General features: G+C 66.3%; 57 protein-coding genes and 1 tRNA gene (2 of these 58 cut by a window edge). 34 read left to right on the top strand and 24 right to left on the bottom strand.

Annotated elements, in window-relative coordinates:
- The 6 genes from alaS to MUK72_RS20165 all read left to right on the top strand — a co-directional run.
- Positions 1-1,317, top strand: the 3' portion of a protein-coding gene (gene alaS / locus MUK72_RS02095; protein ID WP_244703361.1) for an alanine--tRNA ligase. Its footprint begins 1,464 nt before the window's first position; 1,317 of the gene's 2,781 nt are visible here — the last part of the coding sequence; its start codon lies beyond the left edge, outside the window; its stop codon occupies positions 1,315-1,317.
- 65 nt (positions 1,318-1,382) lie between these two features.
- Positions 1,383-2,897, top strand: a complete 1,515-nt coding sequence (locus tag MUK72_RS02100) for an NADH-ubiquinone oxidoreductase-F iron-sulfur binding region domain-containing protein (protein ID WP_244703363.1) — start codon at positions 1,383-1,385, stop codon at positions 2,895-2,897.
- A gap of 1 nt (position 2,898) precedes the next feature.
- Positions 2,899-3,852, top strand: a complete 954-nt coding sequence (locus MUK72_RS02105) for a 2Fe-2S iron-sulfur cluster-binding protein (RefSeq protein WP_244703365.1) — start codon at positions 2,899-2,901, stop codon at positions 3,850-3,852.
- A complete protein-coding gene (gene fdhF, locus MUK72_RS02110; protein WP_244703367.1) occupies positions 3,845-6,190 on the top strand; it encodes a formate dehydrogenase subunit alpha in 2,346 nt (781 codons plus the stop codon). Before MUK72_RS02105 ends, fdhF begins: the two co-directional genes overlap by 8 nt.
- Positions 6,190-6,459 (top strand): hypothetical protein, encoded by a 270-nt coding sequence (locus MUK72_RS02115; RefSeq protein ID WP_244703369.1) that lies wholly within the window; start codon positions 6,190-6,192, stop codon positions 6,457-6,459. The genes fdhF and MUK72_RS02115 overlap by 1 nt, the downstream gene beginning before the upstream one ends.
- Before the next feature lie 55 nt (positions 6,460-6,514).
- Entirely contained in the window at positions 6,515-6,649 is a 135-nt protein-coding gene (locus MUK72_RS20165) for a hypothetical protein (RefSeq protein WP_280518314.1), read from the top strand.
- A gap of 18 nt (positions 6,650-6,667) precedes the next feature.
- Here MUK72_RS20165 and MUK72_RS02120 read toward each other — a convergent pair.
- Positions 6,668-6,740, bottom strand: a tRNA-Gln gene (locus MUK72_RS02120).
- Positions 6,741-6,830: 90 nt separating this feature from the next.
- Between MUK72_RS02120 and MUK72_RS02125 the strand changes: the two genes are divergently transcribed.
- Positions 6,831-7,403, top strand: coding sequence for an IMP cyclohydrolase (locus MUK72_RS02125; protein ID WP_244703371.1), 573 nt, complete (start codon positions 6,831-6,833; stop codon positions 7,401-7,403).
- A 25-nt stretch (positions 7,404-7,428) separates the two neighbouring features.
- The gene (locus tag MUK72_RS02130) at positions 7,429-8,088 is read left to right on the top strand and encodes a metallophosphoesterase family protein (RefSeq protein WP_244703373.1); all 660 of its coding nucleotides are present in this window, start codon (positions 7,429-7,431) and stop codon (positions 8,086-8,088) included.
- Here MUK72_RS02130 and MUK72_RS02135 read toward each other — a convergent pair.
- Positions 8,085-9,263: an aspartate kinase gene (locus tag MUK72_RS02135; RefSeq protein WP_004053885.1), complete on the bottom strand. Its 1,179-nt coding sequence runs from the start codon at positions 9,261-9,263 to the stop codon at positions 8,085-8,087. The two genes, MUK72_RS02130 and MUK72_RS02135, sit on opposite strands and share 4 nt — an antisense overlap.
- A 154-nt stretch (positions 9,264-9,417) precedes the next feature.
- Between MUK72_RS02135 and MUK72_RS02140 the strand changes: the two genes are divergently transcribed.
- From MUK72_RS02140 to MUK72_RS02150, 3 genes are all read left to right on the top strand, one after another.
- The gene (locus MUK72_RS02140; protein ID WP_004053886.1) at positions 9,418-9,801 is read left to right on the top strand and encodes a hypothetical protein; all 384 of its coding nucleotides are present in this window, start codon (positions 9,418-9,420) and stop codon (positions 9,799-9,801) included.
- A gap of 260 nt (positions 9,802-10,061) precedes the next feature.
- Positions 10,062-10,439 carry a hypothetical protein gene (locus MUK72_RS02145; RefSeq protein ID WP_004053888.1) on the top strand — a complete coding sequence of 126 codons (378 nt, stop codon included), beginning with the start codon at positions 10,062-10,064 and terminating at the stop codon, positions 10,437-10,439.
- 1 nt (position 10,440) lies between these two features.
- Entirely contained in the window at positions 10,441-10,791 is a 351-nt protein-coding gene (locus MUK72_RS02150; protein WP_244703375.1) for a hypothetical protein, read from the top strand.
- Positions 10,792-10,817: 26 nt separating this feature from the next.
- Here MUK72_RS02150 and MUK72_RS02155 read toward each other — a convergent pair whose 3' ends face one another.
- Positions 10,818-12,362: a DNA-directed DNA polymerase II small subunit gene (locus MUK72_RS02155; protein WP_244703377.1), complete on the bottom strand. Its 1,545-nt coding sequence runs from the start codon at positions 12,360-12,362 to the stop codon at positions 10,818-10,820.
- An 82-nt stretch (positions 12,363-12,444) separates the two neighbouring features.
- Here MUK72_RS02155 and MUK72_RS02160 point away from each other — a divergent pair, with 82 nt between their 5' ends.
- A complete protein-coding gene (locus MUK72_RS02160; RefSeq protein ID WP_244703379.1) occupies positions 12,445-13,368 on the top strand; it encodes a S26 family signal peptidase in 924 nt (307 codons plus the stop codon).
- A 48-nt stretch (positions 13,369-13,416) separates the two neighbouring features.
- On the opposite strand, the gene MUK72_RS02165 is transcribed toward MUK72_RS02160, so the two are convergent.
- Positions 13,417-15,195, bottom strand: a complete 1,779-nt coding sequence (locus tag MUK72_RS02165; protein ID WP_244703381.1) for a Cdc6/Cdc18 family protein — start codon at positions 15,193-15,195, stop codon at positions 13,417-13,419.
- Positions 15,196-16,006: 811 nt separating this feature from the next.
- On the opposite strand from MUK72_RS02165, the gene MUK72_RS02170 reads away from it, so the two are divergent.
- From MUK72_RS02170 to MUK72_RS02185, 5 genes are all read left to right on the top strand, one after another.
- On the top strand, positions 16,007-16,639 hold the full coding sequence (locus tag MUK72_RS02170; protein WP_004053908.1) for an Era-like GTP-binding protein: 633 nt from the start codon (positions 16,007-16,009) through the stop codon (positions 16,637-16,639).
- Entirely contained in the window at positions 16,639-17,040 is a 402-nt protein-coding gene (locus MUK72_RS02175) for a DUF2073 domain-containing protein (protein ID WP_244703383.1), read from the top strand. The genes MUK72_RS02170 and MUK72_RS02175 overlap by 1 nt, the downstream gene beginning before the upstream one ends.
- Before the next feature lie 70 nt (positions 17,041-17,110).
- Positions 17,111-17,779, top strand: coding sequence for a Zn-ribbon domain-containing protein (locus MUK72_RS02180; RefSeq protein ID WP_244703385.1), 669 nt, complete (start codon positions 17,111-17,113; stop codon positions 17,777-17,779).
- Positions 17,780-17,862: 83 nt separating this feature from the next.
- Positions 17,863-17,952 carry a hypothetical protein gene (locus MUK72_RS20405; protein WP_425311076.1) on the top strand — a complete coding sequence of 30 codons (90 nt, stop codon included), beginning with the start codon at positions 17,863-17,865 and terminating at the stop codon, positions 17,950-17,952.
- The gene (locus MUK72_RS02185) at positions 17,953-18,729 is read left to right on the top strand and encodes a DUF7089 family protein (protein ID WP_244703388.1); all 777 of its coding nucleotides are present in this window, start codon (positions 17,953-17,955) and stop codon (positions 18,727-18,729) included.
- Here MUK72_RS02185 and MUK72_RS02190 read toward each other — a convergent pair.
- Both MUK72_RS02190 and MUK72_RS02195 read right to left on the bottom strand, forming a co-directional pair.
- On the bottom strand, positions 18,726-19,304 hold the full coding sequence (locus tag MUK72_RS02190; protein WP_244703390.1) for a DUF7090 family protein: 579 nt from the start codon (positions 19,302-19,304) through the stop codon (positions 18,726-18,728). The two genes, MUK72_RS02185 and MUK72_RS02190, sit on opposite strands and share 4 nt — an antisense overlap.
- A 57-nt stretch (positions 19,305-19,361) precedes the next feature.
- Entirely contained in the window at positions 19,362-19,787 is a 426-nt protein-coding gene (locus tag MUK72_RS02195) for a DUF2391 family protein (RefSeq protein WP_244703392.1), read from the bottom strand.
- A 97-nt stretch (positions 19,788-19,884) separates the two neighbouring features.
- Here MUK72_RS02195 and MUK72_RS02200 point away from each other — a divergent pair, with 97 nt between their 5' ends.
- The 3 genes from MUK72_RS02200 to uvrB all read left to right on the top strand — a co-directional run bounded on the left by MUK72_RS02200 (position 19,885) and on the right by uvrB (position 23,958).
- Complete coding sequence (locus MUK72_RS02200) at positions 19,885-20,562, top strand: class I SAM-dependent methyltransferase (protein WP_244703394.1); 678 nt, start codon at positions 19,885-19,887, stop codon at positions 20,560-20,562.
- Between the two features lie 235 nt (positions 20,563-20,797).
- Positions 20,798-21,685, top strand: coding sequence for a sulfurtransferase (locus tag MUK72_RS02205; RefSeq protein WP_244703396.1), 888 nt, complete (start codon positions 20,798-20,800; stop codon positions 21,683-21,685).
- Between the two features lie 203 nt (positions 21,686-21,888).
- The gene (uvrB, locus tag MUK72_RS02210) at positions 21,889-23,958 is read left to right on the top strand and encodes an excinuclease ABC subunit UvrB (RefSeq protein WP_244703398.1); all 2,070 of its coding nucleotides are present in this window, start codon (positions 21,889-21,891) and stop codon (positions 23,956-23,958) included.
- On the opposite strand, the gene MUK72_RS02215 is transcribed toward uvrB, so the two are convergent.
- Positions 23,955-24,176, bottom strand: a complete 222-nt coding sequence (locus MUK72_RS02215; RefSeq protein WP_004053926.1) for a hypothetical protein — start codon at positions 24,174-24,176, stop codon at positions 23,955-23,957. The genes uvrB and MUK72_RS02215 overlap by 4 nt on opposite strands.
- Positions 24,177-24,399: 223 nt before the next feature.
- Between MUK72_RS02215 and MUK72_RS02220 the strand changes: the two genes are divergently transcribed.
- The 4 genes from MUK72_RS02220 to MUK72_RS02235 all read left to right on the top strand — a co-directional run bounded on the left by MUK72_RS02220 (position 24,400) and on the right by MUK72_RS02235 (position 28,705).
- Positions 24,400-26,841, top strand: a complete 2,442-nt coding sequence (locus MUK72_RS02220; protein ID WP_244703400.1) for a ribonucleoside-diphosphate reductase subunit alpha — start codon at positions 24,400-24,402, stop codon at positions 26,839-26,841.
- Positions 26,841-27,836: a ribonucleotide-diphosphate reductase subunit beta gene (locus MUK72_RS02225; RefSeq protein WP_244703402.1), complete on the top strand. Its 996-nt coding sequence runs from the start codon at positions 26,841-26,843 to the stop codon at positions 27,834-27,836. Before MUK72_RS02220 ends, MUK72_RS02225 begins: the two co-directional genes overlap by 1 nt.
- A 116-nt stretch (positions 27,837-27,952) precedes the next feature.
- Entirely contained in the window at positions 27,953-28,366 is a 414-nt protein-coding gene (locus MUK72_RS02230; protein ID WP_343750043.1) for an acyl-CoA thioesterase, read from the top strand.
- 132 nt (positions 28,367-28,498) lie between these two features.
- A complete protein-coding gene (locus MUK72_RS02235; RefSeq protein ID WP_244703406.1) occupies positions 28,499-28,705 on the top strand; it encodes a hypothetical protein in 207 nt (68 codons plus the stop codon).
- A 32-nt stretch (positions 28,706-28,737) separates the two neighbouring features.
- On the opposite strand, the gene MUK72_RS02240 is transcribed toward MUK72_RS02235, so the two are convergent.
- The 3 genes from MUK72_RS02240 to MUK72_RS02250 form a co-directional block, all read right to left on the bottom strand.
- Positions 28,738-30,474: an excinuclease ABC subunit C gene (locus tag MUK72_RS02240; protein ID WP_244703408.1), complete on the bottom strand. Its 1,737-nt coding sequence runs from the start codon at positions 30,472-30,474 to the stop codon at positions 28,738-28,740.
- A gap of 110 nt (positions 30,475-30,584) precedes the next feature.
- Positions 30,585-31,754, bottom strand: a complete 1,170-nt coding sequence (locus MUK72_RS02245) for a helix-turn-helix transcriptional regulator (RefSeq protein ID WP_004053937.1) — start codon at positions 31,752-31,754, stop codon at positions 30,585-30,587.
- Positions 31,755-31,964: 210 nt separating this feature from the next.
- Positions 31,965-32,327 carry a hypothetical protein gene (locus tag MUK72_RS02250; protein WP_004053938.1) on the bottom strand — a complete coding sequence of 121 codons (363 nt, stop codon included), beginning with the start codon at positions 32,325-32,327 and terminating at the stop codon, positions 31,965-31,967.
- A 427-nt stretch (positions 32,328-32,754) separates the two neighbouring features.
- On the opposite strand from MUK72_RS02250, the gene MUK72_RS02255 reads away from it, so the two are divergent.
- Entirely contained in the window at positions 32,755-33,708 is a 954-nt protein-coding gene (locus tag MUK72_RS02255) for an ABC transporter ATP-binding protein (protein ID WP_244703410.1), read from the top strand.
- A complete protein-coding gene (locus tag MUK72_RS02260) occupies positions 33,705-34,544 on the top strand; it encodes an ABC transporter permease (RefSeq protein WP_244703412.1) in 840 nt (279 codons plus the stop codon). Before MUK72_RS02255 ends, MUK72_RS02260 begins: the two co-directional genes overlap by 4 nt.
- 12 nt (positions 34,545-34,556) lie before the next feature.
- On the opposite strand, the gene ligA is transcribed toward MUK72_RS02260, so the two are convergent.
- Positions 34,557-36,674 (bottom strand): NAD-dependent DNA ligase LigA, encoded by a 2,118-nt coding sequence (gene ligA, locus MUK72_RS02265; RefSeq protein ID WP_244703414.1) that lies wholly within the window; start codon positions 36,672-36,674, stop codon positions 34,557-34,559.
- Positions 36,675-36,811: 137 nt separating this feature from the next.
- Here ligA and MUK72_RS02270 point away from each other — a divergent pair, with 137 nt between their 5' ends.
- Positions 36,812-37,978, top strand: coding sequence for a pyridoxal-phosphate-dependent aminotransferase family protein (locus tag MUK72_RS02270; RefSeq protein WP_244703417.1), 1,167 nt, complete (start codon positions 36,812-36,814; stop codon positions 37,976-37,978).
- An 8-nt stretch (positions 37,979-37,986) separates the two neighbouring features.
- On the opposite strand, the gene MUK72_RS02275 is transcribed toward MUK72_RS02270, so the two are convergent.
- On the bottom strand, positions 37,987-38,451 hold the full coding sequence (locus MUK72_RS02275; RefSeq protein WP_004053949.1) for a hypothetical protein: 465 nt from the start codon (positions 38,449-38,451) through the stop codon (positions 37,987-37,989).
- 135 nt (positions 38,452-38,586) lie between these two features.
- Here MUK72_RS02275 and MUK72_RS02280 point away from each other — a divergent pair, with 135 nt between their 5' ends.
- Positions 38,587-39,870 (top strand): O-acetylhomoserine aminocarboxypropyltransferase/cysteine synthase family protein, encoded by a 1,284-nt coding sequence (locus tag MUK72_RS02280; RefSeq protein WP_244703421.1) that lies wholly within the window; start codon positions 38,587-38,589, stop codon positions 39,868-39,870.
- Entirely contained in the window at positions 39,867-41,078 is a 1,212-nt protein-coding gene (gene metX, locus MUK72_RS02285; RefSeq protein WP_244703423.1) for a homoserine O-acetyltransferase MetX, read from the top strand. Before MUK72_RS02280 ends, metX begins: the two co-directional genes overlap by 4 nt.
- Position 41,079: 1 nt before the next feature.
- Here metX and serB read toward each other — a convergent pair whose 3' ends face one another.
- Entirely contained in the window at positions 41,080-41,712 is a 633-nt protein-coding gene (gene serB / locus MUK72_RS02290) for a phosphoserine phosphatase SerB (protein WP_244703425.1), read from the bottom strand.
- Between the two features lie 111 nt (positions 41,713-41,823).
- Between serB and serA the strand changes: the two genes are divergently transcribed.
- From serA to MUK72_RS02305, 3 genes are read left to right on the top strand one after another with little or no spacing between them, the layout of a single operon-like run.
- Positions 41,824-43,410 carry a phosphoglycerate dehydrogenase gene (gene serA / locus MUK72_RS02295; protein ID WP_244703427.1) on the top strand — a complete coding sequence of 529 codons (1,587 nt, stop codon included), beginning with the start codon at positions 41,824-41,826 and terminating at the stop codon, positions 43,408-43,410.
- A gap of 47 nt (positions 43,411-43,457) precedes the next feature.
- On the top strand, positions 43,458-45,029 hold the full coding sequence (locus tag MUK72_RS02300; RefSeq protein WP_244703429.1) for a Na+/H+ antiporter NhaC family protein: 1,572 nt from the start codon (positions 43,458-43,460) through the stop codon (positions 45,027-45,029).
- Positions 45,026-45,292: a DUF7513 family protein gene (locus tag MUK72_RS02305; protein ID WP_244703431.1), complete on the top strand. Its 267-nt coding sequence runs from the start codon at positions 45,026-45,028 to the stop codon at positions 45,290-45,292. Before MUK72_RS02300 ends, MUK72_RS02305 begins: the two co-directional genes overlap by 4 nt.
- 33 nt (positions 45,293-45,325) lie before the next feature.
- Here MUK72_RS02305 and MUK72_RS02310 read toward each other — a convergent pair whose 3' ends face one another.
- The 3 genes from MUK72_RS02310 to thrC all read right to left on the bottom strand — a co-directional run bounded on the left by MUK72_RS02310 (position 45,326) and on the right by thrC (position 47,200).
- The gene (locus MUK72_RS02310) at positions 45,326-45,490 is read right to left on the bottom strand and encodes a hypothetical protein (RefSeq protein WP_244703433.1); all 165 of its coding nucleotides are present in this window, start codon (positions 45,488-45,490) and stop codon (positions 45,326-45,328) included.
- A gap of 205 nt (positions 45,491-45,695) precedes the next feature.
- Positions 45,696-45,938 carry a Fic family protein gene (locus MUK72_RS02315; RefSeq protein ID WP_244703434.1) on the bottom strand — a complete coding sequence of 81 codons (243 nt, stop codon included), beginning with the start codon at positions 45,936-45,938 and terminating at the stop codon, positions 45,696-45,698.
- 8 nt (positions 45,939-45,946) lie between these two features.
- The gene (gene thrC, locus MUK72_RS02320) at positions 45,947-47,200 is read right to left on the bottom strand and encodes a threonine synthase (RefSeq protein ID WP_244703436.1); all 1,254 of its coding nucleotides are present in this window, start codon (positions 47,198-47,200) and stop codon (positions 45,947-45,949) included.
- Between the two features lie 88 nt (positions 47,201-47,288).
- Here thrC and MUK72_RS02325 point away from each other — a divergent pair, with 88 nt between their 5' ends.
- Positions 47,289-48,383, top strand: a complete 1,095-nt coding sequence (locus MUK72_RS02325) for a S1C family serine protease (RefSeq protein WP_244703438.1) — start codon at positions 47,289-47,291, stop codon at positions 48,381-48,383.
- A 9-nt stretch (positions 48,384-48,392) separates the two neighbouring features.
- On the opposite strand, the gene MUK72_RS02330 is transcribed toward MUK72_RS02325, so the two are convergent.
- Entirely contained in the window at positions 48,393-48,785 is a 393-nt protein-coding gene (locus MUK72_RS02330) for a helix-turn-helix domain-containing protein (protein WP_244703439.1), read from the bottom strand.
- 122 nt (positions 48,786-48,907) lie between these two features.
- On the opposite strand from MUK72_RS02330, the gene MUK72_RS02335 reads away from it, so the two are divergent.
- Positions 48,908-49,378 carry a histidine kinase gene (locus tag MUK72_RS02335; protein WP_244703441.1) on the top strand — a complete coding sequence of 157 codons (471 nt, stop codon included), beginning with the start codon at positions 48,908-48,910 and terminating at the stop codon, positions 49,376-49,378.
- On the opposite strand, the gene argF is transcribed toward MUK72_RS02335, so the two are convergent.
- The 7 genes in view from argF to lysW are tightly spaced (at most 22 nt apart) and all read right to left on the bottom strand, a layout consistent with a single transcriptional unit that may run on beyond the window.
- On the bottom strand, positions 49,375-50,280 hold the full coding sequence (gene argF, locus MUK72_RS02340; RefSeq protein WP_244703449.1) for an ornithine carbamoyltransferase: 906 nt from the start codon (positions 50,278-50,280) through the stop codon (positions 49,375-49,377). The two genes, MUK72_RS02335 and argF, sit on opposite strands and share 4 nt — an antisense overlap.
- Entirely contained in the window at positions 50,277-51,338 is a 1,062-nt protein-coding gene (locus tag MUK72_RS02345) for a [LysW]-lysine hydrolase (RefSeq protein ID WP_244703451.1), read from the bottom strand. Before MUK72_RS02345 ends, argF begins: the two co-directional genes overlap by 4 nt.
- A complete protein-coding gene (locus MUK72_RS02350; RefSeq protein ID WP_244703453.1) occupies positions 51,335-52,471 on the bottom strand; it encodes an aspartate aminotransferase family protein in 1,137 nt (378 codons plus the stop codon). Before MUK72_RS02350 ends, MUK72_RS02345 begins: the two co-directional genes overlap by 4 nt.
- Entirely contained in the window at positions 52,468-53,301 is an 834-nt protein-coding gene (locus tag MUK72_RS02355; protein ID WP_244703455.1) for an acetylglutamate/acetylaminoadipate kinase, read from the bottom strand. The genes MUK72_RS02350 and MUK72_RS02355 overlap by 4 nt, the downstream gene beginning before the upstream one ends.
- A complete protein-coding gene (gene argC / locus MUK72_RS02360; RefSeq protein WP_244703467.1) occupies positions 53,301-54,338 on the bottom strand; it encodes an N-acetyl-gamma-glutamyl-phosphate reductase in 1,038 nt (345 codons plus the stop codon). Before argC ends, MUK72_RS02355 begins: the two co-directional genes overlap by 1 nt.
- Positions 54,339-54,360: 22 nt before the next feature.
- A complete protein-coding gene (gene lysX / locus MUK72_RS02365; RefSeq protein WP_244703481.1) occupies positions 54,361-55,233 on the bottom strand; it encodes a lysine biosynthesis protein LysX in 873 nt (290 codons plus the stop codon).
- 2 nt (positions 55,234-55,235) lie between these two features.
- Positions 55,236-55,321, bottom strand: partial view of a lysine biosynthesis protein LysW gene (lysW, locus tag MUK72_RS02370; protein ID WP_004053979.1) — the 3' portion only. It continues 79 nt past the right edge of the window; only the last 86 of its 165 coding nucleotides appear in the window; its start codon lies beyond the right edge, outside the window; it ends in the stop codon at positions 55,236-55,238.

Genomic DNA, 55,321 nt, shown 5'->3' on the forward strand with positions numbered 1-55,321 from the left:
AGCCTCGTGGCCGCCCGTCACGGGGAGGAGGACATGGCCGAGAACACGGGGGAGCAGACCGACGAGCGCGTCGCCGATCTGCCCGAGACAGAGCTGCTCTACTACGACGATGCCGAGCGCATGGCATTCGAGGCGATGGTGCTCGACACGTTCGAGCGCGAGGAGGGCTACGACGTGGTACTCGACCGAACCCTGTTCTACCCCGAGGGTGGCGGCCAGCCGGCCGACACGGGCACTCTGAGCACCGACGACACGACCGTCGACGTCGAGGACGTCCATCGCGAGGGCGACGTCGTCATCCATCACACGGACGGGGACCCCGGAACGGGCGAGTTCGTCCGCGGGCAGATCGACGCCGGCAGACGACGCCAGCTGATGCGCAACCACACCGCGACCCACATCGTGATCCACGCCGCGCGGCAGGTGCTCGGCGAGCATATCAGACAGGCCGGCGCGCAGAAGGGAACGGATCGCTCGCGGATCGACGTGCGCCACTACGACCGCATCGACCGCGAGCAGGTCCGCGAGATCGAGCGCGTCGCCAACGGGATCGTCACCGACAACGTCTCGGTGGGGTCGGAATGGCCCGATCGCCACGACGCCGAGGAGGAGTACGGCTTCGACCTCTATCAGGGCGGGATCCCACCGGGCGAGCGCATCCGACTGATCCACGTCGCCGACGACGTTCAGGCCTGTGGCGGGACACACGTCGCCCGCACGGGCGATATCGGTGCGATCAAGGTACTCAACACCGAGCGCGTCCAGGACGGCGTCGAGCGGCTCTCGTTCGCGGCCGGTCCGGCGGCCATCGAGGCGACGCAGGACACCGCGGACGCGCTCGCCGAAGCGGCCGGGACGCTCGATGTCACGCCCGCGGAGGTGCCCGAGACCGCCGCACGCTTTTTCACCGAGTGGAAGGAGCGCGGCAAGCGCATCGAGGAGCTCGAATCCGAACTCGCCGAGGCACGGGCCAGCGGCGGCGTCGAGGGCGAGGAAGTTACCGTCGGCGAGGCGAGTGCGGTGATCCAGCGCATCGACAGCGACATCGAAGAGCTCCGCGCGACGGCGAACGCGCTCGCCGAGGGAGGACAGGTCGCGGTCGTCGCCAGCGGAACCGACGGCGCGCAGTTCGTCGTCGCCGTCCCCGACGGAGTGGCGATCGACGCCGGCGAGGTCGTCGGCGAGCTCGCCGGCCGCGTCGGCGGCGGTGGCGGCGGACCGGCGGATTTCGCGCAGGGCGGCGGTCCACAGACCGAAGCGCTCGACGGAGCACTCGAAGACGCTCCGGACGTGCTGCGGCAGGTGCTGAACGCCTGATCGAGGCGGCTCGTGTACGGTAGCTGTGAACAACCCTTTTGGTTCTCACGGTGAAAGTTCGTCCGATGGTAGGTACCGAAGCAGCAACGACGCCGGCGATCCGCGTCGCCGTCGGTTCCGCTGAGCACGACCGCGCGAACGACGTGCTCGCGGCGGCGCGCGAGGCGGCAAGCGACGTTCACGTCGTCGAGACCGGCCCGACCGGTGCGGCGGCTCTCGCCCCGGTGGTGCTGGCCACCGCCGACGGTCGAACCGCCGTCCACGCGGACGTCTCACCCGACCGTGCGCGTGAACTGGTCGAAACGCTCGACGACGGGGAGCTACCGACCGACGAGGCACACGCGATCGTCGAAAGCGACGAAGGAATGTCAACGCCCGAAACGGGACCGCTGGCAGCTGGCCAGCGCCGCGTGCTCGCGCGCTGTGGCTGGGCCGCGCCGGCGGCGCTCGACGAATCGCTCGCCGAACGCGCGCGCGACGACCCTGACGATCTCCGCGAGGGTGTGGCCGGCACGGGCCTGCTCGGGCGCGGGCGCGGTGACGGCCACACCGACGAATCGATCGCAGAGGGCTGGGAAACCGCCCGCGAGAGCGACGGCGAGGCGGTAGTCGTCGTCAACGGCAACGAGAGCGATCCCGCCGTGGACGGCGATCGACTGCTGCTCGAAAGTCGCCCCGCGGAGGTTCTCGACGGCGCGCTGGCGGTCGCGGCGGCCGTCGAGGCGACCGACGTCGTCGTCTATCTGAACGAGGACGACGAGCTCGCGGCACAGCGGGTCCGTGAGGCCGTCGAAAGCGTCGATGCGGGCGGGACGGGAATCGACGTCGTCGCCGGGCCGGATCGGTATATCGCCGGCGAGATGACGATGGCGCTCGAAGCGATGGAGGGGGCCGACCGCCTCGAAGCCCGCCTCCGACCACCGGGGCCGAGCGAGGTCGGGCTCTACGGCCGGCCGACGGTCGTCCACACGCCGCGGACGCTCGCGCAGATCCGTGCGTTCGCGGCCGCTCCGGACGAGTTCGAGACGAGCGCGGCCGATCCTGGCACTCGACTCCTCACCGTGACGGGCGACGGCGTGGCCGGGCCGACGACCGTCGAGCTGGCCACCGACACCGCACTCGCGGAGGCGGTCGCCGATGGTGAGGAGTACAAGATGGCCTGTGTCGGCGGTCGGTTCGGCGGGATCACGCGCTCGCTCGACGTGCCCGCGAGCGCGCGCGCACTCGCCGGTGCGCGCCTCGGCACGGAGGGTGGGATCGAACTGTTCGACGGCGCGACGTGTGCACTGGAGTTTGCTGGCGCGCGCGCGAAGTTCGCCCGCGAGGCAAACTGCGGGCGCTGCGTCCCCTGTCGCGAGGGATCGAAACAGCTCGTCGAACTGCTGCGCGACGTCTATGATGGCCAGTTCCAACCGAGCGAACTGCGCGAGCTGAGTCGCGTCGTCGCGGAATCGAGCACCTGCGAGTTCGGACAGGCCGCCCCGCGGCCGGTGACGACGGCGATCGACACGTTCGAGCGCGAGATCGCCGCCCACGCCGAGGGGCGCTGTCCGAGCGGCGTCTGCATGGAGACCAACTGATATGAGCACCGACCACACAGGACGAGCCGAATCGCTCCCGAGCGTGCCGTCGATCGACGATCCGCGGCCGCATCCGCCGCTGACCGAACACTTCAACACGGGCACCGCGACCGATCCCGACGTGGGCGCGCGCGAGACGAGCAGCCTCACCGTCGACGGCGAGGAGGTGAGCGTCGGCGAGGAGGCGACGATCATCGACGCGCTCGAAGAGGTAGGGGCCGACGAGGAGCTGTCGGCGCTGTGCTACTACGATCGCGAGGACACGGACAGGATCGGTCCGCGCAGCGAGTGTCGGACCTGCATGGTCGAAACCGACGAGCACGGGCTGGTTCCGTCCTGTAGCCACCCTGCCGAGGACGGCATGGCGGTTCGGACCGATAGTACGGAGGCCGAGGAGGCACGGTCGGTGAATCTCGACCTCGTGCTCTCGGACCACAATCTCCGATGTACGACCTGCGGGAAGAACGGACGGTGTGAGCTTCAGGACGCCTCGATCGAGGCCGACGTCGAGGTGCCGAGATACGGCGTGTTCGACGACCGCGACGAGTACGAGCCGATCGACGAGTCCTCGCCGTTCATCCAGATCGACCGGAACAAGTGCATCCTCTGCAATCGCTGCGTCGAGGCCTGCAACGACGTGCAGGTCGAGGGCGTGCTGCGCATCGAGGGGAGCGGCCCGGACACGCGCATCGGCTTCCAGAACGGTGCCGACGAGATGATGGACTCGACGTGTGTCTCCTGTGGCCACTGTGCGACGGTCTGTCCGACCGGGTCGCTCGTCGAACAGGACTACACCGACGCGGCGACGATCCCGGTTCCTGGATTCACCCAGGAGAACTCCATCGGCGAGACCATCGGCGAGGATTACGACGGCCAGCCGAACCCGGCGACGCCAATGAAGGGGAATCAGACCTACGAGGACGACGCACTCGACGGGGAGGCCGACGATGACTGAACACGAAAGCGGCGGGAACGACGGCGAAAACGAGAAGAAGGGCGTCGCGGGCTTCATGCAGCGCGCACGCGACCAGGCCCGCGAGACGAGCGAGAAGGACGTGACGAAGACGGCCCCGTTCAAGGCGTTCGAGCACGCGACCGAGTCGGTCGCGCTGAACACGATGACCGAGGGGCGACTGTTCGACGTGGCCGACGCGCTCTCGGACTACCGTCTGCAAGACGTCGACGTGACCGACACGACCTGTGGCTACTGCGCCGTGGGCTGTCGGTTCGATCTCCACACGAAGGACGGGGAGGTGCTCGGCGCACGACCGACCGATCCCGAGAAAGCGCCGATCAACGGCATCTCGACCTGCGTGAAGGGGAAATTTAGTTACAACTACGTGAACAGCGACGACCGTCTCACCGAACCGCTCGTCAAGGAGAACGGCGAGTTTCGGGAGGCATCGTGGGACGAGGCGCTCTCGCGGGTGGTCGACGGGCTCGGCGGGATCATCGAGGAAGATAGCCCGGACGCGCTCGGGCTGATCTCCTCGTCGAAGGCCACGAACGAGGACAACTACGCGATGCAGCGGTTCGCCCGCGAGGTCATCGGCACCAATAATGTCGACAACTGCAATCGGCTCTGTCACGCGCCGACGGTCGCGGCGCTCAAACAGACCGTCGGCTACGGCGCGGCATCGGTGGGGGTGGAGGACCTCGAAAACACGGACTGCTACCTGCTCTCGGGCTCGAACACGACCGAAGCCCACCCCGTGCTGGCGACACGGATCAAACAGAACGTCGCCGACGGGGCCGACATGGTGGTGTTCGACCCCCGGAAGGTTCAAATCGCCGAGTACGCCGACCAGTACACCCGGACCGAACCGGGCTACGATACGGCCTGGATCAACGGGCTCACTCGGTATATCATCGCAAACGATCTCCACGACGAGGCGTTCATCGACGAGCGCACCGACGGCTTCGACGAGCTGAAGGAGCATCTCGACCAGTTCACTCCCGAGTACGTCGAGCGGGTGTCGGGAGTGCCGCCCGAGGAGTTGGCGTCGGCAGCGGAGACGATCGCCGCAGCCGACTCGTGTTGTTTCTGCTGGACGCTCGGGCTGACCGAGCACACCAACGGAACGGAGAACGTCATCTCGATGTCGAACCTCGCGCTCGTCACCGGCAACATCGGCAAACCCGGCGCGGGGCTGTCGCCGTTCCGCGGGCAGAACAACGTCCAGGGCGGCGGCGGGGACATGGGCCCGCTGCCGAACAACTTCCCTGGATACCAGCCCGTCACCGACGACGAGATCCGCGAGAAGTTCGAGGCGGCCTACGACACCGAGATCCCGAGCGAGGAGGGCTGGCGGACGACCGAACAGTTCCTCGCGGCCGATCGGGGCGATCTCCGCGGGATGTACATCATGGGCGAGAACGCCTCGCTCTCGGAACCCGGCGTCGATCACGCCCAGGAGGTCCTGGACGATCTCGACTTCCTCGTGGTGCAGGACATCTTCCTCACCGAGACCGCCGAACACGCAGACGTCGTCCTGCCGGCGACGACCGCCGTCGAATCCAACGGGACGTTCACGAGTTCGAGTCGACACGTCCAGCTGGTGAAGCGGGCGATCGAACCGAAGGGCAACACGCGTGGCGACTGGGCAATCCTGCAGGCACTCGCCAGGCGGTTCGGCCACGACTGGGACTTCGCGTCGCCCTCCGAGATCATGGACGAGATCGCCGAGCTGACCCCGATCTACGGCGGGATCAGTCACGAGCGGCTCGAAAACGGTGCGGAGCTCCAGTGGCCCTGCTGGAACGACGACCATCCGGGCACCACGCGCCTCTACGAGGAGGAGTTCAACACCGCGGACGGCAAAGCGTCGCTCATTCCGACGGGACCGAACGAGCCGGCCGACATCTCGGACGACGAGTTCCCGCTGACGATGACGACCGGACGCGTGCTCTACCAGTACCACACGGGCACGATGACCCACCGTGAGGAGGGGATCATGTCCTACGTCGGCGAGGACTTCGTCGAGATCAACCCGGAGACGGCCGCCAACGCCGGCATCGAAAACGGCGACTACGTCCGTGTCGAATCACGCCACGGGACGATCCGCGTCACGGCGCAGGTCACCGAGCGACCGGGAACGGACACCGTGTTCGTCCCGATGCACTTCGCCGAATCGGCCGTGAACACGCTCACCGACGAGGAGAACCTCGATACGGCGGCGCGAACGCCCGAGTACAAGGTGACGAGCGTCCGACTCCGGCCGGGTGAGGAGAGCGATCCGGCGCGCACGACCCGTGAGAGCGGCGACCGAACGCTCGCGGAATCCGACGACTGATGACGCTCACACGACGCATCAAGCAGGCGGCGGGGCTCGGCGACGGCGAAGTCGGCGTCGAGAGCGACCGCGAACACGACGTTCGGGAGTGTACGGTCTGCGGGGAGCGCTTCGACACCGGCAAAACGACGTGTCCGGCCTGTGGCAGTCAGCTGAGCCGGACGAAGACGGTTGTACCGCACGCGCTGTTCAACCTGTTCGTGGTGCTCGCGGCGACCGGCCTGCACGCGATCCGGAACGTGCTCACCGGCAACATCCCGCCGGAGTAAGGGTCGATTTTACCCTGGCCAGGGTTCTTATCTGCCTTCCATTCCGAGAGAACGTATGACACGCCACGAGGACCAACCGACGCCAGACGAGAGCGACGAACTGTTCATCTGTCTCGACTGTGGCTACGAGAGCGTCGAGGAAACGGAGAGCTGTCCGGAGTGTGGCGGCGAGCTGGCTGTCAAACACTGAGGACGGATTGGAAAGAAGTAGTCCCACCAGGATTCGAACCTGGGTCGAAGCCCCCAGAAGGCTTCAGGATTGGCCACTACCCCATGGGACTGTACTCCTACCTATCTCGCCGACCCACCTAAGCGTTGCGCGTTCGATCGACGACCGCCAGTTACTTGCTGCCGAGAGGAGGAGGGTCGCCATGTACGTCGGACGATTCCTCGTCATCGGCTCCGAGACCGGCGCGTACCGCGTCTCCTCGCGATCGTTCCCGAACCGGAAGATCATCGAGCGCGACGACCGCCTCACCGTGGTGCCGACCGACGCGGCCGACGAGACGGACAACCCCTACGTCTCCTACAACTGTGTGCGACCCGTCGACGATCGGGTCGTCGTCGGCAACGGCTCGCACACCGATCCGATCGCCGAGAAACTCGCACTGGGCTATCCCGCCCGCGACGCGCTCGCGCTCTCCCTGTTGGCACTCGATTTCGAGAAGGACGACTACGACACCCCGCGCATCGCCGGCATCGTCGGCCCGGAGAGTTTCATCGGGACGGTCCGACGCGACGGGCTCGTCGTCGAGGAAGTGACAGAGCCGACGCTGGTGGCGACCTACGAGAAGGACAGTCCGGAATCGACGGAGATTGCCATCGAGAGCGCCGCCGGGGCCGCACGCGCGGTCTACGACGCCGACTTCGAGCACGCGGTCTGTGCGGCCGGTGTCGCACGGACGGGCGACGGGTTCGAGACGGCCATCGAGAACGGCGATTGAAGGCGGGCGAGGTCGTAACCGGGCCATGATCGTCGGTGTCATCGCGGATATTCACGGAAACCGGGTCGCACTCGACGCCGTTCTCGACGACATGCCGCCCGTCGACGCGCTGGTCTGTGCCGGCGACGTGGTCGGCTACAACCCGTGGCCCGGCGCGTGTGTCGACGCGCTCCGCGAGCGCGGGGTGCCGACCGTGATGGGCAACCACGACCGCGCGGTGGCGACCGGGACGAGCTTTTCGTTCAACAGCATGGCCGGGGCCGGCGTCGCGTACGCCCGCGAGCATCTCGACGACGAGCAGCTGGCGTGGCTCGCCGGGCTCCCCGACGAGCGCACGGAGTTCGACGGACGAGTGAAGATCGTCCACGGCCATCCCGACGATCCGGATCGCTACACCTATCCCGACATGTTCGCCGCCGACATGCTCGACGGCGAGGACGTGCTCGTGCTCGGCCACACCCACGTCCAGCATCACGAGTTCTACGACGGCGGGATCGTGCTGAACCCGGGCGGTGTCGGCCAGCCGCGCGATGGCGACCCGCGGGCGGCCTACGCGACCCTGGATCTCGATGGGATGAGCGTCGACGAGCATCGCGTCGAGTACGACATCGAACGCGTCGAACGCGCGGTGAGTGAGGCGGGACTGCCGGAACAGATCGGGAGTCGGCTGCGGAAGGGTCGCTAAAAGGTGTCCTGAACGATCGACAGCGCGCGTTCGCGGTCGTCCCAGTCGACGAACACCGCCACCGAGGTCGCGCTCGTGATGACGTCGTGGGCGGTGACGTGCTCGTCGGCGAGCGTCTCGATCATCCCCTGGACGACGCCCGACTGGGTCGGAAGCTCGCCGCCCGAGACCCGGATCGCGGCGAAATCGTCGTCGACGGTCACGCTCGACAGGGCGTCCTCGTCGATGACGCGCTCGTGGAGCACCGTCTCGGCCTCCGTCGCGTCCTCGGTGTAGAGATAGAACGTGATCGAGTCGAGACCGCTCGCCGCCGCGTCGATGTTGATCCCGACGTCGCCGAGCGCGCCCGAGAGCGCCGCGAGAATGCCCGGCCGATTTCTGATCGCCCGCCCGGCGACCGTGAGACAGGACAGCGGCGTCTCCTGGAGGTCGATGAGCGTCTCGAAGGTGCCCTCGATGCTGGTCCCACCCTGGAGCAGGTCGCCGTGCTGGTAGTGGACGACTCGGACCCCGAGCTCCGGCTCCTTGTAGTTGAGCGCGCTCGGCGCGATGACCTCCGCCCCGCGAAAGGAGAGGTTGCGGAGCTCGTCGACGCTGATCTCGCCGACGTTTCTGGCCCCCTCGACAACCCGGGGATCGCCGGTCATCACGCCCTCGACGTCGGTGACGATGACGACCTCCTCGGCGTCCATGTAGTTGCCGAGCATGACAGCGGTCGTGTCGCTGCCACCGCGGCCGAGGGTAGTGACGGAACCGGCGTGATCCTCGGCGAGAAAGCCCGTCAGGACCGGGACGACCTCGCCCATGCGATCGGCGAGCGCCTGCGCGCGGCGGGTCGTCTCCTCGACGTCGACCTCGCCGTGGGAATCGGTGATGACCGGCCAGTGCTCGCCGCCGGGTTCGACGAACGCGGCGTCGACGCCGCGCGCCGAGAGGGCGGCCTTGACCATCCGGGCGGAGGTGCGCTCGCCCATGCTGACGATCTCGGCCTTGTCGCTCTCGGCGACGTCGAACTGGATCCCGTCGAGGAGGCTGTCGGTCGTCGAGCCCATCGCGCTGACGACGACGGCGATCTCGTGACCGGCCTCGACGGCGGCCGCGATCGAGTCGGCGGCGCGGTTGATCCGATCGCCGCTGCCGAGACTCGTCCCGCCGAACTTCGCTACGACGCGCATCCCTGCCTCCGTCGGCGATATCGCCGCGTGAGAGTGTCGTGCATGGGTAGCGCTGGTATCGCCCGGGGATAACTGCTTTCATCCATTCCATCGTGACGTTTCGGGCGCGATCGGCCGGTCGAGGGTTTAACTGCCTGCATCCCGACGGCGAGGCATGGAGGTGCGCGATGCCGTCGAAGCCGACGCCGGACGGCTGGCCGCGCTCGGCGACGCGCCGGCGGAGACGATGCGAAATCTGGTTCACGACAGAACCGTGCGCGTGGCGGCAGAAGACGACGATCTCGTCGGATTCGTGAGTTTCGATGCCCGCCGCGACGCGGTCCACGTCACCCAGTTCGACGGCCAGCCGGAAGCCGTCGAGCGCCTGCTCGACGAACCGGCACGGTTCGCGCGGAGCGAGGGGATGGCCGCCGAACTGCTCGTCGAGGCGTCGCGAGAGGAACTCAGGCGCGCCGCAACGGACGCCGGCTTCCGGGAGGTCGGCCCGGGGCCGCGCTTCGACGGCGCACCGACGGTGAAGTTTCGACTCGAAACGTAGGGGTTGCGTAAACGAGTGCCACGCTCTGCGAAGCGAGGACAGTTGGGTCGAGCCGTTCCCGTCCGGTGGATTTTTCCGTCGTGCTGAAAGGACGGAGAGACGCTGGACCGTTTCGGATGGAACAATATTTCGACGGACGATGGAGCGTGGTGCCGCCCGAGAAAGGCGAGGGGAGGGATACCGGAAACAGGAGACGAAGTCGAGTCAATGGTAGCACGACCAGCACAGCTATACCGATCCGTACCGTACGCACGACAGGCATGCCCATCGATATCGCTGCGTTCGAGCACGACGACCGTCTCGGCGAACCGTCGATCGGCGAGCGGGTCATCACCTATCTCGCCGCGAACGACGACAAAGCGTTCACGCGCGGCGAGATCGCGGCCGCCATCGATGCCGCACCGAACGCCGTCGGCAGCGCGCTCACGCGGTTGAAGAATCGGGATCTCGTGCGCCATCGCGAGCGGTACTGGGCCATCACCGACGATCAAGAGCGGCTCCGGGCCGCTGAGGGGCTGCACGATCTGCTGGAAACGCTCGCCGTCGACGACGAGGAGCCGTTCGACCGGGAGGCATGGCTGGCGAACGCGACGCCGGTTGGGAATCAATCGGGCGAGAGTCGATCGGACGGGGAGTGAGATGGACGACGCAGCCGGAATCGGTCGTGGTCACGTTCTCTGGGCGGCCGACCCGTTCAAGCGCGCAGCCGACACGGAGCGCCCATTCGTCGTTTTGAACGACGAAACGCACCCGTTTTCCGGCGAGCAATGGATCGCCGCCGCCGTTTCGACCACACCGCGGCCACACGCGCTCGAAATCACCGAGCAAAACTGGACACACGGCACCCTTCCACAGCGGAGTCATGCGTACCCGTGGGCCATCGTCTCACCACGAATCGAAACGATCGAATACGTCGTCGGAAGCGTGACGAATCGGTTCGTGGACAAGCTCGTCGCCGAGATGGGTAGCTACATCGGACTGGATGAATGAGTCGGCCGTAAGACGGGAACGGCCGCTCAGTAGAACTTCTGGATCGTCAGATCGAGCGTATCGAGATCGACGATCGGTGCGTAGCCCACGTCGGGATCGATGTTGACACTCTGCTGGAAGCTCGTCTGTTCCTGCCAGCAGCCCGAGTTGAGCGCGAGCACGTTGTGATACTTGCCGTAGCCGAGTTTGTGGACGTGGCCGGTGTGGAAGATATCGGGTACCTCCTCCATCACGAGGTAGTCGCGTTCCTCGGGCGCGATGCGCGTGTGACCCCCGTACTGCGGGGCGACGTGACGCTTCTTGAGGAGTTGGTACATCGGTTTGTGTGGCTCGTCGTAGCTGGCCTTCTCCTCCGGGAGTTCGGCGATGACCTCGTCGAGGCTCACACCGTGGTACATCAGGATCGAGACACCCTCGATCGTCACGGTCGAGGGGTTGCCCGAGATGCGCGCGTCGTGGACGTCCATGATCTCCCTGAGGTCGTCGTCGAACCCGGGTTGAGGTTCGGCAAGGCGGACGGCGTCGTGGTTGCCCGGGATCAAGAGGATCTCCATGTCGCCGGGCACCTCCTTGAGATACTCCGCAAACTGCTCGTACTGCTCGTAGATGTCGACGATGTCGAGCTCCTCGTCCTGGTTCGGGTAGACGCCCACACCCTCGACCATGTCGCCCGCGACGAGGAGATATTCGACGGCGCTCGCCTCCTCAGTATGGAGCCAGTCGGCGAACGCCGACCATGCGTCGGCGGCGAACTCCTGACTGCCGACGTGGACGTCCGAGATGAGCGCCGCGCGGACGTGGCGGTCGGCCGTCGAGGGCGTGTACGTGCGCGGCACGTCGGGGAAGTGGAGATCGTCGACGAACAGGATGCCGCCGTCGCCCGCAAGCGTGCCCTCGACCGCAATGACCTCGTCGAGCAGGAGTTCGTCGACGACGCTCGCGAGATCGCGGTCCTTCATGATGAGACACGGGAAGGTGCCGGTGGTGTCTTCGAGTTCGACCAGCCAGTGACCGTTGGCCGTCGAGCGGATATCCGAGATCATCCCGACGATGGCAGCGTCGCTGCCGCCGGCCATCGCCTCGACGGCCTCGGTGGGACGATGGTTGATCCGCGAGCGAAGCAGTTTCGAGAGCCGTTCGTAGCGATCGCGGAAGGTCCGCACGAAGTCGGCGTACTCGCCCGTCCCGGTCGACCGCCCCGTGATGTCGCCCGCGATGGCCAGCGAACGCAGCTCCGGATCGGCCGAACGTTCGGATTGGGTGTCGTCATTGCCGCCGTGAGACCCCTTCGTTTCGACTGGAGCGGTGGGGTCGGTTTCGGGTTGCATGTCGTGGTCTCCACCCGAAACAGAGGGGTTGTGAGTCGCTGTCGTGGCGTCGTTCGTGTCGATGCTCCGTCGGACGTGCTCGGCCGAGAGCGTGAGCGCGTCGTCGGGGACCGATTCGATGACGCGCTCGATGGCGCGCTCGGGATCGTTCGCCCCGGCGATGAGCGTGACGGCCTCTCGCTCGGCGTTGTAGCCGCGGCTGGCGAGTTCGGTGACGATGCGGACGGAGCTCGAACGCGGCACGGAGACGGATTCCACGGCGGGAACCAAAAGGATAGCGGGTGGGAAGGAAACGTTGAAACGACCGCCGGCGGTATGGGTGTCAATGGATTCCGGAGACGGTGACGAGGGCTGGCCCGGACGCTGGGACGACCGGGAACCCGACTCCGGAACGGACGAAACGACCGACAGCAGCGCGAACCCTGGAGACGAAACCGGGGTCCGTGACGACGGGAACGTTTCCGGTGGAGACGATCCAAATACGGGTGATTCGGCCGGAGAGGGACCGCTTGCGCGCGTGCGCTGGTTCATGAACACCGACGAGGAGTGGGTTGCGTTCGTCCGCGAGGTGCTTTCGAGCGTCGCGGTCGTGGCGATCGTCGGCCTCCTCCTGTTCGCGATCAGCGGGCTCTGGCCACCGATGGTCGCCATCGAGAGTCCGAGCATGGAGCCCCACATGGAACGTGGCGATCTCGTCTTCCTGATGGAGGAGCATCGTTTCCCCGGCGGGGCGGCCTACAACGGGACCGGTGTCGTGCCCTATCAGGCAGGCGCTGCAGCCGACTACAAGGAGTTCAGCGAGTACGGTGACGTCATCGTCTACCAGCCCGACGGCAGTACGCAGGAGACGCCGATCATTCACCGCGCGCGCTTCTGGGTGAACGACAGCGAGAACTGGTACACGAAGGCCAACGAGGAGTATCTCGGCGGGGCCGACAGCTGCGAGGAGCTGGCGAACTGTCCGGCTCCCCACGCCGGCTTCGTCACCAAGGGCGACAACAACGGGCTCTACGATCAGGTGGACACCGGTGCCGGACCGATCAGCAGCCCCGTCAAATCCGACTGGGTCACCGGGACCGCCGAGCTCAGGATCCCGTGGCTCGGTCGGATCCGACTGCTGTTCGGGACGGTCGGGACCGGTGATCTCGCTTCACCTGCGGGTTCCGTCTCGGCCGCGAATGCCGCTGCACCCGGGAGTGCCGCCGGAGCCACCAGTTGGCAGGTGAATTCCGCCGCCGTCGGAGTCTGAACTGGTATTGGAGTTGACAACAGTACCTTCGGTGGCTGAAAAGGCGAATTAGCTGTCGAAGCGTGCCTGGACGAACGGTTGGACGTCCTCGATATCGCCGAGTCTGGAGTCGCTCGTGAGGACGGCTTCGGTGTCGTCGATCGGGACGGAGAGGTTCATCTCCTTGGTGCGACCGTATCTCCCTTTCGAGACGACGACCGCGTTGACGATGCCGAGCATGTCGAGTTCGGAGATCAGATCGGTGACGCGGCGCTGGGTCAGCACGTCGGCGTCGATCTCCTCGCAGAGCCGGCGGTAGATGTTGTAGACCTCGCCGGTGTTGATGTTCTGTGCGCCGTTGCGTTCGAGCAGGATCACGGCGAAGAGGACGACCTTCGACTGGGTGGGGAGGGTACGGACGACCTCCACGACTCTATCGAGCTCGATCTTCTCCTGGGCATCGCGAACGTGATCCTCGCCGACGCGCTCGGTCTGGCCGCGCTCGGCGAGTTCGCCGGCGGTGCGGAGGAGATCGAGCGCGCGCCGGGCGTCGCCGTGTTCCTGGGCGGCGAACGCGGCACAGAGCGGGATGACGTCCTCGGAGAGGGCGTTCTCGACGAAGGCGATGTCCGCACGCGCCGAGAGGATGTCCCGGAGCTGGGTCGCGTCGTACGGCGGGAAGACGATCTCCTCCTCGCCGAGGGAGGATTTGACCCGCGGATCGAGGAACTCGGTGAACTTGAGATCGTTCGAGATGCCGAGAATCGAGACGCGCGAGTTCTCCAGTTCGGAGTTCATCCGCGAGAGGTTGTAGAGCGTGTCGTCGCCGCTCTTCTCGACGAGTTTGTCGATCTCGTCGAGCATGATGACGACGACGCGCTCGTGGTAGTCGACCGCCTCGAAGAAGGTGGAGTAGACGCGATCGGTCGGCCAACCGGTCATCGGCACGGGTTCGAACTCGTCGAGATCGGCTTCGAGCTGTTCGATCCGGCGTTCGATCCCGTCGACGGAGTCGAACTCGACGGCAGGGGAGTCGGTGGCGTCGGGTTCGGCATCGTCAGGATCGACGACGTCGGGATCGTCGAGCACCCCTGGATCGGAGCGGGCGCGCTCGGCGAGATCGCGGAGGTCGGCGAGTCGCTCCTCGATGTGTCGTTCGTTGGCGTCGATGAACGTGTTCGCGAGCTGGGCGAGCACGCGATACTGGGTATCCGTCACCTCACAGTTGATGTATTCGACCTCGCAGGGGACGGTATACTTCTGTGAGGTGGTTTCGAGTTCGTTGCTGACGAACTTCGCGCTCGCGGTCTTGCCCGTGCCGGTCTTCCCGTAGATCAGGATGTTCGATGGGGTTTCGCCGCGGAGCGCGCCGACGAGCACCGTCGCCATGTTGTTGATCTGTTCGTTGCGATGGGGGAGCCGTTCGGGCGTGTACGAGGGTCTGAGGACGTCCTTGTTCTCGAAGATCGGTTCGCCGCTGAGGAGATCGTCGAACAGTCCCGGTGCGGCGTCGGTTCGCGATTCGTCCGCGTCCGCGGGCGCGTCGGTATCGGTAGTGTCGGTAGTGTCGGTAGCGTCTGTCTCGTCTGTCGCGTCGTCACTGTTCGGTACATCGCCATCACCGTCGGTATCGGTCGAGACGGTTGCCCGGCCGGTGGTCGGCTCCGTCGAGACACCGTCGTCAGTATCGACGGCGTCATCGGTACCGACGGTGTCGTCGGCGTCGACGTCATCGTCAACACTGATGCGATCATCAGCACCCGCGATATCGTCGGAATCAGCGCTATCTGGCGGTGCCGACGAATCGTCGGCGGTTCGGTCGTCGGATGGTCGGTCGTTTCCTGTCATTGCCGTTCGGTTCCCGTGTTCTGACCCCTTCCTTTCGGATGGAGGAGTGCCCGCACACCAGCAAAGGATGGCGTATATCCCGGAGAGAAGGCAGCTACGTCGATATAGGACGATGGTGTGCGTTGGTCTGCTCTGTTAATCGTGCAGCGGAACCAGAGGTTGGGTATATATTAATTTGTTGATTCGGGCGGCAGCGGGGCGGAAACGAACGACGGTTGCAACTCGATCAGACGAAACGGATCGTCGAGGACGGTGATGATAATAGTCATACCAGTTCACCACCCCCCCACCCCTTCGTTTCAGGTGGAACGGCTGAGAGGGGTGGGTGGGGGACGAGAGGAGCGTCTAGATTGGGAAACTATTAAGTAAAGACGCTGAGAACAGCACCCGAGGGGTAGAGAAAACACTCTAGAGACGACACCCTTTTATCTCTCTAGTGATCTCGGCGACCGTTCGGCCGTTCATACCATATCCTAGATGGTTCATCGTCCCCTTGTGGCTTCTTTCGCTGCTTCATCCCACGAAACCCACCTCGCCACACACCGCCCCATCTCCGTTCCACTCGAAACGAAGGGGTGGGGGTGCGGGAGAATGTGCTAGTATACCATACTTCGAACGTAGAGGAAGATACGGCGAACGATCGATCGACGATCGGTACGGCGAGGACAACCGTCGATCGGACTGTGGCGAGTTCGGGACAGGACGGACGTTCGGTCGAATCAACAAGCCTGATACGTGTCTGACGTGGGTTTAAGTGTATGCGATATCGTTGTACGCCCGGATTCGCCCGGCGGGCGGGTGGGAGAGAATAATGGGACTACTCGCAGGACTCAGAAACAGCATCTCGAACCTCTTTTCGAGCGGGCAGAAACAGCGGCGTATCGGTATCTACGGGCCGCCGAACGCCGGCAAGACGACGCTCGCGAACCGCATCGCACGCGATTGGACCGGCGACGCCGTGGGGCCGGAGAGTCACATCCCCCACGAGACGCGCCGCGCTCGCCGGAAGGAGGACATCGAGATCGAGCGCAACGGCAAGTCGGTGAACATCGATATCGTCGACACGCCCGGCGTCGCAACCAAAGTCGACTACGAGGAGTTCATCGAACACGACATGGAGAAGGACGACGCCGTGCGCCGCTCGCGCGAGGCCACCGAGGGCGTCGCCGAGGCGATGCACTGGCTGCGCGAGGACGTCGACGGCGTCATCTACGTGCTCGACTCCGCCGAGGACCCTTTCACTCAGGTGAACACGATGCTCGTCGGCATCATCGAGAGCCAGGATCTCCCCGTCCTCATCTTCGCCAACAAGATCGACCTCGAGGACGCGAGCATCCAGCGCATCACGAACGCCTTCCCCCAGCACGAGACGGTCCCGCTGTCGGCGCTGGAGGGCGAGAACATGGACGAGGTTTACGAGAAAATCGCGGAGTATTTCGGCTGATGTCCGAAGCAGACGACCCCTCCACTGGCGACGCCGACGGCAGCGGCGTCCAGCTGGACATGATCAGCGGCGAGCGGATGGACCAGCTCGCGAGCATGGAGAAGATCCGTCTGATCCTCGACAGCGTCCACGACGGCAACATCGTCATCCTGGAGGAGGGGCTCGATCCCGAGGAGGAGTCGAAGCTCATCGAGGTGACGATGACCGAGATCAGCCCCGACGAGTTCACCGGCATCGAGATCGAGACCTATCCCGGCTCGTCGAAGTCGAGCGGTGGGTTCTTCGATCGGCTGATGGGCCGCGAGACAGAGACGAAACTCACCGTCATCGGGCCGGCCAACCGCCTCGAAACGCTCCACAAGGACGAGACGCTCATCTCGGCGCTCGTCACCCGCACGTGACCGCATCGACTATCGTTTCCCCTGCAACGCCGCCGACGCCCTCTTTGCACTCGGCGGCCACGTCCCGCTAATGCCCCATCAGTGTACGGAGTGTGGCCACACGTTCCCCGACGGCTCGAAGGAGATGCTGTCGGGCTGTCCGGACTGTGGCGGCAACAAGTTCAAATTCGAACCGGCGGCCGACGCGCGCGAGGCGAGCGCCGCCCAGTCGGCAAACGAAAGCACCGACGCAGCAGCCACGGAACACGCTCCCGACGATCCAGCAGCCGCACAGCCACCGCCGGCCGCCGATGGGCCGGGCGACGCATCGTCCGACGGACCACCGGCTGTCGACTCCGACACCCCTGCTGCAGTCGAAACCGAGGACGGCGCACAGGCGGACGCCCGCCGCGACGTGGCGTCGCCGGACGACCTCGCCGCGGGTGCGGGCCCCGGAACCGACGACATAGCTGCCAGCGACGATTCCGCCACCCTCTCCGCAGGCGAAACGGACCCTTCCGCCGATCCCACCGATCCCGCCGACGACAGCGATGTCAGCGACGCCGACGGCGCGGATGACGCGGAGATGGCGGCGCTCCGTCGTGAGCTCGACGACCAGTTCGAGAGCATCAAGATCCTCGAACCCGGCCAGTACGAGCTCAATCTGATGGAGCTGTACAATCGCGAGGAGTTCATCATCGCCCTCCAGGAGGACGGTCAGTACGTGATCGACGTGCCCGGCTCCTGGCACGGCGAGTGACCACGAGGAAATCGGCGACCGAGCCGTCCGGCGGGCCACGACAATTGAAGCACTTAACAGGGGGCCGCGAGAAGCAACTCCCCATGAGTCAGGCAACCAAAATCGTGCTGGGAACGGTCGGGCTCTCCGCGCTGCTCGCCGTGGGGATCATCGTCGCGCTCGCACTCGCGTAGATGTTCGACCGTCGAGTCCTCTCGGACGATCTCGCGGCGGTCCGCGACGAGCACGCTCCCGACGCACTCGTCCTCGACACCGAACGGGATTTCGAGACGCTCGATCCGGCGGTCGCCGAGTCGCTTGGCCCGCTCTGTGAATCGCTCGATCCGGTCACCTACCCCGCCGAGTGGCTGCCGGCCGACGCGCCCGAGATCCTCGCGAACTACGCCAGCGACTCGTTCACGATCGGTATGCCCGGCGACGGCGGTGTCGCGTGGACCACCCAGACCGTGCCGGCCACAGTACTGGTCAAACCCCGTCTGGCGGGTTCGCCCGAGCCGTTCATCGAGTTCCTGATCGCCGAAGCACTCGTCGAGATCGGGCTCGACGAGCCCGAACAGTTTCTCGGCTTCTTCGGCGAGCACTACCGCGATCTCGACGAGGCAACCTCGCTCGCCCCGGCGGGCACCTATCAGCTCGCCGCCGCACTCTACGACGCCTACCTCGGCTGTACGACCCGCGATGTCTTCGCCGATTGGGACGACCACCCCGATCTCCACGCCGCGTGGATCGATGCGGGCGAGCGCCTCGTGCCCCGACTCACGGAACTGCCGAGCGAGATCGCCACCGGCGAGACCTCCTTCGCGGCGGCCGCCGAACTCGCCTGTAGCGCCGTCAAACACGACCTCGACATCCCAACTCCCTTCGGCGCGCTCGACACCCGTGCCTACCGCGAGTACGGTCTCGACTACGCTATCGAGTGGGCCGAGAAGACCTTCGCCGAACTCGATTAGAACTCGCCGCGCACCTCGCCGTCGACGTCGAGCGAGATGATGCCGTCGAACAGCTCTCGGTACTCCTCGACGACCGACTCGTCGTGGACCTCCTCGGCGAGATGGAACAGACCGACGGCGTCGTGTTCGGCGAGCAGTTCGAGCAGTGCTGCGACGGTCTCGCGGGCGCGCTCCTCGTCGGCGTAGTAGGCCATCTCCGTGACCGAATCGAGGCTCACGCGGAGCTTGCCGTCGTTCTCCTCCAGGAACTCCGCGACGGTATCGACGATGCCGTCGACGTCGTCCGGTGCGGCGACGTAGTGGACGCCCTCGCCGGAGCGTCGCGAGTAGCCGCGTTCGATGCTCAGCGTGTCGAGGATCGTCGCCTTCTCCCGGTCGACATCGTAGTGTTCGAGCTTCTGTTCGACCTCGCGGGCGGTCGTCCGCGTCGAGATCACGAGCAGGTTGTCGGTGTCGGTGTTGAGGAAGTCGGTGTCGATCCGGTCGGTCTCGCCGGTGCTCGGATGTATCAAGAGGACGCCGGTTCCACCAGAAACCGTCTCGGGGGTGTCCTCGACCGCGAGCGCATAATCCATGCCCGAAGCGCGGCGGCAGGCATCTTAATCCCTGCGACACGCCAGACGGCCGGACTGTCAGAAGACGCTGTCGGCGGTGGCCGCGCCGACGACGCTGAACATCGCCCCGATCGACACCGCCCGCAGCGTCGTCACGAACCGTTCCATCGGTGCCATCGATCCGAGAAACGTCTCCGGCGCGTCGAACACCACCGCGAGAATCACCACCGAACCGAAGGAGACGGCCATCAGCGAGACGAACCGTACCGGCACCCCGGCGACGGCGCGCTCGTCGTCGGGGTTGCGCTCGTCGTCGGCCTTGTAGAGTGCGCCGTAGCCGATGGCGAGGACGACGGCGACGGTCAGCACGACGTTGAGCGTCTCCATGTTCGTCGCGAGCGTCCAGACCTCCTCGGTGACGACGAACGGCCCGGCGAGCAGGAAGCCGCCGACGACCTGCTGGGCGATGTCAGCCACCTGGAAGTGGGGTCTCCATCTCGTCATGTCGACCGCTCGCCGCCGGCGAACAAGACGCCTGCGCTCGGGCGGGGTCGGCCCGGTGGCCCGAACGGGTTTTCACGTCGGCACCGCTTCCCCCGATATGACCGTCAGAGAGGAGTTCGACGCGTGGGCTACTGAGGGACGCGACCGTGGGATGGAGGATCGCCACTGGCACACCGCCAAACACGCCCTCGCGCGCATGCCCGTCGAGGCGGGCGATCGCGTGCTCGATCTGGGTACCGGCAGCGGCTACGCCGGCCGTGCGATCAACGACACGACCGGCGCGCTCGTCTGTGGTCTCGACGGCTCACCCGAGATGGCTCGGAACGCGCGCTCGTACACCGATTCGGACAGCATCGAATTTCTCGTCGGCGACTTCGATCACCTTCCGTTCGCCGACGATACCTTCGATCACGCCTTCTCGATGGAGGCGTTCTACTACGCCGCAGATCCGCACGAGGCACTCGCCGAGCTCCGGCGCACGCTCCGCCCGGGCGGCACGTTCTACTGCGCTGTCAACTACTACGAGGAGAACGTCCACAGCCACGACTGGCAGGACTCCATCTCCGTCGAGATGACCCGCTGGGACATGGACGAGTACCGCGACGCGTTCCGCGCGGCGGGCTTTCACGTCGCCGCCCAGGACACCATCCCCGACCGCGAGACCGAGATCCCGGCCGAAAGCGAGTTCCCGACCGACGAGTTCGCGACCCGCGAGGCGATGGTCGAACGCTACCGCACCTTCGGGACGCTGTTGACCGTCGGCGTCGTCCCCTGAGCCGTTCCCGACATCGCTGGATCGATCCCTTCCCTCCCCTCCTGCCGATACCAGCAACGGTATCCTCCTCTTTCGTCTCCAGTCGAAGCAACGCCGCCCTTGCTCCCGTTCCGGCTCCGTGGAACCAGTCCAACCCGGGCGAAAGAGGCAACAAAATCCGCAAAGTGCGCAGTAGTGGCGGAACCTGCCGAATGTATCGGTAATATATGCCCCCGCATCGTAGTCGCAAGCGGCCATGAGTGACTACGCGAACGACGTGCTCGTTTCGGCCGACTGGGTCGACGAGCATCTCGACGAGTTCCAGAGTGACGATCCCGACTACCGACTGCTCGAAGTGAACAATCCGACCGTGACCGCCGATTCGGAGTACACCGCCTACGAGGAGGGTCACGCCCCAGGTGCGGTCTTCCTCGACTGGGAGGAGGACTTCACCGATCAGACGACTCGCGATATCCTCTCGAAGGACAGCTTCGAGGAGACGATGGGCGCGGCGGGCGTCTCCGAGGACAGTACAGTCGTCTTCTACGGCGGCGGCCGCGTTCCCAACTGGTTCGCGCTGTTCGCCTACTGGCAGTTCAAATACTACGGTCACGAGGACGTCCGCGTGCTGAACGGCGGGAAGGACTACTGGGTCGCGAACGACTACCCGCTCACCGACGAGGAGCCCGATTTCCCGAGTCAGGACTACTCTGCACGAGGCCCGTTCGAGAGCATCCGCGCGTACCGTCAGGACGTCGAGCAGGCCGTCGAGGGTGGGCTGCCGATGGTCGACGTGCGCTCGCCCGAGGAGTTCAGCGGCGAGATCATCGCGCCCGAGGGGCTCCAGGAGACCGCCCAGCGCGGCGGCCACATCCCGGGTGCGAGCAACGTCCCGACCGCCACGGTGCTCAACGACGACGGCACCTTCAAGACCGCCGACGAGCTCAGCGAGCTCTACGCCGATGCGGGCATCACCGAGGATCAGTCGGTCGTGACCTACTGCCGGGTCGGCGAGCGCTCCTCGATCGCGTGGTTCGCGCTCGTCGAACTGCTTGGCTTCGACGACGTGCAGAACTACGACGGCTCCTGGACCGAGTGGGGCAACATCATCCGCTCGCCCATCGAGAAGGGCGAGGCGGAGTAAGCACCACGAATCCCGCCTCGTAGCGGAGCAGCGAGCAGCCGCGAGCCGCAAAGCAGGGCGAGGGCGATTGAGGAAGCGAATCCTCGTCACGACGGACGGACCCGCACCGAATTCTCGATTTTTCACGCCGGAAATCATGCCACAGTTCGGTTGCGAAACCGACAGGCGAGCGCGTCAAGTGGCTTCAGTTCCTTCTTCACTCAATGAGCGACACCCAGTCCGGCCCGCTCCAGCCGGACCGTCCAGGCAAGGAGATCCCGTTTCGCGTCGAGGCACCGTTCGATCCTGCGGGCGATCAGCCCGAAGCCATCGAACAGCTCGCGGCGGGGTTCGAGCAGGGAATGGACGCCCAGACGCTGCTCGGGGTCACGGGCTCGGGCAAGACCAACACCGTCTCGTGGCTCGTCGAGGAGATCCAGAAGCCCACGCTCGTCATCGCGCACAACAAGACCCTGGCGGCACAGCTCTACGAGGAGTTCCGCAATCTCTTCCCGGACAACGCCGTCGAGTATTTCGTCTCCTACTACGACTACTACCAGCCCGAGGCCTACGTCGAGTCCAGCGACACCTACATCGACAAGGACGCCTCGATCAACGACGAGATCGACAGGCTGCGACACTCGGCGACGCGCTCGTTGCTCACCCGCGACGACGTGATCGTGGTCGCCTCCGTCTCCGCGATCTACGGGCTCGGCGATCCGCGAAACTACATCGACATGAGCCTCGAACTGGAAGTCGGTCAGGAGATCGACCGCGATGACCTCCTCAAGGGACTCGTCGATCTGAACTACGAGCGCAACGACGTCGATTTCACCCAGGGCACCTTCCGCGTCCGAGGTGATACGGTCGAAATCTTCCCGATGTACGGGCGGTACGCCGTCCGTGTGGAGTTCTGGGGTGACGAGATCGACCGCTTCACGAAACTCGATCCATTGGCGGGCGAAGTCAAAAGCGAGGAGCCAGCCGTCCTCGTCCACCCGGCGGAACATTACTCGATCCCCGAGAACCGTCTCGATACGGCCATCGACGAGATCGAGGAGCTGATGGATGAACGGGTCTCCTACTTCGAGCGCGAGGGCGATCTCGTCGCCGCCCAGCGCATCGAGGAGCGCACCACCTTCGACCTCGAAATGCTGCGCGAGACGGGCTACTGCTCGGGGATCGAGAACTACTCGGTGCATCTCTCCGATCGCGATTCGGGCGACGCGCCGTTCACCCTCCTGGACTACTTCCCCGACGACTTTCTGACTGTCATCGACGAATCCCACCAGACCGTGCCCCAGATCAAGGGCCAGTTCGCGGGCGACAAATCCCGCAAGGACTCGCTCGTGGGCAACGGATTCCGCCTGCCGACGGCCTACGACAACCGTCCGCTCCGCCAGCCCGAGTTCGCCGAGAAGACCGGCCAGACCCTCTACGTCAGCGCGACGCCCTCCGACTACGAGCGCGAGCATTCCGAACAGATCGTCGAGCAGATCGTTCGTCCCACCCATCTCGTCGACCCCGCCGTCGAGATCTCCCCCGTGGACGGCCAGATCGATAATCTCTTGGAACGGATCGACGGACGCATCGAGCGCGACGAGCGGATCCTCGTCACGACGCTCACCAAGCGGATGGCCGAGGATCTCACCGAATACCTCGAAGAGGCCGGCATCGCCGTCGAGTACATGCACGACGAGACCGACACGCTCGAACGCCACGAACTCGTTCGCGGCCTCCGACTCGGCGAGTTCGACGTGCTCGTGGGCATCAACCTGCTCCGTGAGGGCCTCGATATCCCCGAAGTATCCTTGGTGGCGATCCTCGACGCCGACCAGGAGGGGTTCCTCCGATCCGAGACCACGCTCGTCCAGACGATGGGTCGCGCGGCGAGAAATGTCAACGGTGAAGTGGTACTGTACGCCGACGACGTGACCGACTCGATGGAGTCGGCGATCGACGAGACCCAGCGCCGCCGCGAGATCCAGCAGGAGTACAACGCCGACCACGGCTTCGAGCCGCGAACGATCGAGAAGGAGGTCGGCGAGACGAACCTCCCCGGATCGGAGACCGACACCGGCGGGACGGCAACCCTCGAACCCGACTCGGCCGAAGGGGCCAGAGAGCTCGTCACCGACCTCGAAGACCGGATGGACGAGGCTGCCGGCAACCTGGAGTTCGAGCTCGCGGCGGACATCCGTGATCGCATCCGCGAACTCCGTGACGAGTTCGAGCTCGAAAGCAAGGGTGGCGTTCCACCCGAAGAAGACGTACCGCCGGAAGCCGAGTTCTAACCGGTCGTCCGCTCCGTCGATCCGTTCTCGACGAACCCAGTCAGCATCTCGTAAAACCCGTACAGCGAGAGTAGAGCGACGACGACGGCGCTCGCGAGGAACGGCGTGTCGATCGCAACGACGCCATAGCCCGCGACGATCATGATACCCGACGAGACGGCGAAGACGAGCAGGAAGACGACCGCCACGCCGAGTCGGTAGCCCTTCCGATCGGACATCGTTGGTTCGACCTTCGATTGCCGTGTGCATATCTCTTTGGCGCAACGACGATCACCGGCCGGGAATCAAAAACAAGCTCAATTGTATTACTGAAAGCAGAATTGGAAAGGTTTATGCGAGTTCCGCGTGCCCGTTCGGTACGGACGCGGTTTCCGTCCGACGGGAATCGCCGGACAGCGATCGACTGTGAGTCACAACTATGCGCCGACAGCTAGCCACATCATGAGCGAAGGAGCACAGGCCACCCAGACGGACGTCGTTCGACGAGCGCTCGATCGAGCGCGCCCGGACGGGGAGGAGATCATCACCGAGAGCGCTGCCGCGGACGTAATCGCCGCGACCGAACGCGATCTCTACGCGGGCGCGACCGACGCGGAGGCCCGCGAGGCGCTCATCGGGGTGCTGACCGCCCGCATCGAGCGCGAACCGCGGTACAAACGGCTTGCCGCCGCGGTGTTCCGCCACCAGCACTACCGCGATGTCGCCGGCGAGGAACCCGGTTCGGAGGGCATCCCCGAAACGGGCTATCGCGAGACGTTCCGTGCGGGTATCGAGCGTGGCATCGAAGCGGATCTCCTCGACGAGCGAATGGGCGAGTTCGATCTCGACGCACTCGCCGACCATCTCGATCCCGCGCGCGACGACCGACTCGAACACATGGCGATGACGACGCTCGCCCAGCGCTACTTCCTCACCATCGACGACGAGCCGATCGAACTCCCGCAGGCGTTCTGGATGCGCGTCGCGATGGGCATCGCGCTCGCCGAACCCGCAGACGAGCGCCTCGCACGCGCGAAGGAGTTCTACGACCAGCTCTCCACCCTCCGCTTTGTCTTCTCGACGCCGACGCTGTTCCACGCGGGCACGACACATCCGCAGCTCTCCTCGTGCTATCTCACGACCGTGCCGGACGATCTGGAGGGGATCTTCGACTCCTACAAGGCCCACGCGAAGCTCTCGAAGTGGTCCGGCGGACTCGGCAACGACTGGACGAACGTCCGGGCGGCGGGCGCACGAATCTCCTCGACGGGCGTCGAATCCACGGGCACGGTACCATTTCTGAACATCTCGAACGACGTGACCGCGGCGATCAACCGATCGGGAAAGCGCCGTGGCGCGGCGTGTGCCTACCTGGAACCGTGGCATCTCGATTTTCCCGCCTTCCTGGATCTGAAGCGCAACACGGGCGACGAGCGCCGGCGTACCCACGAGATGAACACCGCGGCGTGGGTGCCCGACCTGTTCATGAAGCGCGTCGAGAACGACGAGGAGTGGACGCTGTTCTCGCCCGACGAAACGCCCGATCTCCACGGAACCTACGGCGAGGAGTTCGAGCAACGGTACCGGGAGTACGAACAACGGGCCGACGAGGGCGAGATCGACCAGTACGAGCGCCGCGACGCCACGGAGCTCTGGCGGACGATGCTCACTCGCCTGTTCGAGACCGGCCATCCCTGGCTCACGTTCAAGGACGCCTGTAACGTCCGCTCGCCCCAGGATCACGCAGGCGTCATCAACTCCTCGAATCTCTGCACCGAGATCACGCTCAACACCTCCGACGAGGAGACCGCGGTCTGCAATCTCGGTTCGGTGAACCTCGCTCGCCACGTCGGCGAGGACGGGATCGATCGCGATCGCCTCGCCGACACGATCGAGACGGCGATGCGGATGCTCGACAACGTTGTTGATCTCAACTTCTACCCCACCGACCGCGCCGAGCGCTCGAACACCCGCCATCGACCGATCGGTCTCGGGATGATGGGATTCCACGAGGCGCTGATCGAACAGGACATTCCGATGGCGAGCGAGGAAGCGATCGACTTCGCCGACCGCATCACGGAGTTCCACTCCTATCACGCCATCCTCAACTCCTCGCGCCTCGCTGTGGAACGCGGCCCCTACGACTCCTATGAGGGTTCGAAGTGGGACCGCGATCTCTTCCCACAGGACACCGTCCCGTTGCTGGAGGCCGAACGCGACCGCGAGATCCCGATCGACGTGACCGAACGTCTCGACTGGGAACCAGTCCGCGAGCACGTCGCCGAACACGGGATGCGCAACTCGAACACGATGGCGATCGCGCCGACGGCGACGATCTCGACGATCGCCGGCACCACCCCCTCGATTGAGCCGCGCTACTCCAACCTCTACGTCAAGTCGAACATGAGCGGTGAGTTCACGGTCGTCAACGACCGCCTCGTCGCCGATCTCGACGAGCACGATCTCTGGGATGAGGAGATGCTCGATCGGATCAAATATCACGACGGCTCGATCCAGGAGATCGACGCCATCCCCGAGGCGATCCGTGAGCGCCACCGCGGCGCGTTCGAGATCGACCCGCGCCACCAGCTCGAACTCGCCGCTCATCGCGGAATCTGGCTCGATCAGAGCCAGTCGGTCAACGTCTTCTTCCCCTCGACGGACGGCTCGCTGCTCGACGACGTCTACCGAACGGCGTGGGAACTCGGACTGAAGACGACCTACTATCTCCGGACGCTCGGCGCGAGCCAGTTCGAGAAATCCACCATCGACATGGCCGAGTACGGCCGGACGCAGACGCGCGATGTCGAGGACGAGGATACTGACGACGGAGACAGCGACAACAACGACGACGAAACCGATCTTCCGACGGTCGAGGACCCGACCTGTGAGGCCTGCCAGTAATGCCGATCACGTACACCACCGACGCCGACGGACACGACCCGAACAAGATCCTGCCGATCGACTACGAGTGGGCGCGCGAATACTACCGCGACGGTGTGGCGAACAACTGGACGCCCGAGGAGATCCCGATGGGCGAGGACGTCCGCCAATGGAACGAAGGCGAACTCAGCGACGCCGAACGCCAGCTCGTCGAGTGGAACCTCGGCTTCTTCTCGACCGCGGAATCGCTGACCGCGAACAACATCGTGCTCGCGGTCTACGACCACGTCACCGCCCCCGAGTGTCGCCAGTATCTTCTCCGCCAGGCCTACGAGGAGGCCGTCCACACGGACACGTTCATCTACTGCTGTGACAGCCTGGGCTTCGACCCGGACTACCTCTACGGGATGTACGACCGCATTCCTGCCATCGAGGAGAAAGACGAGTTCGTGGTCGATCTCACCCGCGTCATTGATCGCGACGATTTCGAGATCCAGAGTCAGGAGGACGTTCGAGCGTTCATGCGCGACCTCATTGGATTCTACGTCATCATGGAGGGGATCTTCTTCTACGCCGGCTTCGCGATGATGCTCGGACTCAAACGTCAGGGGAAGATGACCGGCGTCGGCCAGCAGTTCGAGTACATCATGCGCGACGAGTCCCTGCACTTGGGATTCGGCGTCGATCTCATCGACGCCATCCGTACGGAAACCGGCGCGTGGACCGCCGACTTCGGTCGGGAGGTCCGTGAGCTCGTTACCGAGGCCGTCGATCTCGAACGTCGCTACGCCCGCAAGGCCTGCCCCAACGAGATCCTCGGGATGGGCCCCGACCAGTTCGCCGACTACGTCGAGTACGTCGCTGACCGCCGGCTCGGCCAGCTCGATCTCGACCCCGAGTACGGGACCGACAACCCGTTCCCGTGGCTCTCGGAGGCCGCCGATCTCAACAAGGAGAAGAACTTCTTCGAGACCCAGGTGACGGAGTACCGCACTGGCGGCTCGCTGGAGTGGTAAGCGTGGCCGAAGCGAACGCCGCGGCCGACCGCACGATCGCCGACGAGAGCGTTGACGACCGGAACGCCGGCGAAGTGACCCTCGGCGAATCGTACACGGAGACGAGCGAGATCCTGATGCCGACCGACACCAACAACCTCGGGCGCGCGCTCGGCGGACGGGTGCTCCACTGGATGGACATCTGCGCGGCGATCGCCTCGCGGCGGTTCTCGGGCGGGCTGACCGTCACCGCCGCGATGGAGGGTGTCGAGTTCCTCGCACCGATCGAACAGGGTGAGATCGTCACGCTCTCGGGCTACGTCTTCGCGACGGGACGGACGAGCATGGACGTGAAAGTCACCGTCACGGCCGAGCGCCCGGCGGCCGACGAGCTCCGCGAGACGACGACCTCGTTCTTCATGTTCGTCGCCGTCGACGGCTCGCACGGTACGCGACCGGTGCCCGACCTCGCCTGCGCGAACGATCACCAGCATGCGCTCCGCGAGCGAGCCCTGGAACAGCGTCGAGATCGCCACGAGCGCACCGGGTAGTTCCCGCAGACACAGCTTTTCGGCCGTTTCGAACCTTCTCAAGATCACTCTACGAATTCGATCGGTGATTGTATGATCGTTTCGCTGAAAGCGGAAATTTAACTTATTACTAAAAACGACTCTGTAATCATGATGGATCCATCTTCGTTAGAAGTCGAAGACACACCCTCCGAGTCCGCGTTCGAGACTCGCTCACAGCTGGACATGCTCGTCTTTCTCGTCGCACTCATCGGTGCCGGCGTGACCCTGGGACCCACGATCGGCTTTCTGGCCGGATTGGTCTGTACTGGGATCGCAGTCATCACACTCGGTCGGCTCTACCGTCGAGAATTTCGGTGACGTGACCGTCCACAGTCCGTAACGTCGCGAACTCAGAGTCGCCCCTGGATCGTCGTGGCCGTCTTCTCCCCGACGCCCGACACCGACTGGAGTTCGTCGGGCGAGGCCGCGCGCACCCCATCAATGCTGCCAAAGCGCCGGAGCAGGCGTTTTCTGGTCTGCGGGCCGATACCAGGAACGTCGTCGAGAACGGTCGACACCTCGTCGCGCAGGGTCTGGTGGTACTGGACCGCGAACCGATGGGACTCGTCGCGCACACGCTGGAGCAGGTGGCGCTCGGGTGCGTCGTCGGGCCACGCGAAACTCCCATCGGGGGTGACGACGCGCTCTTCGGCCTTCGCCAGCCCGATCGCCGGCACGTCCCAGCCGACTTCGGAGAGCGCATCGCGCGCGGCGTTCAACTGCCCTTCACCACCGTCGATGAGCAGTAGATCGGGCTCCGATCTGTCGTCCCGCCCGTCGACTGCTCGGCGCGCGCGCCAGGCGACGAGCGCGTGCATGTTGGCGTAGTCGTCGTTCTCGTCTTGCAGTTTCTTCCGCCGGTAGTCGGATTTCTCGGGACTGCCGTCGACGAACGTCACGTCGCTGCCGACGGCGGCCCGGCCCTGGGCGTGGCTCACGTCGAACCCCTCGATCCTGTTCGCGCGCTCGATGCCGAGGCGGTCGGCGAGCGCCGCCGTTCCGTCAGCTTTCCCGCGCCCGCGACGGGCGTTTTTGAGCGCCAGCTCCACGAGGGTCGCTTCGCGCCCCGCGCCGGGGACGCGCACCGCAACACTCTCGCCGTCGAGCCAATCGTCGAGTTCGTCGTCGGTGAACCGTTCGGAGAGCAACAGTGCATCGGGCAGCGAGCGTTCGGCGTAATACTGGACGATGAACGCCGCGAGAACGCTCCCCACACCCTCCTCGCCGTCGTCGGGCACCGAGAGCGTGTGGCGATCGCGCTCGACGAGCTGGCCGCCCTCGCTGTGCAGTCTGGCGACCGTCGCCTGCTCACCTTCGACGACCGCACCGAGTACGTCGATCCACTCCTCGCTGGTCTGGGCCGACACGGCCTCGCCGCCGCCCTCGTGGAACGACTCCACGACCTGGAGCTTGTCGCGCAGGTTCGCGGCCCGCTCGAAATTCTGCTCCTCTGTGGCGCGCTCCATCTCGCGGCGCAGCGGGTCGGCGAGCAGTCCCGGACTCCCCTCGAAGAACCGCTCCACGGACTCGACGTCGGCGATGTACTCCTCACTCCCGATCTCGCCGGTACACGGCGCGGTACAGAGCCCGAGATCGTGATCGAGACAGGGCCGATCGCGCCCGGCGAACTTGTGATCGGAGCAGCCCCGCACGCCGTAGGTCTCCCGGAGCGCCTTCACGACGGTCTCGACGCGCCCGCGCTCGGTGTAGGGACCGAACGCCACGGCCCCGGGGTTGGGGTCGCGCGTGATCTCGATGCGCGGGAACTCGTGATCGGTAAGCTGGACGAGCGGGTAGGACTTGTCGTCCTTCAGACGGACGTTGTAGCGTGGCTGATGGCGTTTGATCAGGTTTGCTTCGAGCAGGAGCGCCTGCGTTTCGGTGTCCGTCACCGCACATTCGATCTCCTCGGCACGTTCGACCATCCTCGCGATGCGCCGCGAGCGCGGGTCGGCGTACGAGCGCACCCGATCGCGGATATCGACGGCCTTCCCCACGTAGAGCGTCGTCTCGCCCTCCTGGAACTGATAGACGCCAGGTTCGCGTGGGAGCTCGCTGGCGTGCTCGCGGACGTGCGCTGCGTCCATCGACTACCGAAGGCACGCGAGGCGTTTGATACTGTCGATCAGAACGTCATCGCCCGCACCGACCGCGTTCACGGCTCCGTGACGGTAATCACGATACGTCAGATCGCCGATCAGTCGGACGGGTTCTCCTCGTGTGGCGAGCGCGCGGCCTCTGGCCCCTGCCCGTCGAGACTGATGATGTTCTCGCGCCCGATCGAGAGCTTCTCGACGCTGCCGTCCTCGTTCATCGACGAGAGTAGTCGGCTCACCTTTGCCTTCGACCACTCGGTTCGCTCGACGATCTGTGACTGTTTCATCCGCCCGCCATGGTCGCGCAGCAGCGCCAGCACGCGGTCCTCGTCGGTCATCGGCATCGGATCGGCGATCTCGGTTGTGGGCTCCGCATCGCTGGGCGAATCCGTGCCGTCCTCCGAATCGGCTGCCGGTTCGTCGGTGTCCGACCCCAGATGCAGCAGGCTGCCGTCGCGTTCGCGCCATCGGCGGCGGACGAACGCGCCGACGGCCACGACGACGGCGATGACGAGTATCGCGCCGACGACGAGCCAGATCGGTGTCAGGTCGTTGGTCGGGTTCGTCCCGAGCATCGCTTCGAGATCGTCGTCGAGCCCGTCGCCGTCGGTGTCGCTCGCGGTCGGATCGGTGCCGCGCTGGACTTCGATCCCGTCGCGGATGCCGTCACCGTCGCTGTCGGGATCCTGCGGGTCGGAGCCGTACTGGTTGACCTCCGCGCCGTCGGTCAGTCCGTCGGCATCCATGTCCGGGTTCGAGACGTTGTAGCCCGCCTCGACCTCGCGGGCGTTGGTCAACCCGTCGCCGTCGAAGTCACCCTGTCGACGGAGCACCGTCACGGAGACGGTCGTGCGGTCGAGCACCGTCGCGTTGCTCGCGTTCGAGAGCTTCTGGAGCTCGACGGCGAGTCTCTGCTCGCCGGTGGCGTTTTGCGGCCACGTGACGTTCGTGAACTCGGCGGTGCCGTTGGTGCCGTTCGGCAGCGCTTCGAGCCCACAGTCGAGCGTTCGCGTCGTCCCCTTCCGATCGGCACCGAGACAGACGCGGTAGTTGCGGGCGTCCGGTTGGTCGGCGAAGCCGACGCTGACGTTGAGCGACTCGTCGCTCCAGAGATACGTGGAGCCGTTTGCAGGATCGTTGGTGATGACGCCGCTGCCCGACACCTCGATCGTGCCGATGCCGTCGTTCGACTGCGCGACGGCCGGGACGGCGGCGCTGGCGAGTACCACCAGACAGAGCACTCCTGCCAAGATACGCGCGCCGTCGCTCATCCTTCGCCTATCTTCTGCGTGCGCTCGGTATTATACTGTCGGTCAGTCGGCAGCTGCACATATCCCGCCGTAATCGGTCTCTCCGATCGGCTGTCGGATCGACACAGCGCCATCAGCACGGCGATATCGCTATCGACGAGTGTGGTTGATAAAAACGAACGGTCGGCAGCACCGACCGCATATCGGTTTTGAGAGGGCTGGGGACCGAATTTAGGCTGCGGCTTCGGTCGTCGTGTTGCCCATCATCTCGGTACCTTCCATCTCCGTACCCATGTCGGTACCTTCCATCATGGTCTCTTCGTCGCCCATCATGGTCGTCTCCTCGCCGTCCTCCATCATGGTCTCCTCACCGTCCTCCATCATCGTCGTCTCTTCGGCCATGCCGCCGTCTTCCATCATGGAAGTTTCCTCGGCAGCACCGCCGTCCATCGCAGTCGTTCCTTCGCTACTGTTGTTACCGCCACCGCCGCCCATACAGCCGGCGAAGACGAGCAGCGCGGCAACGAGACCGACCGCCAGAACGCGCCGTGAGGGGAGCCGCTCCCCGAGCGCGTCGAATGGTTTGCTTGTCATGCGTTCTGCACTCGACACCAGCAGCCTCGACCACATAAATAGCCCGTCCTGTTCCGACTGTTGCGGACCGTTACAGCCGCTGAGAAGCCGATTCACGCGCATTTCTTCATGTTCGAACAACACGTGTCTGACGCCTGGCTGACGACTGTCCGCCACCCCCGTCCTGTGACGGCCGGTTCGCGAGCCGATCATCGTCGTCCGCGGCCAACGGTCCCTTTTCGAGCGCCACGTACTGCACGAAACGACCATTTCCATTCGGATGTCCAACCGTTTCACGCCCGAAACGGTTGGTTTCACGTCGTTTTTCTCGCCCGATCGTCGTTTCTTGCGGCGGTGAATCGGGAGCCGGCGGGCGTATTCGGTTCGGATCCGTCGTTGAGCGCGACGAAAGGGAAAGCCCATACCGTGGTGTCGAAAACACCCCCACATGGCAGCCATCGAACTCGATGGAGTGACCAAGCGCTACGACGGCGGGCTCGGGCTCCCGGGACGGTCGAGCGATCCCGTCGAAGCGCTTTCTGATCTCGACCTGACGGTCCGGGAGGGCGACATCTACGGCTTTCTCGGGCCGAACGGGGCGGGGAAATCGACGACGATCAACGTGCTGCTCGACTTCGTTCGGCCGACGGCGGGGAGCGCGCGCGTGCTCGATCTCGACGCCCGCACCGAGAGCCAGCAGGTGCGCGAGCGCGTCGGCGTGCTCCCGGAGGGGTTCTCGCCGTACGACCGCCTGACCGGCCGTCAGCATCTCGATTTCGCCATCGGGTCGAAAAACGCCGCCGACAGCCCATCGGAAATCGCCGAGCGAGTGGGGATCGCCGACGCGCTCGACCGAAAGGCCGGCGGCTACTCGAAGGGGATGGCCCAGCGCCTCGTCCTCGGCATGGCGCTCGTCGGCCAGCCGGACCTGCTGATCCTCGACGAACCGTCGACGGGTCTCGACCCGAACGGCGCGCGCGAGATGCGCGATATCGTCCGCGCCGAACGCGATCGCGGCGCGACGGTGTTCTTCTCCAGTCACGTCCTTGGTCAGGTCGAACCGGTCTGTGATCGGGTCGGCATCCTTCGAGACGGCGAACTCGTCGCCGAGGACACCGTCGAGGGGCTGCGCGATGCCGCCGGCGGCGAGACGACGCTCGCGGTCGACGTCGAGCGCCTACCCGACGACGCGGTGGCGGCGGTCCGCACGCTCGCCGGCGTCTCGACGGTCCGTGCGGACGGACAGCGACTGACCGTCGACTGTGTGGACGGCGCGAAGACCACGGTGTTGTCGACGCTCGAAGACAACGGCGCGCCGGTGGCCGATTTCGATACGACGGGGGCCTCGCTGGAGGAGGTCTTCGCGAGCTACACCACCGGCGAGCGGGAGGTCCGCGCGTGAGCACGCTCGCGGTCGCACGCAAGGACTTTCAGGATGCGATCCGTTCACGAGTGCTGCTCGGGCTGACAGGTTTGTTCGTGCTGTTCGTCGCGGGTGCGTCGTATTTCTTCGCGCGCATCCAGCCCGCTCCGGGCGGCGGCGATCCGACGGCGCTGGTGCTCATCTTCTCGCTGCTGACGCCCGCGGGCCTGCTCGTGCCGATCATCGGGCTGGCGCTCGGCTACAAGGCCGTCGCCGGCGAGCGCGAGAGCGGGCGCATCAAGCTGCTGCTCTCGCTGCCCCACTCCCGGCTCGACGTCGTGCTCGGGAAGACGCTCGGCCGCACGAGCGTGCTCGTCGTGCCGATCATCGTCGGGTTCGCCGTCGGCGCGGCGGTGATCTTCTGGCAGTCGAGTCGCTTCACGCCGGTGAACTATCTCGTGTTCGCGTTCGTGACCGTCCTGCTCGGGCTGGCCTACATCGCGATCGGCGTCGCGATCTCGTCGGCGACGACCTCGACGTTTCGCGCGCTCATCGGCGGCATCTCATTGCTCGTCGTTCTGGAGTTCCTCTGGCAACAGGTGCTCCTCGCGGTCGTCTACCTCGTGAACGGGCTCAGTCTCCCCCAGCAGCCGCCCGGCGACTGGTACTTTTTCCTCCAGTCGCTCCCGCCCGGCAGCGCCTACAGCAGCGCCGCACGATCGCTGCTCCCCAAGAACCCGACGACGCTCGCCGTCACAGGTCAAACCCCCGACGCGTTCTACCTCCAGGACTGGTTCGGGTTCGTCATCCTCGCGGCTTGGATCGTCGTCCCGCTTGCACTTGGCTATCTTCGCTTCGAAGGAACTGACCTCTAAAATCCGCTCCCGTCAGAATTCGATCCCGTGTTCGTCGAGCAGCGCCACGAACTCCTCTTCAGTGAGTTCGGGCACCTCTTCTCGCTCGGCGTCGTCGCGCTTCGTCCGTCCAGGGTTCTCGCCGACCACCAGGTAGTCGGTGTTGCCCGAGACGCTTCCTGTGCTACTCGCCCCGTGCTGTTCGACGAGGCTTTCGGCCTCCTCACGAGTCAGCTCCGATAGCCCGCCCGTGAACACGAACGTCTCGCCGGCGAGGGCGTCGCCACGCTCGTGCTCGACCGATTCGGGCTCGACGCCGCGCTCGCGCAGGCCGGCGACCGTCTCTTGGTTCCGTTCGCTGTCGAAGAACTCCCGGATCTCGCTCGCGACGCGCGGGCCGATGTCCGGCACCTCGCGGAGCTCGTCCTCGCTCGCGTCCATCAACGTATCCAGCGTTCCGAACTCACGGGCGAGGCTCTCGGCGGTCGTCGATCCCACCTCGGGGACGCCGAGCGCGGTGAGGAACTCCGGGAGCGGGGGTTCCGTCGCCGCATCGAGCTCCTCTCGAAGATTTGACGCGCTCTTCTCACCCCACCCGTCCAGACGGGCGAGATCCGCCTCTCGGAGATCGTAGAGATCGGGGATCGATTCGACCAGTTCAGCATCGAGCAGCTGATCGATGCGCTCCTCACCTAGTCCCTCGATGTCAAGTCCTTCGCGGCTGGCGTAGTGTTCCAGCGCGCGCTGGAGCTGTGCGGGGCAGGCGACCCCGCCCGTACAGAACGCGAGCGGGCCGTCGCGCTCGATCGCGCTGTCACAGATCGGACAGCGATCGGGGAATTCGAAGGTACCCTCGCCGCCGTCCTCGACGACCTCGACGACGTAGGGGATCACGTCGCCCGCGCGCTGGAGACGCACCCGATCGCCGATATTCACGCCGAGCTCCTCGATCTCGCCGGGGTTGTGCAGCGTCGCCCGCGAGACCTCGACGCCGCCGACCTCGACGGGATCGAGCAATGCGACCGGCGTCGCTCGTCCCGTTCGACCGATCTGTACGGTAATATCGGTGATTCGCGTGATCTCGCTCCGTGCGGGGAACTTGTAGGCGTAGGCCCAGCGCGGGGCGCGCGCGGTCGTTCCGAGCCGCTCGCAGGCCACGAGATCGTTCACCTTGAACACCGTCCCGTCGATCTCGTAGTTCAGCTCCTCGCGCGCCTCGCCGAGGCGATCGCGGTAGTCGATAGCGCCCTCGATATTTGAAGCAACCTCAACACGATCATTGACTGATAGGCCCCACTCACGCAGCTTTTCGTGCTGTTCGCTGTGTTCGTCGAAATTGTGGCTGGTTTCGAGCACGCCGAAGAAGAAGCAGGCAAGCGGGCGCTCGGCGGTGACGGCGGGGTCGAGCTGGCGGAGTGTGCCTGCGGCCGCGTTTCTGGGGTTCGCGAACGGGTCGTCGCCGCGTTCGACGCGCTCGCGGTTGTGTTCGGCGAAGGCGTCGCGCGGCATGTAGACCTCGCCGCGCACGGCCAGGTAGTCGGGATACTCTCCTCGGAGACGCTGTGGAACCGACCCGATGGTCCGGACGTTCTGTGTCACGTCGTCACCCTCGCGACCGTCTCCGCGGGTCGCGGCGCGCTCGTAAACCCCGTCCTCGTAGACGACCTCGATCGAGAGCCCGTCGAACTTCGGCTCGCAAACGTACTCGATCCCGTCATTCCCACTCTCGAACTCCGCGAGCGATTGCTGGCCGCCAGTTTCCCCGAGTTCGCGACGCACGCGCTCGTCGAACTCCCGGACCTCCTCGGGATCGCCGCTGGAGTCGATCGAGAGCATCGGCGCGACGTGGTCCACGGTCGCGAGTTCGTCGAGCGGCTCCCCGCCGATGCGCCGGGTCGGGCTCGTTTCGCTCGCGATGTCGAAGGAGTTTTCGAGCGATTCGAGCCGGGAGAAGAGCGCGTCGTAGGTCCGATCCGGAATCCCCGGGTCGGCCTCGATGTAGTACCGATGGTCGTGTCGGCGGATCGCCTCGCGCAGCTGCTCGGCCTGCTCGCGCGCCTGCTCCTCGTCGAGCGTTGCGAGGTCGTCGAACTCCGTCGGCGGATCGCGGAGATAGGGGTTGTCCGCGTCCGCGGCGTCCGAGGCGGTCATTGCCCCAGTTATTCCGGGGTTCCGCTTAGGTGGTTCGCCTCGTCGCCTCTTTTCCTTCTCTTCCCGTTCTCCTTCGCTATCGAGGCAAGTACGGCGATAACGCCGGGGCTTATGTGAGCCGAGGCGGATACACGGCCATGAGCGACGACTTTCTCCTGCTGAACCCCGGGCCGGTGCCGATCACCGACGCGGTCCGCGAGGCGATGGACGCACCGATGGTCTCGCACCGCTCGGCAGAGTTCGAGGCGGTCTACGAGCGCGCCCAGGACGGCCTGGAATACGTCTTCGAACACTCGACCCCACAGGAAGAGGCGACCAGCGCCGGCGGCACCGGTCTGGTTCTCAACGGGACGGCGACGATGGGGATGGAGGCCGCCGTCGCCAACCTCGCCGACGCCGAAAGCGAGGTCGTCGCGCTCGTCAACGGGAAGTTCGGGCGGCGGTTCAAGCGCATCGCCGAGCGTTACTCCCGTGTGACGCCGGTCGAGGTCACGTGGGGCGAGGCGTTCGACCTCGACACGGTCGCCGAGCACGTCACCGACGACACCGATCTGGTGACGATGGTCCACAACGAGACCAGCACCGGCATCCTGAACCCCGTCGCCGAGGTCGGCGAGATAGCGACCGAGCACGACGCCCGGTTCGTCGTCGACGGCGTCACCTCGATCGGCGGCGACGTCTTCCGGATCGACGACTGGAACGTCGACATCGCCATCACGGACTCCCAGAAAGCGCTCGCCGCGCCACCGGGGATCAGCGCGCTGTACGTGGCCGACCGTGCGGTCGAACACCTGGACGGCGAGCGCGCGCCCTTCTACGCCGACCTGGAGTGGCATCTCCGCAAAGCCGCCGATCACCAGACGCCGTTCACGAGCGCGGTCCCGCTGTTCCGGGCGCTCGCGGTCGCCGTCGAGCAAATCGAAACTGAAGGGATGAACAGCCGCATCGGCCGCCACCGCCGGCAGGCCGCCGCCTTCCGCGCCGGCTTCGCCGCGATGGGGCTCGACGACTTTCCGACGCTCGACGACGCCAGCGAGCGCTCGAACACCGTCACGGCGATCGAACTGCCCGAATCCGTTCGCGAGAATCCTGAGGAGTTCTTCGACGCCGTCGCCGAGCGCAACGTCTCGATCAGCGGCGGCCAGGCCCATCTCGACGGGGAGATCTTCCGGGTGAGCAACATGGGTCAGCTCGCCGACGAGCAGGTGCTCCGCGGCGTCGAGACGATCGGCGAAGCGCTCGCCGACGTCGGCTACGACGCCGATCCCGCGGCGGGCCGCGATGCCGCGCGCACCGAACTCTGATTCTGTCTCTATTCTTCGTCCGCGTCCTCGACGTCGATCTCGGTCCAGTCGGCGTCCGTCTCGTCCGTCGGTCCGAACGCCATCTCCGTTCCCCGGACTGCGTCGCCGAGGCCCTCACCGAGCCGTTCGCTGTCGCCGATCGTCCTGACCTGTTCGGCGAGCGCGTCGATGTCGACGTTCTCGACGAGCGCCACCGCGGCCGCCTCGCCGACGCGACCGCCGACCTCGCTGCCGGCCGACTCCTTCACGACGCGGCCGAGCAGTCCGCTGCTGCTCGCGCCCTTTGCGGCCAGCCGTCCGACGAGTGCGCCGAGGACCTTTCCGAGCCGTTCGTACTCGACGGCGTCGTCGAGCGCCGCGCCATCGGCGAGCGCGTCGATGTCGATGCCCTCGATCAGCTCCGTGATGGCATCGCCCGCGTAGTACGCTTCCATGCCGCGCTCGATCGCCTCTTCGGGGGTATCGTCGTCCATTACCGGAGCCTATCGCGGCCGACGGATATGACTGTTCCCAGCAGATGCAGCGGTGCTCGATCGACCGTTATCGCCGACGGCGACATTTGCCGTAACTCGTGGTTATAGATGGGACGCGATATATGCACCACATACATGACCGACGCAGAGGGGCGCGGGTTCGGTACGCGTTGCGTCCACGCCGGCCAGACGGCGGACGCGGCGACCGGTGCCCGTGCACCGCCGCTCTACCAAACGACCTCCTACGCCTTCGAGGACGCCGATCGCGCCGCCGATCTCTACGCGCTCGACGCCGAGGGCGATGTCTATTCACGGATCTCGAACCCCACGGTCCGCACCCTCGAAAACCGCCTGGCGGACCTCGAAAACGGCACCGATGCGCTCTGCACTGCATCGGGAATGGCTGCCCTCGACGCCGCGACGCTCGTCCTCGCCGGGACCGGCGACAACGTGGTGAGCGCTGCCTCCATCTACGGCGGCACGCACACCTACCTCAGTAATACCGCCGCCCGCCGTGGGATCGAAGCACGATTCGTCGACACGCTCGATCCCGCGGCCTACGCCGACGCGATCGACGAGAACACGGCGTACGTCCACTGCGAGACGATCGGCAACCCATCGCTCGTCACGCCGGACGTCGAGGAGATCGCCGACGTGGCCCACGATCACGGTGTGCCCTTGCTGGTGGACAACACGTTCGCCACGCCCGCGCTCTGTCGCCCGCTCGATCACGGCGCGGACCTCGTCTGGGAATCGACCACGAAGTGGCTCCACGGCGCGGGCACGACGATCGGCGGCGCGCTCGTCGACGGCGGCTCGTTCCCCTGGGCCGACCATCCGGAGAAATACCCCGAAATCGGGGGTGCGAACCCCGCCTTCCACGGCCTGAACTTCGCCGAGCAGTTCGGCGAGCGCGCGTTCACCGCCGCCGCCCGCCAGCGCGGCCTCCGCAGCCTCGGCGGGAGTCAGTCGCCGTTCGACGCCTGGCTCACCCTCCAGGGGCTCGAAACCCTCCACCTCAGAATGGAGCGCCACGCCGAGAACGCCCTTCAGATCGCCGAGTATCTCGACGACCACGACTCGGTCGCGTGGGTCGCCTATCCGGGACTCGAAGAACACGAAACACACGCGAACGCCCGCGAGTATCTCGACGGCGGGTTCGGCGGCATGATCGCGTTCGGCCTGTCAGGGGGGTACGAGGCCGGCAAACGCCTCTGTGAGGACGTCGAACTCGCCAGTTTCTTGGCGAACGTCGGCGACGCGAAGACCCTCGTGATCCACCCGGCGAGCACGACCCATGCCCAGCTCTCGGAGGCCGACCAGCGCGCCTCGGGCGTCACACCCGATCTCGTGCGGCTCTCGGTCGGAATCGAGGACGCGGCGGACATCGTCGCCGATCTGGAGGCGGCGATCGAATGACGACGCGCGACGTTCGCTCCCTCGGCGAATTCACCTTCGAGTGTGGCGAGTCGATCCCGGAACTCGAACTCGCCTACGAGACCCACGGCGAGTTCACCGGCGACAACGCGGTCCTCGTCTGTCACGCGCTCACCGGCAGCCATCATGTCGCTAGTGGTGGGAGGGGCGGCGACTGGGCGACCGAAACGGATGGCCAGGCCCGCGCGTGGTGGGACGACATCGTCGGCCCCGGCAAAGCCATCGACACCACCGAGCAGTTCGTCGTCTGTGTGAACATTCCCGGTTCCTGCTACGGTTCGTCGGGGCCCGCTTCGACGAACCCCGAGACCGGCGACCCCTACGGCACCGAGTTCCCGCCGGTCACGATCGCCGACTGGACGCGTGCCCAGCGCCGCCTGCTCGACGATCTCGGGATCACGACGCTCGCGGCGGTCGTCGGGGGGAGCGTCGGCGGGATGAACGTGCTCGAATGGATCAAGCGCTACCCTGACCGGGTCGAGCGCGCCGTCCCCGTGGCTGCGGCCGCCCGCCTCGACGCCCAGTGCGTCGCGCTCGACGGCATCGCTCGGCGCGCGATCACGACCGACGCGAACTGGGCGGGCGGCGACTACTATGGAGCTACTGAACCCGACGACGGCCTCGCGCTCGCGCGCCAGCTCGGCCACCTGATGTATCTCTCGAAGGACTCGATGGCACGGAAGTTCGGCCGTCGGGCCGCCGGCCGCGACGCCGCCCGCGACGACTTCCCCGTCGACCCCGCGGCGGGCTTTTTCCCCTATCGCGACGTCGAGTCGTATCTCGACTACAACGCCGGGACGTTCGTCGATCGTTTCGACGCGAACAGCTATCTCTACCTCACGCGCGCAATGGACGATTACGACCTCGCCGCCGGCCACACCACCGATGCGGACGCACTCCGAGCCTTCGACGGCGAGGTGCTCGTGATGAGCTTCACCGGCGACTGGCACTTCACGACCGAACAATCCGAGTCGCTCGCCGAGGCGTGTCGCACCGCGGGCGTCGACGTCGCCCACCACGTCGTCGACTCCGATCACGGCCACGACGCCTTCCTGGTCGAACCGGAGAACGTCGGTCCACCGATCGCCGACTTCCTCGCTCACGGCACCGCCGGCCGCGCCGTGACCGACACCACTACCGACGCGGGCGAGTCGTTCGCGCCCGTCCACGCCAGCCTGTTCGGCGATTGAGTCAGTCGAGGCGCTCGGCGAGCAGTTCCTGTAACTCTTCCATCGATTCGACCACAGCGTCGCAGTGCGGTTCGACCGCCGGTTTCGGCTCGTAGCCAATAGCGAACCCCGCAGTGCGGAGCATCGGCAGATCGTTCGCGCCGTCGCCGACGGCGATCGTCTCCTCGATGTCGATGCCGGCGTTGTTCGCCACCGCCCGGAGCGCGTCGTCCTTGGTCCCCTCGACGAGCGGGCCGGAGACCTCACCCGTAAGACGTCGTTCCTCGAATTCGAGCTGGTTGGCGACGATCGCGTCGACGGGGGTCTCCGACCGCGCGAGCACGCTCTCGACGCCGCGGCCGAACCCGCCAGTGACGATCGCGGTCACGACACCCGCGTCGTTCAGTTCTTGGATCAACTCGGCCGCCCCGGAGCGCAGCACGACGTTCTCGACGCCCGCCTCGACGCCCTCGACCGGCAGCCCCTCCAGGAGTCCGACGCGCTCGCGGAGGCTCTCGGCGTACTCGATCTCGTCGTTCATCGCCCGCTCGGTGATCGTCGCCATCTCCTCGGCGACGCCGTACTGTTCGCCGAGCAGCACGCTCATTTCCGAATCCGAGAGGGTGCCGTCGAAGTCGAACGCGACCAGTTTCATACCCGCCCATCGGCCCGCCGGGTTCAAAACGTTCGCATCCGTGCCGCCCGATCGGCCGGCGAGACGTGCCAGTGAGGAAAGGGTTAACCCTCCCGCGTCGGAGGGTTCGACATGAAGGTACTCGTCACGGACCCCATCGCCGAGCCGGGCCTCACGCGCCTGCGCGAGGCCGGCCACACCGTCGAAACGGCCTACGACGCCGAAGGTGACACTCTCCTCGAAGCGATCGCCGACGCGAGCGCGCTCGTCGTCCGCTCGGGCACCGAGGTCACGGCCGAACTGCTCGACGCCGCCCCCGATCTCGCGATCGTCGGCCGGGCGGGAATCGGCGTCGACAACATCGACATCGACGCCGCCACCGAGCGGGGCGTCATCGTCGCCAACGCCCCCGAGGGCAACGTCCGCGCGGCCGCCGAGCACACCGTCGCGATGACGTTCGCCGCCGCGCGCTCGATCCCGCAGGCCCACGCCCGCCTCAAGGCCGGCGAGTGGGCCAAAGGCGACTATCTGGGGACGGAACTCGACGGCGCGACGCTCGGCATCGTCGGCTTCGGCCGCGTCGGCCAGGAGGTCGCGAAGAAACTCGACAGCCTCGGCATGGAACTCGTCGCCTACGACCCCTACATCTCCGAGGAGCGCGCCGCGAACCTCGGGGCGGAACTCGTCGAACTCGACGACTGCCTCGCGCGCGCGGACGTCCTGACGATGCATACGCCGCTGACGCCCGAGACGGAGGATCTCATCGGCGAGGAGGAGTTGAACAGACTCGGCGACGGCTATCTCGTCAACTGCGCGCGCGGCGGCGTCGTCGACGAACGCGCGCTCGCGGCCGCCGTCGACGACGGGACGCTCGCGGGCGCGGCGATCGACGTCTTCGCCGACGAACCGCTCGACGAGGACAGCCCGCTCCTTCGCGTCGACGACGTGATCGTGACGCCCCATCTCGGTGCGAGCACCCACGCTGCCCAGAAAAACGTCGCCACCGACATCGCCGATCAGGTGCTCTCGGCGATCCGCGGCGAGCCGGTGATGAACGCGCTCAACGCGCCCTCGATGGACGCGAGCGCGTTCCCCCGCGTCGAGCCGTATCTCGACATCGCCTCCACGGCGGGGAAAATCGCCACCCAACTGCTCGACGGGCGCGTCGAGGGTGTCGAAATCACCTACGCCGGCGACATCGCCGGCGAGGAGATCGATCTCGTGACCGCGAGCGCACTCCAGGGTGTGTTCGAGCCGCTCGAATGGCAGGTCAACGCCGTCAACGCGCCGCGCATCGCCGAGGAGCGCGGCATCGACGTGACCGAATCGAAGACCCACACCGCCGCCGATTTCCAGTCGCTCGTGACCGTCACGGTCCAGAACGGCGGCACGGAGATCGGCGTCTGCGGCACGCTGTTCGCCGGCGAGGACCCGCGCATCGTCCGTATCGACGGCTTTCGCGTGGACGCGATCCCGTCGGGCCACATGCTCGTCGCGCGCAACGAGGACACGCCCGGTCTGATCGGTTTCATCGGCACGGTGCTGGGTGACGCGGACGTCAACATCGCGGGCATGTTCAACGCCCGCGAGACGATCGGCGGCGAGGCGCTGTCGGTCTACAACCTCGACGAACCCGTCACCGACGAGCTGCGCGACCGCCTCGAAGCCGACGAGCGCGTCATCGACACGACCTATATCGCGCTCAACGGCACGGAGTAGTTCTCGACCACAACTATATAATGGTCGTTCTGTGTAGTGCTTGAAGTATGAGCACTGACCGGGGTAGCCCCGGCGATCCGACCGACGAGTACGACGAGGGATTGGCCGACAGCAGCGACGACGAGCGCAGCATCGAGTTCTACGGCGGGCGCTGGCTGAGCGCGCTCCCGCTCGCGATCTTCGTCGTCTGGGCGGTCTTCCAGAGTGGCGTCCTCCAGATCGGCGACACACAGGGGCTGGTCGCGGGGATGCTCGTCGCCCTCATCATCGGGATGTTCTTCGCCAAGGGCGACTGGAAGCAGTACGCGAACACGATCTTCGAGGGGATGACCCAACCCGTCGCGGCGACAGCCATCGTCGCCTGGCTCTGGGCCGGCATGTTCGCCGACACCCTCCAGGCCGGCGGGTTCGTCGACGGCCTCATCTGGGCGGCGACCGCCCTTGACATCGGTGCGACGCTGTTCCCGGCGGCGGCCTACATCCTCGCGGGCCTGCTCGCGACCGGTATCGGTACCGGCTACGGGACGGTCGTCGCGTTCACGACGCTGTTCTTCCCGGCGGGCGTGCTGCTCGGGGCGAACCCGGTGCTCACGTTCGCGGCGATCCTCTCGGGGGCCGTCTTCGGCGACAACCTCGCGCCAGTGAGCGACACGACGATCGTCAGCGCCGTCACACAGGATTCGGACATCGGCGGCGTCGTCTCCTCACGCTTCAAATATGCCGCCGTCGCGGCGATCATCGCGCTGCCGGCCTACATCGTCGCCGGGAGCCTGATGGACGGTGTCGACGTCGCCCAGCAGGCCGGTGGCCTGCTCACCGAGAACAGCAACCCGCTCGGTCTCGTCCATCTCCTCTCGGTTGCGGTCGTCATCGGGACCGCGATCCGCGGTCGCCACATCGTCGAAGCGATCTCGTGGGGACTGATCACCTCGGCGGTGCTGAACGTTGTCACCGGCCTGGCGAGCGTGAGCGACATGCTCGTCTTCCAGGCACCGCAGAGCTCCGGCATCGCGCAGTCGCTTTCGGGTCTGCCGTTCATCGAACTCGTCCAGAGCTCGGAGACGGGCGTCGCCGGCAGCATCTACAGCGGTGCGGTCGGCTTCTTCCCGTTGATCGTCCTCACGCTCCTGATCGTCGCCGGCGCGCAGATCCTCGTCCGCGGCGGCGGTTTCGAGGCGATGCAGGACTTCCTGCTCGGATCGGTCGCGACGAGCCTCCGCCGGGCCGAGATGACGATGGTGCTCGGCACCGCCGCGATCAACGCGATGATCACGATCAACACGGCCGCCGAGATCGCCATCGCGCCGTACATCGCCCGCATCGGCGAGCGGTTCAACATCAACGGCTACCGCCGCGCGAACATCCTCGACGCGAACACCTCGGCGCTCGGCTACATCTTCCCGTGGGGCGGCGGCCTGCTCGCGGGCTACACCGCCATGCTGGGACTGCCAGAGCAGTACAGTTGGTTCACCCAGTCGATGCTGGTCAACCCGGCAGAGGTCTGGCCGTTCGTCTTCCACGGCTGGCTGCTGTTTTTCGTCTTCATCGTCGCCGCTCTGACCGGCTTCGGGCTCGAATACACGTCCGACCGCGAGACGGGTGAGGTGGCGCGAGTATGAGCCGTCTCGCCGCGTTCACCGAAGGGCTCGAATTCCGGACGAACAAGCCGAGTTTCGATCCCGGCACGGAGTTCCGGGCGTTCGTCACCGGCTACGAGAACGGAACCGCGCTCGTCCGCCTCGGCGACAGCGTGCTCCAGATCCCGGACGCCCCGCCGAACCTGCTCGACACGCAGGTGCCCGTCCGCGTCGAATCGTTCGACGACAACGACCACACGGGACAGGCGTCGCTACTCGACGGTTTCGACGACGAAGAGAACTGAGCAGTCAGTTGGGAGCGATTCGGGCGTGCGTGCTCACTCGCGCGCGAGTTTTTCGTAGATATCGGCGTGAATCTCGCGATCGATCTCCGCGAGTCGCAGCACTGCTTCGCGTCGCTCGGCTTCTGATTCGGCAGTACGCACTCGCTTACGGAGTTCGATACGTTCCTCGTGGTAGTCCGTATCAGTGCTGTACGCCACTATCGGGTTCCTCGGCGTCCACGTAGGGCTGCCGTCATCTTCTATGCTTCGCCTCCTGTCGAAACGGCATTCGTACGGCAGTACGTGACGACGGTAGCGATATCCGTCGCCGATTCGTCCGTAGCGAACCGGCGTAGTATTTCCCGAACATCGTTGTCGTATCGGAATTCGTGGTCGTTCAGATCGTAGAAGAGCGCAGTGGCGTTCAACGCTGTGCGCTTGTTCCCGTCACGAATGGGTGTTCGGCGGCGAGCAGTCGCATGAGGTGTGCCGCCGTTTCGTGGATCGTGTCGGGCGCTTCGCCGAAATAGCCCTCCGAAACGTAGATCAGCGCTGATTCGACGGTTTCGGGCGAGCGCACGCCGGCTTCGGTTTCGCGATTGCTCACGACGACCGCCTCGTGGATGGCGAGAACGTCTTCGACCGTCGGATAGACGAGGTCGGCCATCGGGCCACCTAGTCGCTCAGGTGGTCCAGGATCGCCTCGGTGTCGTTGGCCACCGGTTCCGGCTCGGCCCCCGCGGCGGCGGCCGCGTCGGGGTCCTTCAGCAGGTGGCCGGTCGTCAGACAGACCACGTCCTCGCTGTCGTCAACGACGCCCTCCTCGCGGAGTTTTCGCAGGCCGGCGACGCTGGCCGCGCTCGCGGGTTCGACGCCGACGCCCTCTTCGGCGAGCGCGCGCTGGGCGTCGGTGATCTCGTCGTCGGCGACCGCGACCGCGGTGCCGCCGGTCGCGCGGATACCGGGGAGGGCTTTCGGCGCGTTGACCGGGTTGCCGATCCGGATGGCCGTCGCGCGCGTCTCGACGTCCTCCCAGCGTTCGGTGTCCTCGTAGCCCTCCTCGATGGCTTCGACCATCGGCGCGGCTCCCGCGGCCTGGACGCCGGTCAGCATCGGCACCTCGTCCTCGGCGAGCGCGCCCGCCCGGACGAGCTCGCGGAACGCCTTGTAGAGTGCCGCCGTGTTGCCGGCGTTGCCGACCGGGAGGACGATCCGGTCCGGGAACCGCCCGTACTCGTCGCGAAACGTTTCGAGGATCTCGAAGCCGATCGTCTTCTGCCCCTCCAGTCGGAAGGGGTTGAGCGAGTTGAGCAGGTAGGCCTCGCCGCGATCGGCGAGTTCGCTCACGATGTCGAGACAGGCGTCGAAGTTGCCGTCGACTTCCAATATCCGCGCGCCGTGGAGGGCGGCCTGGGCCACCTTGCCGGCGGCGACCTTGCCCGCGGGGAGCAGGACGAGCGTCTCCAGGCCGGCGCGTCCGCCGTAGGCCGCGAGCGCCGCGCTCGTGTTGCCCGTCGAGGCACAGGCCAGCCGCGAGACGCCGAGCTCCTCGGCGACCCGCACCCCGACGGTCATCCCCCGATCCTTGAAGCTGCCCGTCGGATTCATCCCCTCGTGTTTGACGCGCAGGCTCCGTACTCCGACGTCCGCTTCGAGCCGGGGGACCTCGTGCAGCGGCGTGTCACCCTCGGGCAGCGAGACACCGTGATCGAAGGGCAACGCCGCGTCGTAGCGCCAGACGCCGCGACCCGAAAACTCCTCGAACGTCGGATACTGCTCGTAGCGCGCTTCGAGCAGCCCGCCGCAGTCGGGACAGCGGTAGGTCGGTTCGTCGAACGGGGCGAGCTGTTCGCCACACTCGATGCAGGCGAGCCAGACACCGTCGTCGGCGCAGTCGGGCGCGGCCGCGGCGAGGCTGAGGTCGGACATGTGCGCGCCTCGGGGGCTGTGGGCAAAAGTCGGCTGGTTCGCACACCACAAGCGTGGTGCTTACCCACGCGTGGCCACAACGCGACGCATGAGCCAGCGGACGACGCGTCGGCGATATCTCGGCGCGCTCGGGGCGACGCTCGCCGCCTCGCTCGCCGGCTGTTCCGGCGTTCTCGGCGACGAGAACACGACGAACAGATCGTCGACGACCACCGGGACGCCGTCGGGAAACGCGACGAACGCCAGCCGCTCCTCTCCGAGTCCGTACACGCAAGTCTACCGCGACACCATCGGCTCGGTCGTCCTCATCAGCGTCACCAGTCGATCGGGCCGGGGTGGACAGGGCTCCGGGTTCGTCTTCCGCGGCGACCACGTCGTCACGAACGCCCACGTCGTCAGCGATGCGAGCGACGTCCAGGTTCGGTTCTCCAAGGGGCAGTGGCGCTCGGCGTCGGTCGTCGGCACGGACCCGTCGAGCGATCTCGCCGTCGTCGAGGTACGGAACAAACCCCAGTACGCCGAACCGCTCTCGCTGGTCAGGTCGGAGCCTGCCATCGGCACGGAGGCGGTCGCCATCGGCAACCCCTACGGGTTCGAGGGTTCGGTCACGTCGGGGCTCGTGAGCGGCGTCGATCGCTCGATCCCCGCGCCGAACGGCTACCGGATCCCCGACGCGATCCAGACCGGCGCACCGGTCAACCCGGGCAACTCGGGCGGCCCGCTCGTCGATCTCGACGGCCGGGTCATCGGCGTCATCAGCTCCGGCGGTGGTGAGAACCTCGCCTTTGCCATCTCGGCGGCGCTCGTCGAGCGCGTCGTGCCGTCACTCATCGGGAACGGCGAGTACGAGCACGCCTACATGGGCGTCGGGCTGCAGACCGTCACACCTAATCTCGCCGATCGTGTGGGACTCGATCGCCCGCGTGGCGTGGCCGTCACGCAGGTCAGTCAGGACGGCCCGTCGGACGGCACGCTCAGGCAGGGCGACGTCATCGTCGGTCTCGGCGGCGAGAAAATCGCCGGCCGCCAGCAGCTCTCCTCGTATCTCGCGCTTCAGGCATCGCCGGGCGATACGATCGACGTCACGGTGTTGCGCAACGGCGAGCGCCGAACGCTCTCGCTCACGCTCGGCAGCCGGCCGGAACAGCCCGGTGCGTTCGAGCGCACGCCCGAATCGGGCTAGCTCGCCCGCTCATTCGAGCGCTTCGTCGCCGAACTCGTCGATACGCGAGTGGACGTAGGCGGTCCACTCGTCGAGCGTGTCGTGCATCAGCTCCTTCGCCTCGGGTAACGGCGTCGCAGTGTACTGATAGACGTGGCCGCCGCCGTCGAGCAGTCGGCGACCGCGGTCGGCGAGGCCTTTCTCGCGCAGCGTCGACAGGGATCTGTTGACGTTCGAGCGATCACGATCCAGCTCCTCGGCGAGCTCCGCGACCGTGCTCTCCGGGCGATCGCACAGCGTCCGGTAGGTCCGTGTCTCGTGGCGCTGGATGTCGAAGACACAGATCATCACCTCCGCGAAACCCGGCTCTGAGTCGACCATCAGATCGCGAAACCGCTGCGGGTCCGGGTCGGAGTCGACCATGAGGCCCGTTCGGTGAGCTGGAAGATAAACATCCGCCCGCGGTCGTGCGCGCTTCGCGCCAATGCGCGCCGTTCGCCAACACGGGTCATGGCTATGTCGGCGCGCAAACTACCGTCGTTCGTATGAGCCAAGAAACTCGCACCGACACGACGGCGGCGACCGGCACACGACTGGCGGACTGGCAGGCGGGCGTCGTCGGCGGCCTGGCGGGCGGCGCTGCGATGGGCGTGCTGATAACCATGCTGATGCCGCCGGTCATCGAGATGGCGATTCCGGCGCTCTATGGTCTTCAGGGCGGGCTCGCCGGCTGGATCGTCCACATGGCCCACAGCGCGATCCTCGGCGTGGTGTTCGCCGCGATCGCGGCCACAACGGGTATCGGGAACGGTATCGGCCGATCGACGATCGCCGGCCTCGTGTACGGGGTCGTCCTCTGGGCGGTGCTCGCGGCGCTCGTGATGCCGATCTGGCTGCAGACCCTCGGTTTCGCCGGCGCGCCGCCGCTCCCGAATTTCGCGCTCCCCGGGAGTCTCCCGGCCCACGCCGTCTACGGCGTGCTTCTCGGCGCGATCGTCCCGCTGCTCGGGAACTAGCGCGCGTCGAGCAAGAAAGTCAGCAGTCCCTTCTGGGCGTGCAGGCGGTTTTCGGCCTGTCGCCAGACGAGCGAGCGCTCGCTCTCGATCACCGTGTCGGTGATCTCCTCGCCGCGGTGGGCCGGCAGGCAGTGTAGCACGCGCGCGTCGGTTCCCGCGAGCAGCTGCTCGTTCAGCTGGAAGCCGCCCTCTTGAAAGGCGGTGCGCTTTTTCTCCCCACTCGTCTCGCCCATGCTCACCCAGACGTCGGTGTAGATCGCATCGGCATCGGCGACCGCCCGCTCGGGATCGTCGGTCGTCGTCGGTCGTGCGCCGATTTCCGCTGCTTGCTCCAGTACATCGTCGTCGATCCCGTACCCCTCGGGCGTCGCCACCATGAGATCGATGCCGGCGAGCGCACAGCCCAGAACGAACGACTGGGCGACGTTGTTGCCGTCGCCGACCCACGCGATCCGTGAATCGAAGCCGATCGTCTCACGGATCGTGAGCAGGTCAGCGAGCGTCTGGCAGGGGTGGGCATCGTCGGTCAGGCCGTTGACGATCGGCACCGTGGCGTGGGCGGCGAGCTCTTCGAGATCGTCGTGCTCGAACAGCCGCACCATCGCGCAGTCGACGAAGCCCGAGAGCGTGCGCGCGGTGTCCTTCAGGGGTTCGCGCTCGCCGAGCCCGATGTCCTCCGGGCCGAGGAAGATGGCGTGGCCGCCGAGTTGGGTCATCCCGGTCTCGAAGGAGATGCGCGTCCGCGCGCTCGGCTTCTCGAAGACCATGCCAAGCGTCTGGCGTTCGAGCAGCGGCTCGCGCTCGCCACGGTCCACCTGCGATTTGAGCTCGCTCGCCGTGTCGAGTACCGTCGTCAGCTCGCCCGCCGAGAGGTCGTCGATATCGGTGAAATGGCGTGTCATGTATCCCCCGTGATCCGGTCGGCGACGGTACAGAGCACTTCGACGCTCGTGTCGAACTCGGCGAGCGGGAGGCGCTCGTCGGGCGCGTGATCGAAGTCCGAATCGCCCGGCCCGTAGGTGACCATCGGGCAGTCCCAGGTGCGATAGATGTTCATATCGCTGGTGCCCGTCTTGCGGAGGCTGCGCGGTTCGCCGTCCGCCTCCCGGATCGCCGCGCGGAACGCGCTCGCGAGCGGCGTCCTGGGGCTCGCCATCACGGGATCGACGCTGTCGTGCCAGCGCACGGTCCCCGTATCGAGCTCGCCGTCGGCCATCTCGCGCACCTCGTCGACGGTGAGGCTCGGCGGCACGCGCAGCTGGACGTCCATCGTCGCCTCGACGGAGAGCCCGTCGTCGCTCACACCGCCCGCGATCGCGGTGGCCTTCGGCGTGACGCGCTCGAAGACCGGCGTCCACTCCTCGCCCTCGTCGACGGTCGCCTTCACTCGCGCCCACCACTCCATCGCGTCCTCGATGGCGTTGTTCTCGGGGCGTGAGGTGTGGCCCGACTCGCTCGTGGCGACGTAGGTGCCTGCGAGCAAGCCCCGGTAGCCGAAGGTGACGCCGTCCCAGCCCGAGGGTTCGCCGTTGACCACCGCTCCGGGTGGTTCGCGCGTCGAAACGAGATGGCGCGCGCCGTCGGAATCGGTCTCCTCGCCGACGACGCCCGCGAAGCTCACTCCCGTGCGCACGGCCGCGACCGCCATCGCTGCGAGCGGGCCGGTCGCGTCGACGCTGCCGCGCCCCCAGAGAACCTCTTCGCCGCCATCCGCTTCGACACGGACCGGAATCTCGCCGGGCACGGTGTCGATGTGGGAGGTCAGCAGCACGGCGTCGTCCGCGGGCGCACGAACGTTACCGACCGCGTCGATCGTCGCTTCCCGTCCGTGTGCTTCGAAGAAATCGACGAGGCGCTCCGCACAGGCACGCTCCTCGCCGGTCGGCGACGGGGTCTCGACGAGCGAGACGAGCAGGTCGCGCGCCCGACTCGCCGAAACGGTTGCGACGCTCTCGCTCACGACTCCCCTCCGAGCACAGTTGCGAGCGCGTCCACGACCCGATCGGCGTCCGTCTCGTCCATCACCAGCGGCGGGAGCAGCCTGACGACCGATCGACCGGCCGGCAGCGCCAGGATCGAGTGATCGAGCGCGAGATCGCGGAGAACCCGGTTGGCCCCGCGCTTGACCTCGATGCCGACCATCAGCCCCATACCCCGGATCTCGCGGACGTCGTCGCCGACCGCCGCCCGGAGTTCGGTTTCGAGATAGTTGCCCACGTTCCCGGCATGAGTGGGTATCTCCTCCTCGACCAGCGTCGAGAGGGTGGCGTCGATGGCGGCGCTCACGACCGGCCCCCCACTGAACGTCGAGTTGTGTGAGCCGTGGCTCTCGGCGATCCAGTCGGCACAGAGCGCCGCGCCGGCGGGCAGGCCGTTCGCCAGCCCCTTCGCCGTCGTGAGCACGTCGGGCGTCACGTCCTCGTGCTCGCAGGCCCACAACTCACCTGTTCTTCCCATCCCGGTCTGCACCTCGTCGAGGATCAGGGCTGCGCCCGCCCGATCGGTCTGTTCGCGCGCTGCCGCGAGATAGCCCTCGGGCGGGCGGTTGATGCCGCCCTCACCCTGGACGGGTTCGAGGATCAGCGCGGCCGTCTCGTCGTCGACCGCATCGGAGAGCGCCGCTTCGTCACCGTAGGGGACGAACTCCACGTCGCCGATCAGCGGCTCGTAGGGGTCGCGATACTCGTTCTTCCACGTGGTCGCGAGCGCGCCCATCGTCCGGCCGTGGAAGCCCTGCATCGTGGCGACGATCTTCGAGTCGCCGGTGGCGCTCCGGGCGAATTTCAGCGCCGCCTCGTTCGCCTCGGTCCCCGAATTGCAGAGCCAGACGTTTTCCAGCCCCGCGGGCGCGGCGGCTTCGAGCGCCGCGTTCGCCCGCTCGCGCGCTGCGACGGGATAGGAGGCCTGCACGAAGGTCAACCGTTCCAGCTGCTCGCGGATCGCCTCGGTCACTGTCGAATGGGTGTGGCCGAGCGGCGCACAGGCATAGCTCGCCCCGCAGTCGAGATATTCGTCGTCGTTCTCGCCGTAGAGGTGGACGCCCTCACCGCGTTCGAGGCGGATCGGCTTCTCGGCGTGGACGAAGCCGCTCATGCCTCGACCTCCCCGAGAACGCCGGGCAGGAGCTGCGTCCCGCCGCCGTCGAGCGCCGACCGGATGGGCTTTTCAGAATTGGCGTCGGCGACGACGACCGACGCCGCACCGCCGTCGAGCGCCTCCTTGGCCGCCATCACCTTCTTGCCCATGAACCCCTCGGCGACCGACTCGATCCGTTCGAGTTCTTGAGGTGTTGCCGCCCGCTCAATGAGCGTCGCCGGGTCGTCCGGGTCGTCGAGCACGCCCGGGACGTCGGTCAGCACGACCAGAGTCGCGTCGAGCGCGCCGGCGACCGCCGCGGCCGCGCGGTCGGCGTCGGCGTTCACAGGTGTATGGTCGTCAGCCACCATCGGCACCGTCACGACCGGCGTGTAGCCGTCCGCGAGCAGCGATTCGAGCAGGTCGTCGTTGACCGACTCGATCTTCCCCGAGTGCTCGCCGCGGCGGATCTTCGTCTTTCCGTCCTCGACGACCTTCACCGCGGACTTCCGCGGCCCGGTCAGCAGTCCGCCGTCGACGCCGGACAGTCCGAGCGCGTCCACACCGTCCGCCCGCAACTGCGCGGTGAGATCGGTGTTCAGCTTTCCGGGCAGCACCATCTCGAAGACCTCCATCGTGCGCTCGTCGGTGAACCGCCCGACGACGCCGCGTGGCGTCTCGACGTACTCCGGCTCCTCGCCGAGCTCGTCGAGCGTCTCGTCGACCGCCGTCGAGCCGCCGTGGACGACGACACAGTCTTCGCCCTCGTCGACGAGCGCCGCCACGTCCGCGACGGCCCCGGCCGGGTTCACCGCCCGCGCGCCGCCGACTTTCACGACGACTGTCATCAGGGCGCTCCCACGGGATGCAACCCCTGAAAACCGAGTCCAGCTGTCTCCTCGAACCCGCAGGAAATGTTCGCCGCATGGACGGCCTGGCCTGCCGATCCCTTCATCATGTTGTCGATCGCCGAAAAGACGACGATGCGCTCGTTGCTCGGATCCAGCTCGAACCCGACCTCCGCGTAGTTGGTGCCCGCCACTGCCTTCGGCTCGGGGTAGCGATATACCCCTGTGCCGCCGGCCACGAGCCTGACGAACGGCTCGTCGTCGTAGGTTTCGCGAAAGGCGCCCCAGAGGTCGCCGGTCGTCACGGGCCCATTGGGGAAGACGTGACAGGTTGCCGCTGCGCCTCGGGTCATGTCGACCGCGTGGGCCGAAAACGCTGTCTCGCAGCCGAACTCGGCCTGGATCTCGGCCTCGTGGCGGTGGCCCGTCGGCGCGTACGGCCTGACGACGCCCGACCGCTCGGCGTGCGAGGACGCCTTCGAGCTTCCGGCACCGCCTTCCGAGGAGCCGACCTTGACGTCAACCACCAGCTGCTCGCTTCCGTCGAGGATGCCGCCGTCGAACAGCGGTGCGAGCCCGAGGATGGTGGCGGTCGCGTTGCAGCCACCCGCCGCGATCAGCGACGCGTCCGATAGCTCCTCGCGGTTGCGCTCGGGAAGCGCGTACACCGATTCGTCGAGGAGTTCGGGCCGGCTGTGGCCGTCGTACCACTCGTCGTACTCGGCCTCGCTGTCCAGTCTGAAGTCGGCGCTCAGATCGACGACCGTGTCGGCCGCTTCCTGGAAGGCGTCGATATGCTTCATCGACACGCCATGTGGGGTGGCGGCGAACAGCACGTCGACGCTATCGAGGCCGGTCGGCTCGCTGAAGCGTACGTCGAGCTCCCGGAGGTTGGGATGCACACTACCAACCGTTTTGTTCGCATACTCTCGACTGGTCGCCTGTGCGATCTCGAACTCCGGATGCGCATGAAGCAGGCGCAGCAGTTCGCCGCCGGTGAACCCGCTCGCGCCGACGACGGAGGCGGTATGGCTCATTCGTTCGTCCTCGTGGCCGCCGTCATGCGGGAACCTCGGCGGGTTCGGCGCTCTTCGCCCTCGTTTCGAGCCAGTCGACGACCTTCCCGGGGACGTCGACGTCGGCGACCCCGTCGAGCGCCTTGAACTCGACCGTGTGATTCACTTCGTGGACCGTATAGGAATCGCCCGTCTCCATCAGGTCCACACCCAGCAGCCCGCCACCGACGGCCTCGCTCGCACGGGCGACGAGGTCGCGCGCTTCGTCGTCGAGCTCGAAGCACTCGGTTTCGGCACCCTTCGCCGCGTTCGTGAGCCAGTGATCCGAGGAGCGGACCATCGCCGCCACGGGCTCGCCGTCCGTACTCAAAACGCGGATGTCGCGGCCGGGTTTCTCGACGAACTCCTGGATGTAGAACACCTTGTGCTCGTAGTGACCCAGGGTGGCCTTGTGTTCCAGAATCGCTTCGGCGGCGCTTCTGGAGTCGATCTTCGCCATCAGGCGACCCCACGAGCCGATGACGGGTTTGAGGACGCAGGGATAGCCGAACTCCTCGATGCATTCCATCGCGCTCTCCTTGGTGAAGGCGACCTCCGTACGCGGGGTGGGCACCCCGGCTCCCGCGAGCGCGAGGCTGTTCTTGGCCTTGTCGGCACAGATGTCGGCGGTCGCGGGATCGTTGATCACCGGGATGCCGTAGGCCGCGAGGAACTGCGTCGCGTACCGGCTCCGGCTGGTCGCCAGACAGCGGTCGACGACGATGTCGACATCGGCGAGCGCCGCCGGCGGCTCCGAGAGCCCGAAGCGCTGGTCGCGCACGTCGACTTTCACGACCTCGTGGCCGCGCTCGCGGAGCTCGCCGAGCAGGAGTTTCTCGTCCTGCCTGATACGCGAGTAGAGGACGCCTATCTTCACGCTTACTCCCCCCAGTCTTCCTCGAGCTCGGGCGCGGTTTCGAGTTCGACAGGACCCGTCGCGACCACTTCGAGTTCGCCGCCGCAGG

This window comes from Halococcus dombrowskii (assembly GCF_022870485.1).
GTDB classification, from domain to species: Archaea; Halobacteriota; Halobacteria; order Halobacteriales; family Halococcaceae; genus Halococcus; species Halococcus morrhuae.

What these genes read in the sequence shown, in the direction of transcription:
- serA (WP_244703427.1), top strand. Translation starts at nt 41,824, where the DNA reads ATGAAGGTACTCGTCACGGACCCCATCGCCGAGCCGGGCCTCACGCGC.
- MUK72_RS02275 (WP_004053949.1), bottom strand. Translation starts at nt 38,451, where the DNA reads ATGGACGACGATACCCCCGAAGAGGCGATCGAGCGCGGCATGGAAGCG.
- MUK72_RS20165 (WP_280518314.1), top strand. Translation starts at nt 6,515, where the DNA reads ATGACACGCCACGAGGACCAACCGACGCCAGACGAGAGCGACGAACTG.
- MUK72_RS02245 (WP_004053937.1), bottom strand. Translation starts at nt 31,754, where the DNA reads ATGAGCGACGGCGCGCGTATCTTGGCAGGAGTGCTCTGTCTGGTGGTA.
- MUK72_RS02250 (WP_004053938.1), bottom strand. Translation starts at nt 32,327, where the DNA reads ATGACAAGCAAACCATTCGACGCGCTCGGGGAGCGGCTCCCCTCACGG.
- MUK72_RS02235 (WP_244703406.1), top strand. Translation starts at nt 28,499, where the DNA reads ATGGATCCATCTTCGTTAGAAGTCGAAGACACACCCTCCGAGTCCGCG.
- MUK72_RS02185 (WP_244703388.1), top strand. Translation starts at nt 17,953, where the DNA reads ATGTTCGACCGTCGAGTCCTCTCGGACGATCTCGCGGCGGTCCGCGAC.
- thrC (WP_244703436.1), bottom strand. Translation starts at nt 47,200, where the DNA reads ATGTCCGACCTCAGCCTCGCCGCGGCCGCGCCCGACTGCGCCGACGAC.
- MUK72_RS02350 (WP_244703453.1), bottom strand. Translation starts at nt 52,471, where the DNA reads ATGAGCGGCTTCGTCCACGCCGAGAAGCCGATCCGCCTCGAACGCGGT.
- MUK72_RS02100 (WP_244703363.1), top strand. Translation starts at nt 1,383, where the DNA reads ATGGTAGGTACCGAAGCAGCAACGACGCCGGCGATCCGCGTCGCCGTC.
- MUK72_RS02225 (WP_244703402.1), top strand. Translation starts at nt 26,841, where the DNA reads ATGCCGATCACGTACACCACCGACGCCGACGGACACGACCCGAACAAG.
- MUK72_RS02170 (WP_004053908.1), top strand. Translation starts at nt 16,007, where the DNA reads ATGGGACTACTCGCAGGACTCAGAAACAGCATCTCGAACCTCTTTTCG.
- fdhF (WP_244703367.1), top strand. Translation starts at nt 3,845, where the DNA reads ATGACTGAACACGAAAGCGGCGGGAACGACGGCGAAAACGAGAAGAAG.
- MUK72_RS02125 (WP_244703371.1), top strand. Translation starts at nt 6,831, where the DNA reads ATGTACGTCGGACGATTCCTCGTCATCGGCTCCGAGACCGGCGCGTAC.
- MUK72_RS02325 (WP_244703438.1), top strand. Translation starts at nt 47,289, where the DNA reads ATGAGCCAGCGGACGACGCGTCGGCGATATCTCGGCGCGCTCGGGGCG.
- MUK72_RS02145 (WP_004053888.1), top strand. Translation starts at nt 10,062, where the DNA reads ATGCCCATCGATATCGCTGCGTTCGAGCACGACGACCGTCTCGGCGAA.
- ligA (WP_244703414.1), bottom strand. Translation starts at nt 36,674, where the DNA reads ATGACCGCCTCGGACGCCGCGGACGCGGACAACCCCTATCTCCGCGAT.
- MUK72_RS02130 (WP_244703373.1), top strand. Translation starts at nt 7,429, where the DNA reads ATGATCGTCGGTGTCATCGCGGATATTCACGGAAACCGGGTCGCACTC.
- MUK72_RS02140 (WP_004053886.1), top strand. Translation starts at nt 9,418, where the DNA reads ATGGAGGTGCGCGATGCCGTCGAAGCCGACGCCGGACGGCTGGCCGCG.
- MUK72_RS02200 (WP_244703394.1), top strand. Translation starts at nt 19,885, where the DNA reads ATGACCGTCAGAGAGGAGTTCGACGCGTGGGCTACTGAGGGACGCGAC.
- MUK72_RS02190 (WP_244703390.1), bottom strand. Translation starts at nt 19,304, where the DNA reads ATGGATTATGCGCTCGCGGTCGAGGACACCCCCGAGACGGTTTCTGGT.
- MUK72_RS02280 (WP_244703421.1), top strand. Translation starts at nt 38,587, where the DNA reads ATGACCGACGCAGAGGGGCGCGGGTTCGGTACGCGTTGCGTCCACGCC.
- MUK72_RS02150 (WP_244703375.1), top strand. Translation starts at nt 10,441, where the DNA reads ATGGACGACGCAGCCGGAATCGGTCGTGGTCACGTTCTCTGGGCGGCC.
- MUK72_RS02215 (WP_004053926.1), bottom strand. Translation starts at nt 24,176, where the DNA reads ATGTCCGATCGGAAGGGCTACCGACTCGGCGTGGCGGTCGTCTTCCTG.
- MUK72_RS02205 (WP_244703396.1), top strand. Translation starts at nt 20,798, where the DNA reads ATGAGTGACTACGCGAACGACGTGCTCGTTTCGGCCGACTGGGTCGAC.
- MUK72_RS02240 (WP_244703408.1), bottom strand. Translation starts at nt 30,474, where the DNA reads ATGGACGCAGCGCACGTCCGCGAGCACGCCAGCGAGCTCCCACGCGAA.
- MUK72_RS02220 (WP_244703400.1), top strand. Translation starts at nt 24,400, where the DNA reads ATGAGCGAAGGAGCACAGGCCACCCAGACGGACGTCGTTCGACGAGCG.
- MUK72_RS20405 (WP_425311076.1), top strand. Translation starts at nt 17,863, where the DNA reads ATGAGTCAGGCAACCAAAATCGTGCTGGGAACGGTCGGGCTCTCCGCG.
- MUK72_RS02230 (WP_343750043.1), top strand. Translation starts at nt 27,953, where the DNA reads ATGCCGACCGACACCAACAACCTCGGGCGCGCGCTCGGCGGACGGGTG.
- MUK72_RS02355 (WP_244703455.1), bottom strand. Translation starts at nt 53,301, where the DNA reads ATGACAGTCGTCGTGAAAGTCGGCGGCGCGCGGGCGGTGAACCCGGCC.
- MUK72_RS02115 (WP_244703369.1), top strand. Translation starts at nt 6,190, where the DNA reads ATGACGCTCACACGACGCATCAAGCAGGCGGCGGGGCTCGGCGACGGC.
- MUK72_RS02305 (WP_244703431.1), top strand. Translation starts at nt 45,026, where the DNA reads ATGAGCCGTCTCGCCGCGTTCACCGAAGGGCTCGAATTCCGGACGAAC.
- uvrB (WP_244703398.1), top strand. Translation starts at nt 21,889, where the DNA reads ATGAGCGACACCCAGTCCGGCCCGCTCCAGCCGGACCGTCCAGGCAAG.
- MUK72_RS02135 (WP_004053885.1), bottom strand. Translation starts at nt 9,263, where the DNA reads ATGCGCGTCGTAGCGAAGTTCGGCGGGACGAGTCTCGGCAGCGGCGAT.
- MUK72_RS02255 (WP_244703410.1), top strand. Translation starts at nt 32,755, where the DNA reads ATGGCAGCCATCGAACTCGATGGAGTGACCAAGCGCTACGACGGCGGG.
- MUK72_RS02165 (WP_244703381.1), bottom strand. Translation starts at nt 15,195, where the DNA reads ATGACAGGAAACGACCGACCATCCGACGACCGAACCGCCGACGATTCG.
- argC (WP_244703467.1), bottom strand. Translation starts at nt 54,338, where the DNA reads ATGAGCCATACCGCCTCCGTCGTCGGCGCGAGCGGGTTCACCGGCGGC.
- MUK72_RS02195 (WP_244703392.1), bottom strand. Translation starts at nt 19,787, where the DNA reads ATGACGAGATGGAGACCCCACTTCCAGGTGGCTGACATCGCCCAGCAG.
- MUK72_RS02330 (WP_244703439.1), bottom strand. Translation starts at nt 48,785, where the DNA reads ATGGTCGACTCCGACCCGGACCCGCAGCGGTTTCGCGATCTGATGGTC.
- MUK72_RS02105 (WP_244703365.1), top strand. Translation starts at nt 2,899, where the DNA reads ATGAGCACCGACCACACAGGACGAGCCGAATCGCTCCCGAGCGTGCCG.
- MUK72_RS02335 (WP_244703441.1), top strand. Translation starts at nt 48,908, where the DNA reads ATGAGCCAAGAAACTCGCACCGACACGACGGCGGCGACCGGCACACGA.
- MUK72_RS02315 (WP_244703434.1), bottom strand. Translation starts at nt 45,938, where the DNA reads ATGGCCGACCTCGTCTATCCGACGGTCGAAGACGTTCTCGCCATCCAC.
- MUK72_RS02160 (WP_244703379.1), top strand. Translation starts at nt 12,445, where the DNA reads ATGGATTCCGGAGACGGTGACGAGGGCTGGCCCGGACGCTGGGACGAC.
- metX (WP_244703423.1), top strand. Translation starts at nt 39,867, where the DNA reads ATGACGACGCGCGACGTTCGCTCCCTCGGCGAATTCACCTTCGAGTGT.
- MUK72_RS02180 (WP_244703385.1), top strand. Translation starts at nt 17,111, where the DNA reads ATGCCCCATCAGTGTACGGAGTGTGGCCACACGTTCCCCGACGGCTCG.
- MUK72_RS02175 (WP_244703383.1), top strand. Translation starts at nt 16,639, where the DNA reads ATGTCCGAAGCAGACGACCCCTCCACTGGCGACGCCGACGGCAGCGGC.
- MUK72_RS02300 (WP_244703429.1), top strand. Translation starts at nt 43,458, where the DNA reads ATGAGCACTGACCGGGGTAGCCCCGGCGATCCGACCGACGAGTACGAC.
- serB (WP_244703425.1), bottom strand. Translation starts at nt 41,712, where the DNA reads ATGAAACTGGTCGCGTTCGACTTCGACGGCACCCTCTCGGATTCGGAA.
- MUK72_RS02270 (WP_244703417.1), top strand. Translation starts at nt 36,812, where the DNA reads ATGAGCGACGACTTTCTCCTGCTGAACCCCGGGCCGGTGCCGATCACC.
- argF (WP_244703449.1), bottom strand. Translation starts at nt 50,280, where the DNA reads ATGACACGCCATTTCACCGATATCGACGACCTCTCGGCGGGCGAGCTG.